Annotated in this window: 46 protein-coding genes and 1 tRNA gene; 22 read left to right on the top strand and 25 right to left on the bottom strand. The window is 61.3% G+C overall.

Annotation, left to right across the window (positions count from 1 at the left end; translation table 11 throughout):
- Positions 1 to 46 precede the first annotated feature (46 nt).
- Together gspF and gspE are read right to left on the bottom strand one after the other, a co-directional pair.
- The gene (gspF, locus tag HY696_09160; GenBank protein ID MBI4238566.1) at positions 47 to 1,285 is read right to left on the bottom strand and encodes a type II secretion system inner membrane protein GspF; all 1,239 of its coding nucleotides are present in this window, start codon (positions 1,283 to 1,285) and stop codon (positions 47 to 49) included.
- 21 nt (positions 1,286 to 1,306) lie between these two features.
- A complete protein-coding gene (gene gspE, locus HY696_09155; protein MBI4238565.1) occupies positions 1,307 to 3,001 on the bottom strand; it encodes a type II secretion system ATPase GspE in 1,695 nt (564 codons plus the stop codon).
- Between the two features lie 91 nt (positions 3,002 to 3,092).
- Between gspE and HY696_09150 the strand changes: the two genes are divergently transcribed.
- Both HY696_09150 and HY696_09145 read left to right on the top strand, forming a co-directional pair.
- Entirely contained in the window at positions 3,093 to 3,386 is a 294-nt protein-coding gene (locus HY696_09150) for a ribbon-helix-helix protein, CopG family (GenBank protein ID MBI4238564.1), read from the top strand.
- A complete protein-coding gene (locus HY696_09145; GenBank protein MBI4238563.1) occupies positions 3,383 to 3,838 on the top strand; it encodes a hypothetical protein in 456 nt (151 codons plus the stop codon). The genes HY696_09150 and HY696_09145 overlap by 4 nt, the downstream gene beginning before the upstream one ends.
- Positions 3,839 to 3,869: 31 nt before the next feature.
- Here the strand turns inward: HY696_09145 and HY696_09140 are convergent, their stop codons facing one another.
- Together HY696_09140 and HY696_09135 are read right to left on the bottom strand one after the other, a co-directional pair.
- Positions 3,870 to 5,936: a helix-turn-helix transcriptional regulator gene (locus HY696_09140; protein ID MBI4238562.1), complete on the bottom strand. Its 2,067-nt coding sequence runs from the start codon at positions 5,934 to 5,936 to the stop codon at positions 3,870 to 3,872.
- Between the two features lie 111 nt (positions 5,937 to 6,047).
- Complete coding sequence (locus HY696_09135) at positions 6,048 to 6,443, bottom strand: hypothetical protein (GenBank protein ID MBI4238561.1); 396 nt, start codon at positions 6,441 to 6,443, stop codon at positions 6,048 to 6,050.
- A 163-nt stretch (positions 6,444 to 6,606) separates the two neighbouring features.
- On the opposite strand from HY696_09135, the gene uvrA reads away from it, so the two are divergent.
- The 4 genes from uvrA to HY696_09115 all read left to right on the top strand — a co-directional run bounded on the left by uvrA (position 6,607) and on the right by HY696_09115 (position 11,414).
- Entirely contained in the window at positions 6,607 to 9,450 is a 2,844-nt protein-coding gene (gene uvrA / locus HY696_09130; protein ID MBI4238560.1) for an excinuclease ABC subunit UvrA, read from the top strand.
- 164 nt (positions 9,451 to 9,614) lie between these two features.
- Positions 9,615 to 10,550 carry an FAD:protein FMN transferase gene (locus HY696_09125; protein ID MBI4238559.1) on the top strand — a complete coding sequence of 312 codons (936 nt, stop codon included), beginning with the start codon at positions 9,615 to 9,617 and terminating at the stop codon, positions 10,548 to 10,550.
- Positions 10,547 to 10,984, top strand: a complete 438-nt coding sequence (locus tag HY696_09120) for a nucleotidyltransferase domain-containing protein (GenBank protein ID MBI4238558.1) — start codon at positions 10,547 to 10,549, stop codon at positions 10,982 to 10,984. Before HY696_09125 ends, HY696_09120 begins: the two co-directional genes overlap by 4 nt.
- Positions 10,977 to 11,414: a DUF86 domain-containing protein gene (locus HY696_09115; GenBank protein MBI4238557.1), complete on the top strand. Its 438-nt coding sequence runs from the start codon at positions 10,977 to 10,979 to the stop codon at positions 11,412 to 11,414. Before HY696_09120 ends, HY696_09115 begins: the two co-directional genes overlap by 8 nt.
- Positions 11,415 to 11,464: 50 nt before the next feature.
- On the opposite strand, the gene HY696_09110 is transcribed toward HY696_09115, so the two are convergent.
- From HY696_09110 to HY696_09095, 4 genes are all read right to left on the bottom strand, one after another.
- Positions 11,465 to 15,037 (bottom strand): DUF4215 domain-containing protein, encoded by a 3,573-nt coding sequence (locus HY696_09110; GenBank protein ID MBI4238556.1) that lies wholly within the window; start codon positions 15,035 to 15,037, stop codon positions 11,465 to 11,467.
- Positions 15,038 to 15,189: 152 nt separating this feature from the next.
- The gene (mltG, locus tag HY696_09105; GenBank protein MBI4238555.1) at positions 15,190 to 16,218 is read right to left on the bottom strand and encodes an endolytic transglycosylase MltG; all 1,029 of its coding nucleotides are present in this window, start codon (positions 16,216 to 16,218) and stop codon (positions 15,190 to 15,192) included.
- Positions 16,197 to 16,652 carry a Holliday junction resolvase RuvX gene (ruvX, locus tag HY696_09100; protein MBI4238554.1) on the bottom strand — a complete coding sequence of 152 codons (456 nt, stop codon included), beginning with the start codon at positions 16,650 to 16,652 and terminating at the stop codon, positions 16,197 to 16,199. The genes mltG and ruvX overlap by 22 nt, the downstream gene beginning before the upstream one ends.
- Positions 16,624 to 17,601, bottom strand: coding sequence for an alpha-L-glutamate ligase (locus HY696_09095; protein MBI4238553.1), 978 nt, complete (start codon positions 17,599 to 17,601; stop codon positions 16,624 to 16,626). Before HY696_09095 ends, ruvX begins: the two co-directional genes overlap by 29 nt.
- A gap of 76 nt (positions 17,602 to 17,677) precedes the next feature.
- Between HY696_09095 and HY696_09090 the strand changes: the two genes are divergently transcribed.
- Positions 17,678 to 17,950: an acylphosphatase gene (locus tag HY696_09090; GenBank protein ID MBI4238552.1), complete on the top strand. Its 273-nt coding sequence runs from the start codon at positions 17,678 to 17,680 to the stop codon at positions 17,948 to 17,950.
- A gap of 32 nt (positions 17,951 to 17,982) precedes the next feature.
- Here HY696_09090 and HY696_09085 read toward each other — a convergent pair whose 3' ends face one another.
- The 13 genes from HY696_09085 to HY696_09025 form a co-directional block, all read right to left on the bottom strand.
- Complete coding sequence (locus HY696_09085; protein ID MBI4238551.1) at positions 17,983 to 18,381, bottom strand: type II toxin-antitoxin system VapC family toxin; 399 nt, start codon at positions 18,379 to 18,381, stop codon at positions 17,983 to 17,985.
- Positions 18,378 to 18,623 carry a hypothetical protein gene (locus HY696_09080; GenBank protein MBI4238550.1) on the bottom strand — a complete coding sequence of 82 codons (246 nt, stop codon included), beginning with the start codon at positions 18,621 to 18,623 and terminating at the stop codon, positions 18,378 to 18,380. Before HY696_09080 ends, HY696_09085 begins: the two co-directional genes overlap by 4 nt.
- A gap of 59 nt (positions 18,624 to 18,682) precedes the next feature.
- Positions 18,683 to 20,947 carry an aconitate hydratase gene (locus HY696_09075; protein MBI4238549.1) on the bottom strand — a complete coding sequence of 755 codons (2,265 nt, stop codon included), beginning with the start codon at positions 20,945 to 20,947 and terminating at the stop codon, positions 18,683 to 18,685.
- On the bottom strand, positions 20,944 to 22,392 hold the full coding sequence (gene pabB, locus HY696_09070) for an aminodeoxychorismate synthase component I (protein MBI4238548.1): 1,449 nt from the start codon (positions 22,390 to 22,392) through the stop codon (positions 20,944 to 20,946). Before pabB ends, HY696_09075 begins: the two co-directional genes overlap by 4 nt.
- Positions 22,393 to 22,397: 5 nt before the next feature.
- Complete coding sequence (locus HY696_09065; protein MBI4238547.1) at positions 22,398 to 23,024, bottom strand: LysE family transporter; 627 nt, start codon at positions 23,022 to 23,024, stop codon at positions 22,398 to 22,400.
- Positions 23,025 to 23,404: 380 nt separating this feature from the next.
- Positions 23,405 to 23,480 (bottom strand) — tRNA-Ala (locus HY696_09060).
- Positions 23,481 to 23,516: 36 nt separating this feature from the next.
- Positions 23,517 to 23,855, bottom strand: coding sequence for a DUF4286 family protein (locus HY696_09055; GenBank protein MBI4238546.1), 339 nt, complete (start codon positions 23,853 to 23,855; stop codon positions 23,517 to 23,519).
- Positions 23,855 to 24,931, bottom strand: coding sequence for a histidinol-phosphate transaminase (locus tag HY696_09050; protein MBI4238545.1), 1,077 nt, complete (start codon positions 24,929 to 24,931; stop codon positions 23,855 to 23,857). The genes HY696_09055 and HY696_09050 overlap by 1 nt, the downstream gene beginning before the upstream one ends.
- A 10-nt stretch (positions 24,932 to 24,941) precedes the next feature.
- Positions 24,942 to 25,721 carry a hypothetical protein gene (locus tag HY696_09045; protein MBI4238544.1) on the bottom strand — a complete coding sequence of 260 codons (780 nt, stop codon included), beginning with the start codon at positions 25,719 to 25,721 and terminating at the stop codon, positions 24,942 to 24,944.
- Complete coding sequence (locus tag HY696_09040) at positions 25,721 to 26,656, bottom strand: formimidoylglutamase (protein MBI4238543.1); 936 nt, start codon at positions 26,654 to 26,656, stop codon at positions 25,721 to 25,723. Before HY696_09040 ends, HY696_09045 begins: the two co-directional genes overlap by 1 nt.
- 52 nt (positions 26,657 to 26,708) lie before the next feature.
- Entirely contained in the window at positions 26,709 to 27,935 is a 1,227-nt protein-coding gene (locus tag HY696_09035; GenBank protein MBI4238542.1) for an imidazolonepropionase, read from the bottom strand.
- Positions 27,929 to 29,581, bottom strand: coding sequence for a urocanate hydratase (hutU, locus tag HY696_09030; protein MBI4238541.1), 1,653 nt, complete (start codon positions 29,579 to 29,581; stop codon positions 27,929 to 27,931). The genes HY696_09035 and hutU overlap by 7 nt, the downstream gene beginning before the upstream one ends.
- Positions 29,582 to 29,627: 46 nt before the next feature.
- Positions 29,628 to 31,349, bottom strand: coding sequence for a DUF11 domain-containing protein (locus HY696_09025; GenBank protein ID MBI4238540.1), 1,722 nt, complete (start codon positions 31,347 to 31,349; stop codon positions 29,628 to 29,630).
- A gap of 420 nt (positions 31,350 to 31,769) precedes the next feature.
- Between HY696_09025 and HY696_09020 the strand changes: the two genes are divergently transcribed.
- From HY696_09020 to murA, 5 genes are all read left to right on the top strand, one after another.
- Positions 31,770 to 32,120: a hypothetical protein gene (locus tag HY696_09020; protein MBI4238539.1), complete on the top strand. Its 351-nt coding sequence runs from the start codon at positions 31,770 to 31,772 to the stop codon at positions 32,118 to 32,120.
- Between the two features lie 68 nt (positions 32,121 to 32,188).
- Positions 32,189 to 32,413, top strand: coding sequence for a 50S ribosomal protein L31 (gene rpmE, locus HY696_09015; protein ID MBI4238538.1), 225 nt, complete (start codon positions 32,189 to 32,191; stop codon positions 32,411 to 32,413).
- 119 nt (positions 32,414 to 32,532) lie between these two features.
- The gene (gene prfA, locus HY696_09010; protein ID MBI4238537.1) at positions 32,533 to 33,600 is read left to right on the top strand and encodes a peptide chain release factor 1; all 1,068 of its coding nucleotides are present in this window, start codon (positions 32,533 to 32,535) and stop codon (positions 33,598 to 33,600) included.
- A complete protein-coding gene (prmC, locus tag HY696_09005; GenBank protein ID MBI4238536.1) occupies positions 33,597 to 34,514 on the top strand; it encodes a peptide chain release factor N(5)-glutamine methyltransferase in 918 nt (305 codons plus the stop codon). The genes prfA and prmC overlap by 4 nt, the downstream gene beginning before the upstream one ends.
- Positions 34,514 to 35,764, top strand: coding sequence for a UDP-N-acetylglucosamine 1-carboxyvinyltransferase (gene murA / locus HY696_09000; GenBank protein ID MBI4238535.1), 1,251 nt, complete (start codon positions 34,514 to 34,516; stop codon positions 35,762 to 35,764). The genes prmC and murA overlap by 1 nt, the downstream gene beginning before the upstream one ends.
- On the opposite strand, the gene HY696_08995 is transcribed toward murA, so the two are convergent.
- Positions 35,761 to 36,279, bottom strand: a complete 519-nt coding sequence (locus HY696_08995) for a nicotinate-nicotinamide nucleotide adenylyltransferase (GenBank protein MBI4238534.1) — start codon at positions 36,277 to 36,279, stop codon at positions 35,761 to 35,763. The genes murA and HY696_08995 overlap by 4 nt on opposite strands.
- 48 nt (positions 36,280 to 36,327) lie before the next feature.
- Between HY696_08995 and HY696_08990 the strand changes: the two genes are divergently transcribed.
- Positions 36,328 to 37,143 (top strand): NAD(+)/NADH kinase, encoded by an 816-nt coding sequence (locus tag HY696_08990; protein MBI4238533.1) that lies wholly within the window; start codon positions 36,328 to 36,330, stop codon positions 37,141 to 37,143.
- Here the strand turns inward: HY696_08990 and HY696_08985 are convergent, their stop codons facing one another.
- Positions 37,144 to 38,847 carry a hypothetical protein gene (locus tag HY696_08985; protein ID MBI4238532.1) on the bottom strand — a complete coding sequence of 568 codons (1,704 nt, stop codon included), beginning with the start codon at positions 38,845 to 38,847 and terminating at the stop codon, positions 37,144 to 37,146. It lies immediately after the preceding gene.
- Between the two features lie 295 nt (positions 38,848 to 39,142).
- Here HY696_08985 and HY696_08980 point away from each other — a divergent pair, with 295 nt between their 5' ends.
- The 5 genes from HY696_08980 to HY696_08960 all read left to right on the top strand — a co-directional run bounded on the left by HY696_08980 (position 39,143) and on the right by HY696_08960 (position 44,381).
- Positions 39,143 to 40,510, top strand: a complete 1,368-nt coding sequence (locus HY696_08980; GenBank protein MBI4238531.1) for an IS1380 family transposase — start codon at positions 39,143 to 39,145, stop codon at positions 40,508 to 40,510.
- Between the two features lie 247 nt (positions 40,511 to 40,757).
- Positions 40,758 to 41,948: a hypothetical protein gene (locus HY696_08975; GenBank protein ID MBI4238530.1), complete on the top strand. Its 1,191-nt coding sequence runs from the start codon at positions 40,758 to 40,760 to the stop codon at positions 41,946 to 41,948.
- A 56-nt stretch (positions 41,949 to 42,004) separates the two neighbouring features.
- Entirely contained in the window at positions 42,005 to 43,786 is a 1,782-nt protein-coding gene (locus tag HY696_08970) for a hypothetical protein (GenBank protein MBI4238529.1), read from the top strand.
- A 59-nt stretch (positions 43,787 to 43,845) separates the two neighbouring features.
- The gene (locus tag HY696_08965) at positions 43,846 to 44,100 is read left to right on the top strand and encodes a type II toxin-antitoxin system Phd/YefM family antitoxin (protein MBI4238528.1); all 255 of its coding nucleotides are present in this window, start codon (positions 43,846 to 43,848) and stop codon (positions 44,098 to 44,100) included.
- Complete coding sequence (locus tag HY696_08960; GenBank protein ID MBI4238527.1) at positions 44,097 to 44,381, top strand: type II toxin-antitoxin system RelE/ParE family toxin; 285 nt, start codon at positions 44,097 to 44,099, stop codon at positions 44,379 to 44,381. The genes HY696_08965 and HY696_08960 overlap by 4 nt, the downstream gene beginning before the upstream one ends.
- A gap of 6 nt (positions 44,382 to 44,387) precedes the next feature.
- Here the strand turns inward: HY696_08960 and HY696_08955 are convergent, their stop codons facing one another.
- Positions 44,388 to 45,131, bottom strand: a complete 744-nt coding sequence (locus tag HY696_08955) for an alpha/beta hydrolase (protein ID MBI4238526.1) — start codon at positions 45,129 to 45,131, stop codon at positions 44,388 to 44,390.
- 50 nt (positions 45,132 to 45,181) lie between these two features.
- On the bottom strand, positions 45,182 to 45,991 hold the full coding sequence (locus tag HY696_08950; protein ID MBI4238525.1) for a class I SAM-dependent methyltransferase: 810 nt from the start codon (positions 45,989 to 45,991) through the stop codon (positions 45,182 to 45,184).
- 410 nt (positions 45,992 to 46,401) lie between these two features.
- On the opposite strand from HY696_08950, the gene HY696_08945 reads away from it, so the two are divergent.
- From HY696_08945 to HY696_08930, 4 genes are all read left to right on the top strand, one after another.
- Positions 46,402 to 49,185, top strand: a complete 2,784-nt coding sequence (locus HY696_08945; GenBank protein ID MBI4238524.1) for a PDZ domain-containing protein — start codon at positions 46,402 to 46,404, stop codon at positions 49,183 to 49,185.
- 5 nt (positions 49,186 to 49,190) lie between these two features.
- Complete coding sequence (locus tag HY696_08940; GenBank protein ID MBI4238523.1) at positions 49,191 to 50,111, top strand: bifunctional riboflavin kinase/FAD synthetase; 921 nt, start codon at positions 49,191 to 49,193, stop codon at positions 50,109 to 50,111.
- On the top strand, positions 50,108 to 50,953 hold the full coding sequence (locus HY696_08935; GenBank protein ID MBI4238522.1) for a shikimate dehydrogenase: 846 nt from the start codon (positions 50,108 to 50,110) through the stop codon (positions 50,951 to 50,953). The genes HY696_08940 and HY696_08935 overlap by 4 nt, the downstream gene beginning before the upstream one ends.
- A gap of 331 nt (positions 50,954 to 51,284) precedes the next feature.
- On the top strand, positions 51,285 to 51,737 hold the full coding sequence (locus HY696_08930; GenBank protein MBI4238521.1) for a response regulator: 453 nt from the start codon (positions 51,285 to 51,287) through the stop codon (positions 51,735 to 51,737).
- Positions 51,738 to 52,065 lie beyond the last annotated feature (328 nt).

Below are 52,065 nucleotides of genomic sequence, written 5' to 3'. Positions count from 1 at the left end.
GACATTGGACAACTCCAGGACATAGGACAATCCCTGGACAATTCCGCTACTGTTCCATCATCGATTGGCTGGCCTGTAGCATAGGATACATCACCGAAACAACGATAAACCCGACCATCCCGCCCATCACGACCAGCATCAACGGTTCGATCAGGCTCATTAAGCGACCCAATGCGTTATCGACTTGCGTGTCGTAGGTGTCGGCGACACGCTCCAACATCTTTTCCAACTCGCCCGTCTTTTCGCCGATCGCGATCATATGCGTGGAGAGCGGCGGAAAAAATCCGCTCCGCTTTAACGGTTCGGCCAACGACGAACCTTCCTTCACCGCGTCTCGCGTCGTTTCCAAGACCTGCTTCAAGATCGTATTGCCGACGATGTTACGCACGATGTCGATCGCCGTCAGCATCGCAACGCCGCCGGCCAACAAGGTACCCAACGTCCGCGTCACCCGTGCCACGGTCGTTAACTGCATCAGTCGACCGACCAGCGGCGCCGTCAACGCTTGACGGTCCACCGTCTCCCGCCCCTTCGCGGTGCGGAGCCAACGCCGAAGAAAAAAGCCGCCCAACCCGGCGAGCCCGAGCAGCAACCACCACCACCCGAGCAGCAGATCGGTCGTCCCCATCAGGAAGCGCGTCGGCAATGGGAGCGGGATGTTCATTTCGACCAACATCCCGGTCATCTTCGGGATCACGAACGTGACCAACAAGATCATCATCACAAACCCGACCACGCCCATGATGCACGGATAGGTCAACGCCCCGACGACCTTCTGCCGCAACTTCTCTTGCGCCTCGGTCACATCCGCGAGCCGGTTCAACACCTGCTCGAGCGTGCCGCTCGCCTCGCCGGCACTCACCATATTGACGTACAAGTCATTAAAGATCTGTGGATGTTGCTTAAGCGTGTTGGAGAGTTTTTCGCCTTCAGTCACGCGATCCCGCACCGACGTCAGGGCCTCGCGGAGTTTCGGCTGCTCCATTTGGTCGATCAGTGCGGACAGCGCGTCGACCAATGGAACGCCGGCGCCGAGCAGCGACGCGAACTGTCGCGTCATCAGGGCGATGTCTTGCGTTTTCACTTTTTGGAAGAACGCGGCGAACTTGAATTCGCGCTGCCCCGCGGCCACGAACGACCCGCGTCCGCCTTCGATCACGACCACGGTCGGGTAAACATTCCCTTTGCGCAGCTTGCCGCGCGCGGCTTTTTCATTCTCCGCATCGACCACGCCGGCGACTTTCTTCCCCTTCTGATCAATCCCTTGGTAGCGATAGACAGGCATATTTTTCGTGCGTCTGTTCGATTACTCCGTATCTTGCGTACTGCGCAAGACTTCTTCGATCGTCGTGATCCCCGCAGCCACTTTCGCGGCCGCATCCTGACGCAGACTCCTCATGCCTTGCGACATGGCCAAGCGCTTCAACGTCGCCGAGTCGGCCCCTTTCATAATGTCGGCGCGCAGTTCGTCACTCATCAGGAACAATTCGTGCACCCCTGTCCGACCCGCGTAGCCGGTCTCCATGCAGTTCGGGCATCCGACCGGCCGATACAACGGCCGCCCCTTCAACTCGTCTGCCGTCAGTCCGATCCGCTCCATTTCTTCCGGCGTCGGGACATATTTCTTCGCGCAGTCGTGGCACACCGTCCGCAACAATCGTTGCGCCAACACGCCCATCACCGCCGACGCCACCAGAAACGGCTCCACGCCCATATCGACCATACGAGTGACCGTCGCCACGGCGTCGTTGGTGTGGAGGGTGGAAAAGACCAAGTGGCCAGTCAGCGACGCCTGAATCGCGATTTCAGCCGTCTCTTTGTCGCGGATTTCTCCGACCAGGATCACGTCGGGATCTTGGCGCAAAAAGGCGCGCAATGCAGTTGCGAACGTCAAGTCGATCTTCGGATTCACTTGCACTTGATTGATCCCGGCCAATTGATATTCGACCGGATCCTCGACCGTCAGGATCTTCACGTCTTTCGTATTGATCTCGGAGAGCACGGCATACAGCGTGGTGGTTTTTCCGGAGCCGGTCGGCCCGGTCACCAGAAAGATGCCGTGCGACTGCTGGGCCAAATTGCGCGTCGTCTGGAGCACGCGGCCACCCAACCCCAATTTTTCCAGATCGAGCGCGACGGAGCTCTTGTCCAACAACCGCATCACGATGCTCTCGCCGAACGAGGTCGGCACCGTGGAGACGCGGATATCGATATCCTTGCCGGCGATCTTGATTTTAATGCGCCCATCCTGCGGCAACCGTTTCTCCGCGATATTCAACCCGGCCATGATCTTGATGCGCGAGATGATGGAATTCTGCGCCCGCTTCGGCGGATTCATGATGTCGTACAACACGCCGTCAATTCGCACGCGGATGACTAATTCTTTTTCGAACGGCTCGACGTGGATATCGCTCGCCTTCTGTTTGACGGCGCGAAACAGCAGCGAATTGACGAGGCGGATGATCGGCGCCTCGTCATCGGCGTCGAGCAAGTCGACCGGTTCGTCGAAGTCTTGTGCGATTTCTCCGACCTCGCCCAGGTCCTCCATCGAGCTGTCGCCTTTGTCGGAGGAACGGTTGTACGCCGCGTTGATCGCGTTGACGATCTCGTATCCGCCGGCGATCACCGGCCGCACCCGCGCATGATACAAGACCCGCAAGTCGTCGAGCGCGGCGAAGTTCGTCGGATCGGCGATCGCCACCACGACTTCATCCCCTTCGCGCCGCAGCGGGAGCAATTCGTTTTTCTTGGCGTAATTGATCGGCAATGGCTCCAACAAGTCGCCGGGGATATGTTCGATATTGATGCCCTGTTCGTAGGGCAACCCCAACTGGATGCTCAACGCCTTCAGGATATCTTCGGTGCGAAGATATTTCAGCTGCACCAACGCGTCGCCGAGTTTGATCCCCTTCTCTCGGTGGACCACCAGCGCTTGTTCCAACTGATCTTCCGTCAGATTGGTCGATTCCAGGAGGATGGCCCCCAAACTCCGATCTTCCATGCCGCCAACCGTAGCACGACTCCCGCGCGCGCGGAAGCTTTCCGATAAGCGGCCGATTGACATGTTACCTATTTTTCAATATGGTAATACCATGTCGAATGCATTAACGATCAAGCTCTCTCCATCGCTCCTCCAACGGCTGTCAGCGGCTGCCACGCACGCGGGCCTCTCGAAAGGGGCGTTGCTGCGACAAGCCCTCGAAAAACTGCTGGCCACCCAGCACACCACCTGTCTCTCCGTGGAACAACTCACGGAGGCCCTGCGTCGCGGCAAACAGCCGCGCATCGCAATCGACTGGGCCGAAATTTATCGCAAATGTCGCGCAAGCCCTGACGCCCCGTTACCCGAAGAGGAAGTGCGCGCTGCACGCCGGCGGGGCTTATGAAACGCGTCTTCCTCGATTCCGACATCTTTGTCCGCGATCTGCGCTACCCTCGGGATACTCACGCTGCCGACAATCAACGCCTGATCGATCGGCTGCGCCGCAAAGCAATCCCCGGCGCTACCTCCATCTTTAATGTGCTGGAGGTCTGCGGCATTCTCTCATTCAATCTCACGGAACAAGAACTGCTCGGCCTCTACGCCAACTTTCCGAAACGGTACGGGGTCAAGATTTTGTTCCCTGCCGATGCGACCGGTCAGCTCCAATACGACATCCCGGCCATCTTCCAGCAGATGTTGAAGAAGCAGAGTCTCGGCGATGCCCAGATCGCCTCAGCCGTCCAACGCTTTGCCGACCACCTGGCCGCCTTCATTAGTTGGAATGCCCGCCACTTCGCCGACAAACTCGCCATCCCCGCGCTAACCCCGGCCCAGTATCTCTCCCGCAGTGACTAGGCAGTAATAGTCGAGACGCCCGCTGGCGCATTTAATGGGCTTCCGCGGCAAGCACGGCGCGGAGTTGTGTGATGTCGTACTCGAAGACAACGGCGACGAGGGTCAGTTCCGCGGGGGTGGGAACGGCGCTGCGGGATTCCAAACAACAATAACGGTCATACGTCATCCCCAACTTGGCGGCGGCGCGGCGAGCGGCCCAGCACCGTTTGGGGCGCAGTCGCGCGAACAGCATCATTTCCGCAACCGTTTGATGCCCCAACGCGTGGAACGCGCGGAGCTTATCCAGGTCGTCGGACGTGAACGGAATCGAGACGCCTTGAAACGATGGAAAGTCGCGGGGCTGGAATTCCGGCGTGAAGCGCGCGTTGATCTGTCGCGCCAAGCGGCCACGGGGCACATTCAGCACCGTGGCCAGCGCTCGAAACGTCCGCAACGTGGGCCGGAAACGGAGGCGTGCGATATCCATCGAACCGTCGGCGCGCACCAGATCCAATGCGATCCCGCGCGACATCGGCGGATAGCTGCGTGCGGCGAGCTGTGCGCCGATCGTGGCCGCATCGAGCTGCAATAACGCACAGAGTGCCGCATGTTCCTCCGGCGTCGGGCGCACGATATTCCGTTCGATCAACGGCAACAGCTGCGGCCCGACTTGGCGGCCGGTTTGCTGAAAGACCTCGGTCCCGGAGAGGCCACGGCGCAGTCGCGCGAAGTAATACTGCTCACCCGGACTTCCCGGATCGCGCGCATAGGCCCGAATCCGCCCGACCGGATCGCTCTCGCGGCGCCAGATATACAGCGGTTCCCGCTCTAAGCGCTCGTAGATGAAGTGCGGATAGCCGCGTTCAGGATCGAGCAGCTCGGGATACCACGTGGCCATGCACAATCGGCGGACGTCGTCATGCACGGCACGGGGCAAGAGCGTGGCCAACGTCGGCCATTCGGGTGGCGCGCCGTTGGCCTCGAGACGGTCATACGCGGAGGGAGTCCGCCCGATCCGCGCGCCGGCGGCCTCCATCGTCTCGCCCCGCTGTTTGCGCCATGCCATCAAGTATTCGCCTAACGTCGGCGAGCGTTGCATGAACGCCATCACCTTCGGAAGATCGGCGGGGTCCAACACGCACGGCCGCAACACGCGCAATCTGTTCCACTCCACTTGAGGAAAGTGCGTGGCGGAATACGTGCGCCCGAAACGCTCCACGCTGAGCCCATACTTCGCGGCGACGCTATTGGCGTCGGGGATGCGGCGCAATTTCCCGAGCTCGAGCAGTTCGACATCGCCTTGCGTAAATCCGTGCGCCTCGGCATCGCGTGTGGCCACGCCTTGCAGCAGCCGCGCCATCCGCAACACGACGCGGACGTCATCGGGCGCAGTACGGGCGTGGTTGAGTAAATGGATGGCACAATCAACCAGCCACGGCTCCGCCGTCGGAAAGACCCGTTGGACGACCCCATGGCGCGGCGTCAACGTGCCTTGCCAGTCCGCTGGAAGGGCCCCATCGAGCCGGATCACGGCCTCCAGCACGCGAGTCCGCAATGGTTTCGGAATCGGCACGCGATATTGTATGGACAGATGCCGCAGTTTGAGCTCGGCACCAAACGGACGCGCTCCCAGCTGCTCGGAACGACCCACGATCAAACGGCGCACGGCAAAAAAATGCCGGGCGTGTTGCAATGTAACCCGCACGGCGGCATCCGAGAGTCCACGTTCCTGCAACACCGGGATCGCCATCCCCGAGAGCCGCAACGTCGCCGAGACCGATTGACCTAAACGCCGCGGATCGGCCTCCCACGCGACATACGGCGCCAACGCCCAAACGATGCGCTCGGCCATTTCGGGCGGCAAACCACAAAACTCGAGCGCAAGCGGTAAACGCCAGCCGGTTGGTTGCGTCCGGTCCGACTTCACTGCACTCGCTGACGCCGGAGTCCAGAGGCCGCCGCCTACACGCGCCGCACTCGCCGCCGCATGCACGGCCAACGGCACGATCTGCGGCCCACGCCGTTCTGTCCCGCCACGGAGTCGCCGTCGCACCGCTGCCCGCACATCCACCTCGACCACGCGCCCAACGCCCTGCGACACACTCCCGATGGAACCCATCTTGCTCATGTCTTCTTATCTATCGGCGGCACGTCAATAGAAGTTGCCAACAAACAAAGAGGCCCGGGAGTCGCCTCCCAGGCCTCTTGATATTCATCCAACAAATCGGTCTTACTGCTTCGCAACATCGACCAAGTTGAAAGTCTTGGTGTCATACTGCGCTGTGACCTTGTCGCCTACCTTCCACGCCGTCGCCTTAGTCTTCATGGTTTCGGGGACGTTGAAGGTCAGCTCCTTGCCGGCCGTGTCCTTAATCTTGCAGTTCGTCGGGGTGATGCTCGTGATTTCGCCCGAGATCATCTGCACGGCACTGGCCGTCGTGGTCGTGGCGGCTGGGGCCGTCGTCGTCGCCGGCTTTGCGGCCGGTGTCGTCGTGGTCGCAGGCGCCGTCGCCGTGGTATGCGGCGTCGTCGCTGCCGGAGTCGTGGTCGTGGTCGTGCTCGTCGCCATCGCGTTCATTGCGAAGCCGACGACTGCCACTGCTACGATTGTGCTGATCTTGTTCATTTGGTTTTCACCTCCTTTCGGTGCGGGCGCGTAACATAGCCCCCAATAATTGCCAATGAATTTTTTCACCGCGTGCCCCGCCCAGCCCTGCCGCCCCCGAAAATCCGGCGATTCCCGGAAGTTGACATGCTGTCCGCCATCAGGCAACTAGCCAAGCTTCACGATGGAACCGCAACTCCTTTCCGTCCGCGGCGCGCGGACGCACAATCTGCAAGGGATCGACGTCGACATCCCGCGCAATCGCTTCGTCGTCATCACCGGCCTCTCCGGCTCCGGCAAATCGACGCTCGCGTTCGACACCATCTACGCCGAAGGCCAACGCCGTTACGTCGAATCGCTGTCCGCGTACGCGCGACAATTCCTGGGACAGATGGAAAAACCGGACGTCGAATCGATCGATGGTCTCTCGCCGGCGATTGCGATCGATCAAAAAACAACCAGCCACAATCCACGCTCCACGGTCGGTACGATCACGGAGATCTACGACTATTTGCGATTGCTCTACGCCCGCATCGGCGTGCCGCATTGTCATCAATGCCGGCGACCGATCGAATCGCAAACGGTCACCCAGATGGTGGATCAATTAATGGCGTTCCCCACCCAGACGAAGTTCACGATCTTCGCGCCGATCGCGCGCAACCGCAAAGGGACGTTCGCGAAGGAGTTGGCGAGTTTGCGCAAGGCGGGTTTTGCGCGCGCCCTGATCGACGGCACTGCGCGAGACTTGGGCGAAGCGATCACGCTCGACAAGAAACGTCCGCACACCATCGAGTTGATCGTGGATCGATTGGTGTTGCGACCCGACATCGGCAATCGGCTCCCCGATTCGTTGGAAACGGCGCTCCGCCACGGCGACGGCGTCGCGCGCGTGGAAGCGGGGACCGAAAGCCTGCTGCTCAGCGCGAAGGCGGCCTGTATCGAATGCGGAATTAGCTATCCGGAACTCACACCGCAACTCTTCTCCTTTAATAGTCCGATCGGGGCCTGTCCCGCGTGTTCCGGCCTCGGCACCAAGATGCATTTCGCTCCGGAGGCGATCGTGCCGAATCCGGAGCTCAGCTTGCGCGAAGGCGCGGTCGCGCCGTGGCGCTCCGCGACGTCGACGTATTACTTGCAAGTGTTCGACAATCTCGCCCGCCACTACCAATTCGATCTCCGCACGCCATGGCGCAAACTCCCGGAACACATACGACAGATGCTGCTGCACGGGTCCGGCGAGGAAGAAATCCCGTTCGTCATCGAACGGCATGGACGGCGCGAGACCTACACCAATCCGTTCCGCGGCGTGATCCCGCATTTGGAACGACGCTACGAAGAGACGGAGTCGCGTTGGATTCGGGAAGAGATCGAGGCCTTCATGACGCTGCGCGCCTGTCCCACCTGTCACGGGGCACGACTGCGCACCGAAAGCCTCGCCGTGAAAGTCGAGGGAGCGGCCATTCATGAACTCACAAGCCGTTCCATCGACGCGCTCGCCACGACCATCGCCGCCTGGCAACTGCCGCCGCGGGCGTTAGCGATCGCCGAACGCGTTTTAAAAGAAGTGCGCGAGCGGCTCCGCTTTTTGCAACACGTCGGCCTGAACTACTTGACGCTGGAGCGCTCCGCCGCGACCCTCTCCGGCGGCGAGGCGCAACGGATCCGACTCGCCACGCAGATCGGATCGGCACTGACAGGCGTCCTCTATGTACTCGATGAACCGAGCATCGGACTGCACCAACGCGATAATCGCCGGCTGTTGGAAACCTTGAAACACTTGCGCGACCTCGGCAACACCGTGCTCGTCGTGGAACACGACGCCGACACCATCCTGGCTGCGGATCATGTGATCGATATGGGCCCCGGCGCCGGCCGACACGGCGGACGCATCGTCGCAACCGGGACACCAGCGGAAATTGTCGCCCATCCAGATTCACTGACCGGCCTGTACTTGAGCGGCGCGCGCGCGATCCCCGTCCCCGGGGCACGGCGCATCCCGACCGGCCGACAGTTAGTCATCCGCGGCGCCGCGACGCACAACTTGAAGCAGCTCGATGTTGCCATCCCGCTCGGGATGATGACCTGCATTACCGGCGTCTCCGGCTCCGGGAAAAGTTCGCTACTCCACGACACACTCTATTTAGGACTATGCCAGCGCCTATACCGCACGCCGGTCACCGCCGGCACCCACGACGCCATCGACGGGGCGGAGTATCTCGATAAAGTGATCAACATCGACCAAGCGCCGATCGGCCGAACGCCGCGCTCCAATCCCGCCACCTACACCGGCGCGTTCACCCATATCCGCGACCTCTTCGCCGAACTCCCTGGGGCCAAGGCGCGCGGCTACAAAGCGGGCCGCTTCTCCTTTAATGTGAAAGGCGGCCGGTGCGAGGCCTGCGAAGGCGACGGGATCCTCCGCATCGAGATGCAATTTCTCCCCGATGTCTACGTCCGCTGCGAGGCGTGCAATGGGAAGCGCTTTAATCGAGAAACGTTAGAGATCCTGTATAAAGGCAAGAGCATCGCCGACGTGCTCAGTTGCACCATCGACCAAGCCTACGAATTCTTCAGCACCATCCCGCTGATCCGGCAAAAGTTGCAGACGTTGGTCGATGTGGGCCTCGGCTATATCGAGCTCGGGCAATCGGCGACCACGCTCTCCGGCGGCGAGGCGCAGCGGATCAAGTTGGCCCGCGAACTCTCGAAACGCGGGACCGGCCGGACCATCTACTTGCTGGACGAACCGACCACCGGGCTCCACTTCGCCGACGTCGCGCGCTTGCTCGACGTGCTGAATCGCCTGCTCGACGCCGGCAACACGGTCGTGATCATCGAACATAACCTCGACGTGATTAAATCCGCCGATCACGTCATCGACCTCGGCCCGGAAGGTGGCGACGCCGGCGGGTATATTGTCGCCGCCGGTCCCCCGGAACAGATCGCCGCGCACCCCACGTCGTACACCGGCCACTACTTGCGCGCCGTGCTCCCCAGCCCGCGTATCCGGCGTCGCGCTGAGGGATAAACAAGCGTTTTTCCATTTTCCCCCTAGGCAATCGATAGATGCCATGTTAAGTTCTGCGACCTACAAAGTAGTATAGTCCGCCGGAGGCGGACCGATGATGACGAAGTGCCGGCCCGGGAACTGGGCCGGCCGACCTAAATGCATTTCAAGCCACGAGGTGACTTATGCGTCGTTCATTCGCAATCCTGGCAACTCTCTCGGCACTCAGCCTCCTCCCGATCGCCGTCCACGCCGAAGGGGCGGATGGCGGCGTCGATCACTTTCAGTCCGACCAAGTCCGCAACTTCACCCAAGACGCCACCCTCGCGGGCGGCATTAAAGTCAGCGCCACAGTGTTGGCCCTCCACAAACATCAGAAGGAAATCGACAAAGTCTTCAGCGTCGCGTTCGGCGAATTGCGCAACGTCGCGGAGAAATTCTATGCGCAAGACCCGAACAGCGAGATCTCGCGCGTCAATGCGCGTGCCGGCAGCGAACCAGTGAAGGTCAGCGACGACACGATTGCGTTGCTCGAAGTCGCCAAAAAGGCCCACCAACAGAGCGGCGGCGCATTCGATATCGCCAGCACCGGCACCGGCAACTCGGACGCGATCAAACTCAGCAGCGGCGCCAACACCGTCCAATTCGCCAATCCCAATTTGCGGCTCGATGTCTCGTCGGTCGTGGAAGGCTTCCTCGCCGATCGGTTGGTTGCGTATCTCTGGAAGGCGAACATCGACAACGCAATGGTCTCAGTCGGCAACGTCACGCGCAGCATCGGGAACGATTTAGTCGGCCCGTGGCGCACGGTCATCGCCGACATGAGCGGCCGCTATGCCGGCCGCGGAATGGCGATCAGCTTCTCCAACGCCTCGACGGCGACCGTCACGGTCGGCGCAAAGACACCGAAACCGAACGAACGGGCCGGCGACAAACCCGCGCAGACCAAGTGCCGTAGCGCCACCGTGATCGCGAAAGACGCGGCCACGGCCCAGGCGTTAGCCACCGCAATTTATCAACTCGGTCCCGACGCCGGCCTGGCGTTGGCCAACCGCGTCCCGCACGTTCGCGCGATCATCCGCGACAACGCCGGCAATCTCGTCAAGTCGCCGGGGTTATGACACTGCCGCTGCCGATCGCTGTCTCCATCACCCCGGAGCAATGGGCGCAGACGTTTCAATCGTGCCCGGATGTCGTCCTCGCCTATCAACACGGCTCTACGATCAAGCATCCGGACGGACCGCACGGAGACCTCGATCTGGCGCTCCTCTGCCGCGCTCGCCTGGACCCCGAACAGCGCCTCGCCCTGATCACTACTGTGGGCACGGTGGTCCGCGCTCACGTTCCCATCGCGATCGATGTCCGCATCTTGAACGACGCCAGTCCGATCTTCGCCTTTCAAGTCCTGAAACACGGTCGTCGCGTCTATGGCGACGCGACGACCGCGCGCAACTTTGTGGTCACTACCTTGACCCGTTACTTCGATTATTTACCGCTCCAGCAATTTTTCATTCGGCGCCTCGAACAGCGACTCGGAGTCACACCTCATGGTTGATACAACGCTCATTCAGCGGAAGATTGCCTTGTTGCAGGATCGGAAGCGAGAACTGCAGGGTTACGGCATCACGTCACTCAGTGACCTGCAGACGAAACCCTATATGGAAAAAGCGGTGGAGAAGGTATTGCAAGAGATGGTCGAGATCTGCCTTGATATCGGAAAACATATCATTGCCGACGACAATCTGCGCCTTCCCAACGATACGCGCGACACGTTTGCCGTCTTGGCGGAATCCGCGGTCCTATCCACAACAACCGCCGAGCTGATGAAAAAAATGGCGGCCTTCCGCAATTTGATCGTGCATCTGTACGAAAAGATCGACGTCGTCGAGGTGTATAACGTCTACACCAATCATCTGTGTGACTTTGATCTGGTGACCAAAGAAGTGCTGGCATATCTGCAGCGCACAAACCAATCGGCACCATGACGCACGGGACCGTCAGCCTCACTGCATAGGACCTCGCATCCGACTGACGGCTATCGCCCGGCATCCAGCATCAAACTGCAACCGCCACCGGAGGCTCCGTCACCGGCCGCGGGACTCTCTTCCGCGGGTGACGGGGTGGTGGGCGTCTCGGTCTCCGTCTCCGTCTCCGGCACGGCCGGTGTCGACGCCGGAGTGGTCGCTGGTGTCGACTCCGGTGTCGTCGCAGATGCCGGTTCCGACGTCGTGGCCGGGGTCGCCGCTGCTGCCGGAGACGTCGGCGCAGACTCCGGAGTCGGCGCCACTGGCGCCGGCGCAATTGGAGTTGGCGTCGGCGTAGGTGCCGGTGGAGGCGGTGGTGGTGGTGGCGGCACGGGCGGCAACTGCTTTTCGATCTTGCAGTTCGCCGCGCAGCCATCGCCGCTCAGCGCATTATTGTCGTCACAATCCTCGACACCGCTCTGTTCGAACCCATCGCCGCACGCGGCGACATGGCAATCTTTCAAACACCCATCCGTATTGCTGTCATTGCCGTCGTCGCAGCCCTCCCCCGCCTCCAATTTCGCATTGCCGCAGACCGCGAGCGGAGTTTCCGTCACACACACGCCGCTACAACCGTCGCCGCTGGTTGTATTGCCGTCGTCACACTGCTCCACGCCTTGGTGGAGTTTGCCGTCGCCGCAAACCGCGAGTAGACACGTCGCCAAGCAGGCATCGTCATCGGCCAGATTGGCGTCGTCGCAGACTTCCTTGCCTGCTTGCACGAAACCATCACCGCACGTCGCTGCCACACAACTCTTCAGGCACGCATCGGTATTGGCCTCGTTGCCGTCGTCGCACGCCTCGCCGGCCTCCGCGTTCCCATTGCCGCACACCGCCGGAGTCTCGGCCATGCACGTGGCGCTGCAGCCGTCGCCGCTCTGCACGTTCCCGTCGTCGCATTGCTCGACGCCGATCTGCACCACGTGGTCGCCGCATTTCGCCGTTTGGCAAGTATTCAAGCAGGCATCGTAGTTATTCGCGTTCCCATCGTCACAGACTTCCGTGCCGACCAGGACAAATCCGTCGCCGCAGAATGCCGTCTGGCAGTTCACCGGGCACGCGTCGGTGTTGACTGCGTTCGCGTCGTCGCACTGTTCGTGTCCCTGCCAAACCGCGCCGTCGCCGCACGTGGCCTGAATGCAGGTCGGGAGACACGCCGCCGTCGCGCCGTTCGCTGCGCCGTCGTCACAGGCTTCGGTACCGACCCACAGGAAACTATCGCCGCAAGTATTATTGAAACAGGTATTCAGACACGCATCGCCGTTCTCTTGATTCCCGTCGTCACAGGCTTCGGCCCCTTGCGGGATCCCATTGCCGCAACTCACCGCCGGGGCCTCGACCAGACAGAGCGCGCTGCAGCCATCGCCATCGCTCGCGTTCCCGTCGTCGCACTGTTCCACACCGGTCTGCACGAAACTATCGCCGCACTTGGCCGCTTGGCAGGTCGGGAGACACGCATCGGTATTGACTGCATTGCCGTCGTCGCAGGCCTCGGTCCCGGCCACCAGCCCGTTACCGCAGGCCGAAGTGCTACAATTGCTGTCGCAGCCATCTCCGCTAATCGTATTGCCGTCATCGCATTGTTCGATCCCACTGATCGCGCCGTTGCCGCACATCGTCGGCGTACAGTTAGCATCGCAGCCATCGCCGTTTTCGGCATCGCCGTCATCGCATTGTTCGCCCTCATCGAGAACATTGTCCCCGCAGGCAGGGAACTTACAGGTGGACTGACAAGCATCGCCATTCACATTGTTACCGTCGTCGCAGACTTCACCGGCCGTGACGATCCCGTTGCCACACCCAGTCGCCTTGCAGTTCGCGTCGCATCCGTCGCCGCTGGTCGTATTGCCGTCATCGCAGAACTCGACACCGGCCAACATGAACCCATCCCCACACGCGGCTGGCGTACATTGCAGCGTACAGGCCCCGGTGTTGCTATTCCCCGCGCCCGCATCGCACCCCTCGTGCCCGGCCCAAACGAAGCCGTCCCCGCAACTGGCCGGATGACACGTATTCAGACACGTATCGGTCTGATCCTCGTTGCCGTCGTCGCAAGCCTCATCGCCTTCCACAGTGCCGTTCCCACACACCGCGTTCACTGCGTCTTTGATACACGCGGCACTACACCCATCGCCATCGGTATGATTCCCGTCGTCGCATTCTTCCACACCGGTCTGCACAAGCCCATCGCCACAACTCGCGAGCGCACAGGACTGCAGGCATGCATCGAGGTCACTTTGGTTTCCGTCGTCGCATTGCTCGCCGATCGCTGCTTGCGCCACCGCATCGCCGCACACCGCCTCCGCCGCACCGATATCGCAATTGCCAACTCGCGGACGCCCTAATTGATCTACCGCACTGCAGTACGACGGATTGCCGGCATTAATCGCCGGACTGTTGGCCAAGAGGGGGAGGAAACTCCCACCGGTACCGGTGGTCGGTTGATTACTCACTCCGGCGTCCGGAACGACCTCGGTAGGGCCGAATCCCTGGCAACCCGCCGCGGCGGTGACGATATTGTTGCCTTGTGACTCGACGACCTTGAAACTATCGCACTGCGGCCCCTGCGGCGCTACGTTCAGGGCCAGGATCGAGTTCTTCATAAAGAGCGTGCCCTGATTCGAAACATTCACTCCACCACCAGCAATTCCGGCACTATTACCGACCACTGTGCAGTTCGTACAGAGCAACTGCCCGCCCTGCGCGTCGATGCCTCCACCATAGTATTGTGGTGCCTTGTTGCCAAAAAAAGTGGTATTACGCACATCGAGGAGGGAAAACGCCGTGTAAATAGCGCCTCCCCCGGCAGTACTCGCCTGGTTATCTTTAAATGTGCAGCGATCAATGATCGTCCCATAACTCTGCTGCAACTCCATCGCTCCGCCGCTGGTGGCCGCATTATTCTCAAAGACACTCTGCGTAATGTGCCGCGGAATTTTACTCGTCGTGTAATAGGCTCCGCCGAAGAGGGCTTGATTGTCTCGAAACACTGTGGTCTGAATGTCCGTGGACAGATCGACTCCCCACAGGTCGTTTCTCCAACTTGTATCGTAGATGGCACCAGCACTGTGCCCTGCCGTGTTGGCAATGAATTGGCTCCCGGTGATATGAAGAACGCCATAGCTCAAAATTGCGCCTCCACTCCCACTCACGGAGTTCTTGGTCATGGTCACTTGGTCTAGCAGGAGAAATCCATCACTAGTTACAGCTCCACCTGAAATCCCTGACGCAGTCCCCGCTAGCATCCCATATGTACCCCCATACCGCACCGTCAGATCTTTCAGAACCAATTTCCCGTACTTATCAACGCTAAAAATCGAAAACGGCAATGAACCAATCTGACGCTCAATCGTCGCCCCATTCCCTATAATCGCAATCTCACCATTATAAACATCCACCGTCTTCGTCAGTTGATAGAGCGCTCCGGCAGTCAACGTGATGGTATCCATTTCCGCAGTTTTCACTGCGCTCTCCATCGCCTCCACGAATTCGGCGCTCGTCTTCGGCGCAAAGGAAGCAGCAAGCAGTGGCGCTGCCCACAGCCACCCCACCAGCACCGTTAGCCATCCGATTGTCCTGCGCATAGCGACCCCTTTCCCAGACTGCACTTGCCTATAGCAATGATCGCGCCACTCGAACAAACGGTGTGGCTCTACAGGATGATTACGATTCTTTCAACATGGCCGATCAGCACTCCTCAGTTTTTTCTCAGAATGAAAGCCGATTCGCATTTTGACTATGGCCCGGACGGCGCCGCTCGACGGCGCTGATAGCGGTCCACTGCGGCCGCGTGGTCGGCGTATTTGGTGCTGAAGAAGTGAGTCCCGTCGTTCTTGGAGACGAAGAAGAGGTAATCGACCGCGGCCGGATTGAGCGCGGCTTCGAGCGCCGCGCGGCCGGGATTGGCGATCGGGCCGGGGGGGAGCCCGGCGTGGATATACGTATTATACGGATGCGGATTTTCCAAGTCGGCGCGCCGGATGTTCCCTTCAAACTTCGGCAATCCGTAAATTACCGTCGGATCGCTCGCGAGCGGCATATTGACCTTCAGCCGATTATGAAACACCGCGCTCACTAACGGCCGCTCCACCGCGGCGCCGGTCTCCCGCTCGATGATCGAGGCGAGCGTGACCAGTTGCAGCAGCGACAGCCCACGCGCCGCGAGTTGCGCGCGCAGACCTGCGTCGAATTGGCGCTCGAACTCGACAGTCAGCCGATCAACCAGCTCGGCCGCACTCTTCGGACGCTGGACGTAATAGGTGCTGGGAAAAAGAAACCCTTCGAGCGAGTGAGCGACAATGCCCAGCTTCGCAATCCGTGCCGGATCGCGGCACGCGGCGATGAATTCGTCGCCGAACTTCGGACTCGTCGCGAACGGTTGCGCGGCCACATACGATGCGATCTGTTGCAGCGTCCATCCTTCCGGGATCCGAACTTCGTAGGTGCGAACATCGCCACGCACTAGCTTGTCGTAAACTTGGCGCGCCGTGAGACCATCGGCAAATTCGTATTCCCCGGCCTTCATCAGATGCGAAGTGCCCTGCAGTCGGCCGTACAGCACGAACAGTCCGGGGAAATCGATCACGCGTTCCCGCGTTAACGCCCGCGCCACACCACGCAACGAGGTGCCTCCGGGAATGGCCACGATCCGCGTGGAGTGCACAAAGTGTTGACTCAAATAATATTCGAGTCCCACAAAGGCCGCGATCGCCAACACGATCCCGAGCACGAAGCAGCGCAAGATCAGTCGCCCGAGCATCCGCATAGTTTTTCCTGCTCTGCGGCCAAATAGCTCTGTAGGATCAGCACGGCCGCCAGTTGGTCTTCCGCCTGTTTGCGACGTTTTCGCCGCGTCCCTTGGGCCTTCAATAACGCGCGCGCCTCACGCGTGGTCAAACTCTCGTCCCACGGCAACACTGCCGTCGGCACGCCACGCCCCACGCAATAGCCGCGCAACGCCTCGCAGAATGCCAGCACCTTCTCCGCCTGCGCTCCGACGATCCCTTCCACGCCGCGCAACGGCAATCCGACGACAATCTGCCGAATCCCGTAATCCTGCACATAGGTGACGATCGTTTCCAAGTCGAGTTCCAACCGCTGCCGCTGCAACGTCGTGATCGGTTGCACCGTCCATCCCAGCGGATCCGTCATCGCCACGCCGATCCGTTTTTCACTGACATCCAGCCCGAGTAATCGCATCCGCTAGCTCCCGTTTCACTAATTGCGCCACCGCGCGCATGCCGCTCAACCCATGTTGTTGTTCCACCGCGGGCGAGTAGTTGGTGGTACCGTTGATGTCGTAGGTAATGCACGCGCCGTCCTGCGCCTCGATGAATTCGAATCCGGCAAGATCGATCCCCTGCTCCGCCGCGAAGCGCGCGTATTGCGCGATGATCGCGTGATCGAATCCCTCACGCAATCGGAACAGATTTTGGCGATTGCCGCTCGTGTCGGCCGGCGCCGCAGCGGCCTCGCCGGCGGGACAGAAGGCCTCTTCGACCGAACACGCCTCGGCCGGACAGAGTTGAAATCCGCGGCTGGTGTCGACTTGAATCGCGTATTGGAACGCGCCATCCACCAGTTCCACACGCGTGATAAACGGCTCGCGCGGCTCGACATATTCTTGCAACAACGTGATTTGGTCCGGCGACTCCACAAAGCGGGGCGACGTAATATATTCGTCGAAGGATTCGTACGAACGAAACAACTGCACGCCCAGCCCCTTCCCGCCGCAATTATGTTTGGTGATGAACGGACAATCGATGTTGCGCACCGCAGCGCGCAACGCCGGCACGCCGCCGGCCACCGCGACGGTGTGCGGAGTGCGCAATCCGTGGCGCTGTAGCGCGGTGTACTGCGCCACTTTACTCACTTCCAGTGCGAAGGCCCGCGTGCCGTTAATGACGCGCCGTCCACATGCCTCCAGCCAGTGCAGAATCTGTTTTGTCAGCGCAATGCTCTCCGCGTGTCCGCGCGTATGCGACGACGGACTCATCCGATTCAGGAACACCCCGGGCGGCGGCTCTCCCGCTAAGTCGACAAACCCAGGCCCGATGAACCATTCGTCGAACGGGACTCCTTCCGCTTCTAACGCCTGCCGTAACGGTGGCATCCAGTCGGCATTTTCATACAAGACATACGCGCGCATGCGATGGTCATCGCATGTTGCGCGGAGAATGCAAGTGGCTCTTGCACTGCCGGACGGCTGAGGCTACGTTCCTGCCGTGCCTCGACTGCAACTCCAAATCAGCGGCCATGTGCAAGGGGTCTTCTATCGTACGCATACCTGCGACAAGGCGCGGCGACTCGGGCTCACCGGTTGGGTGCGGAATTGCGCGGATGGCAGCGTCGCCGTGTGCGCGGAAGGCGAGCGTGCGGCCCTCGAAAAACTCCTGACCGCGTGTTATCGCGGCCCCACCAACGCGCGCGTCGACCGGATCGAACCAACGTGGTCCGTCGAAACCGGCGAATTCCGCGACTTTCGGATTGCGGGCTGAAAAAATAATAGACGTGCAACAAACCAACGGCACTACGCAACGATTTCGATCCCGGCGGAGTTGCAGTAGCGGCGTAATTTTTGATCGAGCGTTAGGAGCGGAACACTCAAGCGACGGGCCAGGATGGCGTAGAAAAGATCGTACGCCGTGCACCGGGTAGTGCGGGCGGCGTGATAGACTTCAATGGCCAGGCCGGCGGAGGGGACGATCTCAGTCGGCAACTGCAAGACATCGTCCAGAGCCGCCTCGCAGACCGCGGGATCCAACGATCCGAAGACCCGACACTTCCAGATCGCGTTCGTGACCTCGGCGACAAACAGATCTGGCACGACCAGGGCGTCGGCCTCGGCCAATAGGGCGTCGAGCCGACGGGCGGACGACGTGCGCAGGACACAGGTCACCGCCGCACTGGCATCGAGGACCAGTTTCATCGCTCGCGATCCTCGCGGACCAGCCGTGTCACATTGGGACGACGCCCCGCCCACCGCACCCGACGCCGCCGAATGCGTTCAAAAAGTTCTTGGCGGCTGCCCAGAGCCCCCTGCACGCGTGTGAGCCCTTGCCGCAGCAGCACTAGTGCTTGTTGACTTAGACTGCGCTGTTCTTCCTCTGCCAACGCCCGCAAACGGCGGTGCAAGGTCTCGGGAACATCACGGATTTGGATATGTGGCATAGGAAGACTATACAGGCACATGCATTGTGCATGCAATATGCATTTTCATGCCGCGTGCTTTACCTCCCCCGCAACACATTCAGCGCACTGCCAGCCTTGAACCACGCGATCTGGTCGGCGGTAAAACTGTGGCAGAGCGGACAGCGCGTCTCCGTGCCGTCGGCATGATGGAGCACGAGCGTCAGCGCCGAACCGGGCGCAAATGCCGTCAGCCCGACGATGCTGGCGCGGTCATTCTCCTGGACGGTGTCATAATCCGCCGGATTCGCGAACGTGCACGGCAACATCCCCTGCTTCTTCAAATTGGTCTCGTGGATCCGCGCGAAGCTGCGCACGATCACGGCCGCGCCGCCTAAGAAACGCGGGCACATCGCGGCATGTTCGCGACTGGACCCCTCGCCGTAATTTTCATCGCCGACCACTATCCACCGTTCCCCGACGGCCTTGTACGCCTTCGCGATCTCGGGAAACGGCTGCGTCGCTCCGGTCAGCAGGTTTTTCCCCTTCCCCGCCTCGCCGCTGAACGCGTTGATCGCGCCGAGGAACGCGTTGTCGCTGATATGTTCCAAATGCCCACGGAAGCGAAGCCATGGTCCGGCTTGCGAAATATGATCCGTGGTGCATTTCCCCTTCGCCTTCAACAACACCGGCAGCCGCGCCAAGTCCTTCCCATCCCACGCGGGGAACGGCGTCAGCAGCTGCAACCGATCGCTCCCGGGCGCCACTTGCACTTCGACTCGTTGCCGCTCCGCGTTCGGCTCGATGTATCCTGCTCGTGAACGGACAAATCCGCCGGCCGGGACTTCAGGCGCCTTCGCGGGCGGCCGTAACCGAAATGGTTTTCCAGCCGCTCCCGGCAGTGTGTCGCGCACCGGATCGAAGTCCATCGATCCGCTGATGCTCATCGCGACGACCAATTCCGGACTCGCGACAAACGCCAACGTCTGGGCGCTGCCGTCGTTGCGTTTCGGAAAATTGCGATTGTATGAAGTCAAAATGGCGTTCGTCTCGCCTTTGGCCACGTCCTCGCGCCGCCACTGGCCGATGCACGGCCCACACGCATTCGCCAACACCGTGGCCCCGATCGCCTCCAGCGCTTGCATTTGGCCGTCGCGCTGAATGGTCTGAAAGACTTGTTCCGAACCGGGGGTGACCATCAGCGGAATCGCGGCCTTGAGTCCCGCTGCGGCGGCCTGTCGCGCGACGTCGGCCGCGCGCTCCAAGTCTTCATACGATGAGTTCGTACAACTCCCGATCAGCGCGACTTTGAAGCGCTCCGGCAATTGTTGCTCCGTCCGATCCGCCTTGAGCCGCGAGATCGGGCGCACCGCATCGGGCGAATGCGGTCCGGCGATATGCGGTTCGAGCGTCGCGAGATCAATTTCGTAGACGGCGTCAAAGTAGCGATCCGGCTGTTGCTCCACTGCAGCGTCGGCGGCCAAGAGTGCGGCGTGCGCATCCGCCAATGCGGCGAGTTCTTGCCGTCCGGTCGCTTGCAGATACGTCCGCATCCGCGCGTCGTACGCAAAGATCGAGGTCGTCGCCCCCAGCTCCGCGCCCATATTCGTGATCGTCGCCTTGCCGGTGCAACTGATCGCATGCGCGCCCGGTCCGAAATATTCGATGATCCGATTGGTCCCGCCTTTGGTCGTGAGCAATTCGCAGACTTTCAGGATGACATCTTTCGGCGCCGCCCACCCGTTCAGTTCGCCGACCAGACGGATCCCGATCAACTTTGGACACAAGACTTCCCACGGCATCCCGACCATCGCGTCGACCGCGTCCGCGCCGCCCACGCCGACCGCGAGCATCCCAAGCCCGCCGGCATTCGGCGTATGCGAATCGGTCCCTATCATCATGCCGCCCGGAAACGCATACTGCTCCAACACGACTTGGTGAATGATTCCCGCGCCCGGTCCCCAAAAACCGATACCGTAACGCTGCGAACAGGTCTCGAGGAAACGATACACTTCTTCATTTTCTTTGAGGGCGATCGCCATATCCGGCCCCGCACCGCTCTGGGCGCGGATCAGGTGGTCGCAGTGCACCGTGGTCGGCACCGCCGTCGCGTCTTGGCCCGCCAACGTGAATTGGAGCAGCGCCATCTGCGCCGTCGCGTCTTGCATCGCCACACGATCGGGATGGAGCGCCAACATCGATTGATTTGGGACAATTTCTTGCCGTTCCGGATCGGCCAAATGGCCATACAGGATTTTTTCCGCCAACGTGAGCGGCCGCCCCAAGCGCTTGCGAATCGCGGCCAAGCGCGTTTCGAGTCGCTGATAGACGGCACGGACAAATGCGGGTGTGGTTTCGATATTCATCGGTCCCCCTGTGTGGACACCGGCGGTCGGCCGAGAGCGGCAAACAGCGTGGCGCCTTTCTGTAACGTTTCGTCGTATTCCGTCGCCGGGTCGGAGTCATAAACGATTCCGCCGCCTAAATTCAATACCGCCGTGCCGTTCTGCAGCGTGATCGTCCGGATGGCGATATTCCAATCGCCGTTCCCCTGCACGTCGATGTATCCGACCGAGCCGCAATAAAACCCGCGCCGCACACCTTCGAGCTGTTCGATCACCCGCATCGCCTGCACTTTCGGGCATCCCGTGATCGACCCGCCGGGGAACACCGCCCGCAACAGCGCGCTCCATGGGACTGTGGGCTGCGCTTCTGCCGTCACGCTTGCGACGAGGTGGTGCACGTTCGCATACGTCTCGATCACCCACGGCTCCGGCACGGCGACACTCCCGACCTTTGCCACGCGCCCTAAATCGTTGCGCACTAAGTCGATGATCATCGCCAGCTCCGCGTGATCCTTGGCACTCGCAGCCAACGCGGCGCGCAGTCGGTCATCCGCTACAGCGTCCATGCCGCGTGGCCGCGTCCCTTTGATCGGGCGTGACAGCAACGTCGCACCGTTTTTTTGCAACAATCGCTCGGGTGACGTCGAGATGATTTGCCACGCGCCCGTGTCGATCAACGCCATCATCGGCGCGGGATTGGCCTGGAGCGCCGCACGGAAAATGGTCGCGGCCGAGCGATCGGTCGACAGCGTGCATTGTTGGGACAAGTTGACTTGATAGCAATCCCCGGCGGCGATCATTGCGCGGATTTGTGCCACCGCGGCGAGGTAGGCAGGACGCGTGAAGTTGGAGGAAATGACGACGCCGTCCACTTGCGTTGCTCTTTGCGCTTCGAGTTGGCGGGTCCTGCCGCCGGCGGGTCCCTCCAGACTTCGCTGCTCACTATCGGCTACTAGGTCCGTAAGTGTCGGCCTTGCTGACGCTCCGCGGCTCCAGTCTGGAGGCCTTCCGCCGGCGTCACCCGCGGAGCGGGGCAAGGGCTTCTGAACTATTGATCGTGGGTTGACAGATACGCTCCACATCCGACGTTCCTGTTCATCGGCGATCAGATAGTTTCGAAAGGCGTATGCAATCGCTTGTGGCATCTTCCATGGATCGTCGGCAGATGCCGTAATCGATTCGATGGTCCGGCCGAGGTCGTAGCTGAGGGCGCCCATCAACAGCGGGATGGGGAGTGCAGGGTCGGTGGGTGGCACGGCCCGGCGAACTTGGGCAATGAGCGCGTCCAGCTCGCGCAGCGGATCGGCGACAGCAGTCGGCATCCAGAAGCACCACGGGTCCCAGCCGAGGATCGACCAACGGTCGCGCGGCGTGACCACGCCGGTCTTGAGCAACACGTACGGCGCCACCTCCGGCAACGCGTCTTCCAGCGGTCGATAGGGCTGCGGCGTAATGGTGTACGACATAGGTTCTACGGCCTCACTGACAACGCCACTTTCACGGCCAACGCCACAAGGATGACGCCGAATGCTCGTTCCAACTGATGCTGTATCGAAGTAAATCGCATGCGGATGCGTTGATGGGACAACAACGTCGCCACTAACGCGAACCAGACAAACGTCATCACGGACATTTCCAGGCCATACAGTATTTGAATCCCCTTCGGCGTCTGCGGATGGATCACGAGCGTGAACAGCGCGAAGAAAAACAAGGTGGCCTTGGGATTGAGGACGTTGGTCAAAAATCCCATCCGCAGCGCGGCCCATTGACCCAGTTCGCCTCGCGCGTGTCCATCGCGCGGATGCGGTTGGAGCAGCGGTGCGCGCAGACATTGGTAGCCAAGATAGATCAAATACGCCGCCCCGACGTACTTCAACAACGTAAACAGCAGCAGGGATTTCGCAATCACGAACCCAATGCCGACCAACGAATACGTGACATGGACCACAATTCCCAGCCCTAAACCGACTGCGGAGTACACCCCGGCCTGGCGCGAGTGCACCACGCTATTGCGGCAGATCATCACAAAATCCGGCCCCGGACTCATCACCGCCAATAAGTGGACTACGACTACCGTGAGAAATTCTGCCAGATACATCGTCAGTGTCCCTAGAGCGGGTGGGCAGAGGATCAAAGTGCCGGAACAGGCTTAGCCTGTCCGGCACGCGGGGGTTCGGGGGGCATTGTACGGCGAGCCTAATTGTAATGGCACGAGTAGTCACCATACTCGCCGTGCAGGCCCCCCGAATGTAATGTGGAGCGGAAGGGGATCGGCTCCGATCATTCCGCCCGGCGGGCGGAATGTCTCCGCCCCGGCCCTCGCTGCCCACCCGCTTTCGCGGGTACCCGGGCAGCTGCGAGCTTCGATCCCCTTCCATCGGTAGCGATCGCGTCCCACAGATGGGGGGTGGTCAGGGGGGAGCGCGGTAGCTCCCCCCCTGACTTTAGCGAGCGTCGGGCTTTGCCCGCGCGAGCGAATGGTGGAGCGGAAGGGGATCGAACCCTCGGCCTCTAGCATGCCATGCTAGCGCTCTCCCAGCTGAGCTACCGCCCCATGACTCATGAGCTGCCCGCAATAAAGGGGCACTACCTATTTGTCAATTCCACAATAAGTCTGCACCACACTCCATACGGTCCGCAGCGCGGTCACGCGGTCCCCGAAACGCGCTTCATGCTCGGCACGGAGGCGTTTTGCCTCGGCGCCGTCGCAATAGGCTTGCAGGGCCTCCCGAGACTGCACGCGGTAACTATTCACGTATTGCGGCCGCGCCGCTGGGACCCCCACGACCTCTTGCCGATACATCGTGGCATCCAGAAAACCCGGAACCCGCAAGACTTCCGGGATATGCACGGCGAGCATCCATTCCCGCCATTCATGTTCAACGCTCGGCTCCAGGATCAGCGCAACATTATATATGACGTGTCCCATCAACTTACCTCCAGCGCCGCCATCAGGCGGCGATTTTCGTCCGGGCGACCGATCGTGATCCGCAGCGCCTGCGGCAGGCCGGCGGCGGCGAGCGGGCGGACGATGATGCCGCGCGCCTCCAATGCACCATGGATCCGCGCGGCATCCGCGACTGTAGGAAAGTGGACCAAGACAAAATTAGCGACACTGGGGACGACGGCGATCCCGAGACGCTGTAACTGCGCCGTCACCCACGCCCGCTCCTCGCGCACTAATGTCACATACTCGCGGACAAACGCTTGATCTTCGAGTGCCGCAGTGCCGGCGACTAACGCCAACCCCGACGGCTCGAACGGGAGTTTCACTTTGTGCAGCGTGTGCGCCACTGCCGGCGTGGCGATCGCAAATCCAAGTCGCAGTCCGGCCAGGCCATACGCCTTCGAGAACGTGCGCAACGTAATGACGTTGTCGTGCCGCTCCCGCAACGAATCGGGCCACTCCGGATCGCCCTGCACGAATTCGGCGTAGGCCTCGTCGCAAACGATCGGGATCTGCGGCGGAATCCGCGCGTAAAATGCCGCCCACTCGGCACGGGTGTACATTGTGCCGGTTGGATTGTTCGGGTTCGCCAGAAAAATCAGTTGCGTCCGATCGGTCACGAGCGCGGCGACGGCCGCCAAGTCGTAACGATAGTCGTGCATCGGCGCGGCCCGCACCACGGCGCCCCGCGACTGCGGCATCAAATAATATTGCGCAAATGACCACTGCGACGTCACAACCTCGCCGCCTTCGCTCACGAACGCGCGCACGATCGCCAACATCAGACTGTCCGAGCCACTCCCAAGAACAATCTCGTCCGGCGGTACGCCGTAATGCGCAGCCAATGCCTGCTTCAGGGCGAATCCGTCGTCAGGATAGCGATGCAATGCAGGCAACGCGCGCTGCATCGCGGCCATGGCCTTCGGTGACGGGCCTAACGGATTTTCGTTCGACGCCAACTTTACGATGTCGGCAACGCCCGTCTCACGCTGCAATACCGAGATCGGCTTGCCCGGCTCATACGCGGAGAGTACGTCGATGTACGCCGGTGTTTTCATCAGCAGCTCTCTAAAATTGCACAAACATCCCGACTTCCGGGCCGTGCATCTTTTCGCCGCCGACATTCAGTAAGCGATACCCGGCGCGGATCCCACCCAATTTCCACTTCCCCGATATGCCGCCGCTGAAATCGCCGATCCGCACCTGATTGATCGTCGAGGCATACGTCTTCAAATCGATGATGCAGTGTTTACCGAGGAAGAGATAAATCGGCAGTCCGAACTCGAAACCCGCGTTGGTCTGGCGACCGCGCAGGATCTTCGCCCCGAGCGCAATATCCACTTGGACAATGCCGCCGAACGTCATGCGGTACAAAAAGTGCGGACTGATCACTTTGAGCTGCGTAGCCGGACTCGTCTCTAAATAATGCACCCAGTCGATATCGGCGCCGACCGAAAGGTATCCGAGCGTCGCGTTCAAGTGATACCCTTGCACGTCGTCGCCGATCACCTTGTGATAGGCGCCCTCGACGCGGGCTGTCGGGAGCGCGGGATGATATTCGCGCTTGAGCATGCTGTAGCGCTCGGCCATCGGGACGTCGCTGCCGACGCCGCTGAACAAATCATTCAGAAAGAGCCACAACACGCATTCGAGAAACGAGCCGCAACCATAGCTGCCGTGATAGTGCGTATGGGTATTCGAGGAGGACGAGGACGAAGACGACGATGATGACGACGAAGTACTGACCTTCGATTCGACGCGTTCGAGCTTGGAGTCCTCGGCCCAGCTGAATTCTAACGGCGCGATCGAGAGACCAAGCACGAGCGACCAGCAGAGTGTACGACGCATTAGATCACCACCCCTTCCGCGCGGACGCGCAGCACATGCCAGACCAACACGGCCGCGAGGCGCGCGGTCCGACCTTGTTCGTCATGTGGAGGACTCAGCTCCATCACATCCAGATAACACCATTGCGGCTGTTGCGCAGCCAGTTGCAAACAGGCCAAGATGGCTTCCGCAGCAAATCCGAACGGCGCCGGCGCACTGACGCCGGGCGCGGCCGGGGAGACGATCGCGTCGAGGTCGAGCGACACGGCCGCATGCCCATGACGTGCGGCGAGATCGGTCAGCAGCGACGCAAAGCAGCGAGCGGGATCGTCGGCGCAAATTTCCGGATAACTCCAGAGTCGCACGCCATGCAACTTGGCCCATTGCAGATGCGTCTGGCTGACGGCATGCGGTTGATAGCCCCATTCCACGAGCTGTTCACCGCGCAACACGCCGTCTTCAATCAAGCGCCGATACGCGCTCCCCGACCCGACATCGCCGTGCGGCTCCGCCGGCCGCAGATCGAGATGGGCATCAATATTCATGATACCGGCCGTGCCGACGGCCTGGACCACACCTTTCATCCCGCCGAACGTGGCGTCGTGTCCGCCGCCGATCACGATAGGCAACGCCCCTTGTCGCACCACCGTGGCCACGAGCGTCGCCAATTGGTCGTGCATCGTGCGATTCGACGCGGTTAACTCCACGTCGCCGGCGTCCCACAACGGCCAACTGCCGGGGAGACGATAGAACGCAGTGCGAAACGCATGCGGGCCGGCCTTGGCCCCGGGCCGGCCGTGATTCACGACAATGCCGCGCTCATCCGGCACCCCGATCAGCACGACGTCCCCCGGTCGACACGCGTGGCGGTCGACCAGAAAGCGCGCCGATTCTCCCAGCCGCGGATCGTCTCCGCGCGTGACCGGTACAAAGCTCAGCGGATCCACTGGAATCACTGCGCTCCCCCTCAGACGTACGCACCTACGAACGTACGCACATACGCACTTTTCACTCCCCAACCACATCGCCACCGCAAATCATCGTCCGCACCGGATCGGCGCCGAACCGATACAGCGGATCGTATTCGCTCTCGCCGCGCAGGATCAGGAGATCGGCGCGGCGACCCGGCTCGATCGTCCCCACGTGCTCCGCCAGTTTGAGGGCCTGGGCCCCGACGCGCGTCATCCCCAACAATACAAGATCGGGATCGAGTCCGAGCAACGTCACCGCGATCGTCCCGCACAGTGGGAGATCGAGCGTCGGCGAGGTCCCGGGATTAAAATCAGTCGCGATCGCCATCGGAACTCCAGCCTCCCGCAACGCCGCGACCGGCGGGTGTTGGTGGGGATTCGCAATAATAGTTGCGCCGGGGAGAATGCCCGCCACGACTCCGGCCTGCGCCATCGCCGCCATCCCCTCGGCGTTCACGTATTCCAAGTGGTCGGCACTCACAGCGCCGAGTTCCGCAGCCAGTGCACCACCGTGCCCATCATGAAATTGATCGACATGCAATTTCAGCCCGAGCCCCGCCCGCGCGGCAGCCGCGGCAATGGTCCGCGCCTCGGCGGGCGTGAATGCGCCCGCTTCGACAAAGATGTCGCAAAAAACCGCCAACTTCGCCTCCGCCACGGCCGGCAACATTTCTTCGCAGAGCAACGCCAAATAGCGCGCGCGATCCGTCCGCCATTCTGCCGGCACCGTGTGCGCCCCCATGAAGGTCGGCACTAGTTGAATTGGCGTGTCGACTTGCAGTTGGCGCACGACGCGCAGAATTTTCAATTCGGTGGCAAGATCCAGCCCGTAGCCGCTCTTGATCTCCAGCGTTGTCGTGCCATGCCGCATCGCCTCGGCCACGCGCGCGCGTCCCAGCTCGAAGAGTTGTTCTTCGGTCGCCGCGCGCGTCGCTGCCACCGTGGAGAGAATTCCCCCGCCCGCCTCCGCGATCGCTTGATACGATACCCCGCGAGCCCGTTGCACGAATTCCGTAGCACGTGATCCGGCGAAAATCAGATGGGTATGCGAATCGACCAGACCGGGGAGCACCGCCCGTCCGCCCGCGTCGATCGCCGTGGAACGCAGATGCTCCGCGTCACGCGGCAGTTCCGCTTCCGGCCCGACCCATTCGATCCGATCGCCGCGCAACACCACTGCAGCCCTCAGAATCACGCCAATCGGTCCTTCGCGGCCTGGACCGGACAGCATCGTGACTAAACGGCCAATATTTGTAATCAGCATGTGACTCCTGGAATTTTCACGTTGCGTTTTTCCGCCACGACCACCGCATCTTCATACCCGGCATCTACGTGGCGCATCACGCCGAGTGCGGGATCGGAAGTGAGCACTCGTTCGATACGCCGCGCGGCTTCGGCCGTGCCGTCCGCGACGATCACTTGTCCCGCATGCAGACTGTAGCCGATCCCGACGCCGCCGCCGTGATGAAATGACACCCAACTCGCACCGTTGACCGCATTCACTAACGCGTTCAGGATCGGCCAATCGGCCACCGCGTCGCTGCCGTCGCGCATCGCTTCGGTTTCGCGATACGGCGACGCGACCGAGCCGCAGTCGAGATGATCGCGCCCGATCACGATCGGCGCCGTCACGCGCCCCGTGCGCACCAATTCATTGAACAACAGCCCGGCCTTGGCCCGTGCGCCGTAGCCAAGCCAACAGATCCGCGCCGGCAGGCCTTGGAAACGAATATGTCGCCCGGCCAACGCCAACCACCGCGTCAACATCCGATCTTCCGGGAAGAGTCGCAACAGTTCCTGATCGATCAGCGCGATCTCGGCCGGATCTCCGGACAACGCGACAAAACGAAACGGTCCGAGACCTTCGCAAAACAGCGGTCGGATATACGCCGGCACGAATCCCGGAAATGCAAACGCGTCGGTCACACCGGCCAGCACAGCTTGCGCCCGAATGTTGTTGCCGTAATCGACGGTCGGCACGCCGGCGTGATGAAACGCCAACATCGCAGCAACGTGTTCCGCCACCGCGCGCAGCGCCTCCTGTTCATAGCGCACCGGATCCGCCGCGCGCAGTGCGAGCGCTTCCGCCAGACTCATTCGATTCGGAATATAGCCGTGCAACAAGTCGTGCGCCGAGGTCTGGTCGGTCACGAAGTCCGGCCGCACGCCCCGGCGAACCAGTTCAGGAAAGAGGTCTGCGGCATTGCCGCAAACGCCGATGGAACGCGGCGTCTGCGTCGCGTTCGCCCGCTCGAGCGCGCGCAACGCATCGTCCAACGAATCCGCGACCTCGTCGAGGTAACCGGTTTCGAGCCGCCGCTGGAGACGGGTCGGATCGACCTCGACGCCGAGGAAACTCGCACCGGCCATCGTGGCCGCCAACGGCTGGGCCCCGCCCATTCCGCCTAAGCCCGCCGACAAGACCCACCGCCCGGCCCAACTACCGCCGTAATGTCGCTCGCCGGCTGCGGCAAACGTTTGATAGGTGCCTTGGACGATCCCCTGCGTCCCGATATAGATCCACGATCCGGCCGTCATTTGGCCGTACATCATGAGGCCTTGACGCTCTAGCGCATTAAAGTGTTCCCACGTGGCCCAATGCCCGACTAAATTGCTGTTGGCGATTAAGACACGCGGCGCATCCGGATGTGTGGCGCAGATCCCGACCGGCTTGCCGGACTGGACCAACAACGTTTCGTCGTCGCGGAGTTGTTGCAGACACGACACGATGCGATCGAAACAGCCCCAATCGCGCGCCGCCTTGCCGCGCCCCCCATACACCACGAGGTCCTGCGGCCGTTCCGCCACCTCCGGATCGAGATTGTTCATCAACATCCGCAGCGCGGCCTCTTGCACCCAACCGCGACAACTCCGCGTACTCCCACGCGCCGCACGCACCGTTCGAGCCATGCCCGCGCGCATAGCGAATGGGTCCGACAAGGTCAATCGGTAGTTGTCAGTTGGATTCGAACTTGGCCTGGATATCGGCGGATTTCGTGATCGGGTCCAATGCGTCGGCGCTGAGTTCGAAGGACATCTTCAGCGTGTTCAACATCGCGGTCAAGGCATCGCTCGGTTCGGCGCTGACGGTCACCGTCACTTCGCCGCCGCCCGCGACGCTCCCCAGTTCCCACACCACTTGCTGCGCATCGCCGACGAACGACCCGTCGTGCGTGATCGTTTGAAGACTCAGGTTCGGGTCCAACGTCGCAACCAGCTTCACGCCTTTCAATTCCTTCTCTCCGGACTGCTTCACCGTCACCGTCCAAGTCACCAGATCTTCGTGCCCCGTCTTGTCGATCACGACGGCTTGCGGCGACGGCGACGCGGTCAGCAAGACTTCCATGTTGGGCTGCAACGCAGTGAGGAATTCGTTGGTCTGGACGCCATCCGCTAAGCCGTTCGCCTTCAGTCCGGCGCGGAAAATCAGCTTCGTCTCTTTGGCCACCACGGCCGGCGTCTCGATCGTGAAATAACGCGCCCCTTGCCCACCGAGCGGAATGGTCCCGAGCGACCAACGGAGTTCATGGCTCTCCACGGCCCATGTGCCGTCGGTCGTCGCGGCATGCGTAATCTCGGCCGGGAGCGTGACGGTCAATGCGGCGTCGTTCAATTGGAGCGCGCCTTGGTTCACATACGCGACTTCATATTGGACCGACTTGCCCGGCAACGCCGACTTCGGTCCCGCGACTTGCAACTGCAAGCGTGGTTCGGCACTAATGCTCGTTTCAATCGCAGTCACTAACGTCTCTTGCGGATCGGTCAGGCTCTGCAGTTTCCATTCGAAGCGCAGCTCGACTTCGCGCGCCGACTGCGGCCGCGGAATGATCACGAATCCAGCGGGGACGATCTGTCCCGGCGCAATGCTCGGCCACACCCATTGCACTTGATGCGTCTGCGCAATGTAGACGCCGTTGTCGTGCGCCACGACATCGATTTCTTGCGGCAACGTCACGGTAATGATCGGATGATCCAGCGGCGTCGGCGCGTCGTTGCGATACATCACTTCGCAGAGTCGTTTTTCCCCAGCCACAATCTTGTCGGGACAATTCTTCGTGAGCAAGTTCAATCCCGGACGATACATCCCGACTTCGACATGCGCGCCGAGATATCCGGCCTTGACCGGCATCGCCGCCCCACCGGTCGTTACTCGATATCCCTCTTTTAATGGACCATAGTCGGACCCGATCCGCACTTCGTATTCGCCCGGCTCCAGCCCTCCGAACGAAAAACTTCCGCGCTTATCGGTGTGCATACTGGCGACAAACTTGCCGCGCGGGGCCGGCGTGGCAGTCGCATCCGCTGCCGGGGGCGTGGGTTCGCTTGGCACGGCGGGGGTCTCCGGTTCCGCAGGTGTACTGGGCGCCGCGTACGGATCTGCGGGAGGAGTGCTGGGATCGTCCGGCGTTTCAGTCGACGACGCGGCCGGATCCGCGGCTGGAGCCGTCGGCGTCGCCTTGGCCGTCGACGGCTGCGCGGACTTGCCGAGCAACGTCGACTCGGCATCGAGCGCCGCACGCGGCGTGGCAGATTTCGCAGTCGATGTATTGCTGCTTCCAGTATTGGAGTCGGTATCGGCCGCGATCAAATAGAGTTCGACCGGGGCATTGGGCACGCCAAAGGTCTCGTCATCGACTTGCCCATCTTGGTCTTGATCGTAGTAGACGAAGCCGGACACGGAGGGGGAACAGGCGGCGAGGGGAATGCAAAAGGCAATAATCAAAATGCAAAAGGCAAAATTGCGGACCACATCATTTTGCACTTTGCATTTTGCCTTTTGCATTTTGACTTTCCTCAAGCGCCCTCATTGTACGGTATCGGCAAATTGAGTGCCACAAGTTACGTCGGGAAGTGACTGGTGATTGGTGGCTAGTGACTGGGGATCGGACCAAGTGAGTCCCTTTGCCCAGTCACCAGCCACTAGCCACCAGTCACCCTTCCCCCCCTCCCTGGCGACTCAGCACCGCACCCACGGCCAGACGGAGCAAATTATCCCAAGCCATTTCATCGGCTTGCGTCGCAGCAGGTTGGCAGACCTTTTGCTCTTTTCCGAGGGGACGAGGGCGATGAACACGGTTTCTCACTGGCTGGGGGCTCCATGAGCGTAAAGCATTCGACACAGTTCCGACAGACACAATTTGTCGCCGGTCCCGGCAATTTGGGCGGACCTCGGGTGGGGCAGAGTCTCGGCGAACGGCAACGGTTGTTAGGCCAGGCCGCCCCGGCACCCCAGCAGCAGACCGCGAGCAAGTCATCTAAATTACTTGGCATATTCAGTCGTAATGGGGACAAGCGCGGCCCGGAATTCGCGGCCAACGCCAGCTTTGCCCAGGGCACGACCAAGACCGGCCTGCAAGCATTAGCCGACACCAAAGCCAAGACCCCCGGTCTTTTCAGCAGCGACGACGACCGCGTCGCGTGGCTCAATTCGATCCTGAGCAAAAAGTAAGCGCTTGCCCCCGCCCCTACCCCATGCTAGGCCCCACCCCGAATTTACAGCGATAAAGGAGCCGGACCGTGAAAGAGAAAATCCATCCCAAGTTACACCAGATCAAGATCAGCTGCGCGTGTGGGCACGTGATCGAGAGCCAAAGCACGCTGACGCAAAGCTATGCGATCGAAATTTGTTCGAACTGCCATCCGTTTTTTACCGGGAAGCAAAAGTTCGTCGATACTGCGGGCAAGATCGACAAGTTCCGTAAGAAGTACGCAAAATTCGAAAAGGCGGCGGCTGCATCGTAAACCATTTGTGGACCTGCCATTGTTCCCCTCAGTTCCCCAACTGATAGTGGTAGGAACCACACCCACTGTGAGCAATCACAGTGGGTTTTTTATGTCGGGGGCTTCGCAGAATACCTCATATGCTGACACAACTGGAAAAATTGCGGGCGCGCTATCTGGAACTGGGGACGTTGCTGAGCGATCCGGCGATCATGGCCGATCAGCGGCAGTATCAACAATGCGCCAAGGAACACGCGGGGCTCAAGGCCACGATGGAGGCCTACGAGCAGTACGAACAGGCCGCTGCGGCGTTGGCCGCGAATCGCGAATTGGCGCAGACGGAGTCGGATCCGGCACTGCAGGCGTTGATCCAAGAAGAACAGGCGGAATTGGAACCGCGGGTCGGCGCGCTGGAGCAGGAGTTGCGCACCTTGCTGCTGCCGAAAGATCCGAACGACGAACGCAACGTGCTGTTGGAAATCCGCGCCGGGACCGGCGGCGAAGAGGCCGCACTATTCGCGGCGGACCTGTTTCGCATGTATTGTCGCTACGCCGAACAGCGCCGTTGGCAAGTTGAAGTCATGGACTCCAACCCGACCGGACTCGGTGGTATTAAAGAAGTGATCGCACTGCTCCATGGCCAAGGGGCGTACAGCGCGCTGAAATATGAAAGCGGCGTTCACCGCGTACAACGCGTCCCCCACACCGAGGCCTCGGGACGCATTCACACCTCCGCGGCCACGGTCGCGGTGTTGCCGGAGGCCGAAGATATCGACGTTCAAATCAACGAATCGGAACTGCGGGTCGACGTGTTCCGCGCCTCCGGGCCCGGCGGCCAAGGGGTGAACACGACTGACTCGGCGGTCCGCATCACGCATATCCCTTCGGGCATGGTTGTGGTCTGTCGCGAGGAACGTTCGCAGTTAAAGAACAAGGCGCGCGCCCTCAAGCTGCTCCGCACGCGGTTGCTCGAGCAACAACAGCAGGCGCAAGAGGCGGCGATGCGGGCGGAGCGGCGCCAACAAGTGAAGACGGGAGACCGGAGTGAAAAGATCCGGACGTACAACTTCCCACAAAATCGCGTCACGGATCATCGCACCGGGTTGACGCTGCATCAGCTGGACACCATCCTCGAAGGTGGCCTGGCACCGCTACTGAATGGTGTCCGCGATTATTTTCAGGCGGAGGCGTTGAGAGGTGGCTCGTGACAAAGGGTGACTGGTGGCTGGTGGCTGGTGGCTGGGGAGCGGACCACGAGTCACCAATCACTAGCCACCAGTCACCAGTCACCCCTTCGACCCTCCTCCGCACTACCACTGACCGACTGGCGGCCGCCGGCGTGCCTGATCCGCAAGTGGATGCGGAGTGGTTGTTGGCGCATTGTTTGGGGGGGCGGCGCGTCGATTTGGCCCTGCAGGCGCGTCAGCCACTCACGTCCATACAGCAGCGGCAATGCGAACAGTTCGTAACGCGGCGGCTGCGGCGGGAACCGCTGCAATATATCCTCGGGACACAGTCGTTCTACGGACGCGATTTTCGCGTGACGCCGGATGTCCTCATTCCGCGGCCGGAGACAGAAACATTGGTGGAGCGCGCGCTGGCCGTTGCCAAGCAGCCGTTACAGATGCTCGACCTGTGCACCGGATCGGGATGCATTGCGATCACGCTCGCGCTGGAGCGACCAGCGGCACGGATCACCGCAACCGACACCTCCGCGGCGGCACTGACCGTGGCACGCGAGAATGCCGCGCGGCACGAGATACAGGAACGGATCGCGTGGTTCGAAGCCGACCTCTTTCCACCCTCCCCCGCCACGTACGACGTGATCATCAGCAATCCGCCGTACTGCCCGGAGGCCGTGTGGCCGACGTTGCAGCCGGAAGTGCGGGACTGGGAACCGCAAACGGCTGTCGTATCCGGCAATGACGGGCTTGCGTTGCTGCGACGAATCGTCCAGGATGCGTGGCGCTGGCTGCGAGCCGGAGGCGTGCTCGCACTGGAAGTCGGAGACGACCAAGCCGCACACGTTGTGCGTAGCATGGAAACCACCGGCCACTACACTGCACTAAAGATCCATCGCGATCTGACCGGACGAGAACGGGTCATTACGGCGGAGGCATAATGGACAAATTCTTAATCACTGGCGGCGTCCCATTACACGGCGAGGTGCGGATCAGTGGCGCAAAGAACGCGGCGCTTCCACTCATGGCCGCGGCGTTACTGACCGACGCCGAAGTCACGTTGCACCAACTCCCTGCGGTCCACGACATCCGCACCATGGAGCGGTTGCTCACCCATCTCGGCACTACGTGGCAGGATGGTCAGACCATCCGGATCCGAGCGGAACACCTGACCGAGCCGTCGGCGCCATACGAAATCGTGAAGACAATGCGCGCCTCGTCGTTGGTGCTCGGCCCATTGTTGGCCCGCTGCGGCTTCGCCCGTGTCTCGTTGCCCGGCGGCTGCGCGATCGGGGAACGCCCGCTGGACTTGCATTTGAAGGCGCTGACCGCGATGGGCGCGAACATTGAAATCGCCGAAGGATATATCGTGGCGCGCGCGAAACGGTTGCGCGGCGCGGAGATCACGTTCGACAAGGTCACGGTCACCGGCACTGAAAATCTGATGATGGCCGCGACGTTGGCGGAGGGGACCACGGTCTTGCACCATGCGGCGCGCGAACCGGAAATTCCGGCGCTCGCCGCGTGCCTGACCCAAATGGGGGCCCAGATCGAAGGCGCAGGCACGGAGCGGATCACGATCATCGGCGTGTCGCGATTAAACGGCACGACGTGTACCATCATCCCGGATCGGATCGAGACCGGGACCTTCATGATTGCCGCCGCAATGACGGCCGGCGACGTGCGACTCCAAGGCGCGATCCCCGCCCATGTCGGCGCGTTAATCACGCAACTCCAAGCCGCCGGCGCCACGGTCACGGAAGAACCGGGCGCGCTCCGCGTCACCGCGTCAGCACGACTCACCGGCGTCGATTGCACGACCTCGCCGTTTCCAGAATTTGCGACCGACCTCCAAGCCCAATGGATGGCCGCGATGACCACGGCACGCGGCAGCAGCCGAATCGAAGAAACGGTATTTGAAAATCGGTTCATGCACGTCGCGGAATTGAAGCGGCTCGGCGCCGACATTACGGTGGAAGGAACGACGGCGATCGTGCGTCACGTCGAACAGCTCCACGCCGCACCGGTGATGGCCACCGATCTGCGCGCCTCGGCCTGCCTGGTGCTCGCCGGCCTGATCGCCGACGGCACCACCGAAATCCAGCGCGTGTATCACCTCGACCGCGGCTACGAACACTTCGAAGCAAAACTCCGCAATCTCGGCGCCCGCATCGAACGCGTGCACAGCTAAAATACGGCATGTTGCTGCAACCAACGCAGCGCCGCACGCGGCACCGCATCCGCCACGGATTGCCCGGCAGCCAGTCGTGCACGAATCGCCGTTGCACTGACGTTGGGGATCGGACTCCGAGGGCCGCGTGGGAGTTTGATCAACGCCACATGACGCTGCAGCCAGCGCCAATTGCGCCATCGCGGGAGTTCTGGTTCGACATCGGCGCCGATGAGCAATGAGAAGCACGCCGAAGGATAGCGCCGTTGCAGCGCCCGGACCGTCCGCGCCATGTAACTCACGCCCCCGAGTCGTTGTTCCAGCGTGGAGACTTCGGCACGGCGAAAGCGCGCCAACGCCAACCGACACATCGTCACGCGGGCCGCAAACGGAGCGAGATCTTTAGCAAAGGGATGGCGCCAACACGGCACGACAATGACACGATCCACGAGCCGACGCCGCAACACCCAGCGCACCATCGCCAGATGGCCCAGATGCACCGGATTGAACGAGCCGCCGAAGATGGCGATGCGCATAAATATTTCCCTTCTCAGCCCTCGAAAGACCCGCTATCACGCCGATCCGTGGCTTCCAAGGCCTTCGGCAACATCCTCATTGTCTACAAACCGGCCCCGCGGGCCTCGCGGCGCATCCCGGCACATGCGGCGCAGGAACACGTGCGCACGCTCGATCATCTCTACCAATTATTGCAGCACCGCTCCCTCCCGTTTCGCGCCATCCCACTGGAGCAACTCGGCCCGATCGCCGACGTCGATTTAGTCATCACCGTCGGCGGCGACGGCACCGTGCTCGCCACATCCCACTTCGCAACGACTCAACCGATCCTGGGCGTCAAGTCGTTCGGACAAACCAGTGTCGGCCATTTCTGCGCAGCGACCCGCACTACGCTCGATCGTTATCTGCAGCGCATCTTGAAGCGGACCTTACAGCCGAAACAGCTGCACCGACTCCGCGCCACGATGAACGAACATCCGCTGGAGGAATTGATCCTCAACGAATGCCTCTTCGCGCACGGCTCCCCCGCCGCGATCAGCGATTACCGTTTGTGCATCGGGCGCCACCGCGAAACGCAGCGTAGCTCCGGCGTCTGGGTCGGGACGGCGGCCGGCTCCACTGCGGCCATGCTCGGCGCCGGCGGACGCGCCCTCCCGTTGGAATCCGACGCCATTCAATATCTGGTGCGCGAACCCTATCATCCGAACGGCAGCTATCGCCTTCGCGGCGACGTGCTGTCCCCGCGCCAGCAACTCCGCCTCCTCTCCCTCACTCCGCACGGCACCATCTCCATCGACGGCGCCCACATCCAATATCCCGCGCCCGAAGGGACCGAAATCACGATCCGCAACGCCGACCGCCCATTGCATATCTATTGGCGCTAATTAATTGCCAGCCGTAATTTCCACATTGAAGCTGCCGCTGATCGTACCGGTCAGCGTTTCTGATTGCGGACTCCCCCACGCATCGAGGCCGGTAACGCGCGTTCCGGACACCGTCGCGAGATAGGTCCCGATAATTTGATCGCCGATCGCGGTGCCCCAGGACGTGAGCGTCACGGAACCACCGGTCGATTCGAAGCCGACGGACGAACCGTCGTCGGCATTCGTAATCGAGGGACTCGTAAAGGAGAGCGCTGCGGAGCCGGTATGCCGATCGAAGACATTATCTGTCGTGTTGAGCGTGTACTCGCCGGCGCCGGCTATCGACAATCGATCGAACAGCATCAGCGCTAACGCCATCGAGGAGCCCGATCCTTCATATGCAGTGATACCGACGACATCCGTGAGATGGACATCGCCGGTGTATTCGCCGTTATTGGCACCGGTCACCGTAGTCGGCGTGAAGGTCACACTGTAGCCGATGATAGCGACGTTCGCGGATAATCCCTGGCTCAAGGGATCACAGTAATCGGTGCCGGTGGCGGAGGGATCGTGGCCCACGACGGGCTCTACGCCGCCGGCCCAGCGATAGACCTTGCGCACAGGATAGCGCGCCGAACTGCCGGGAATCCACGATCCAGAAAAATACGCGGCATTAATCGGCGCCTCCCAGAGACCTGTATTGTTGTCGGCATTTCGAATGGTGATCGTCTGTGAAATGAGACCGCTGACACTGTCTACTTCAGCAACATGCCCCGGCCGGGTCGCCGCCGCCGACGTAAAATAAAACACCTTGTCGCCGGCCCGCGCCTCGGACTCGCTGACTTCAACGAGCGACCCCGTCTTCGTGAGGACCTCAAATGCCAGCGCAGGATCGAGGCGCCATTTATCGTCGTTATTGAGGCTGCGGAAGGCATAGCCGCCACAATTGAATTGTCCGGACGGCACGCCGCGGAATTCCGTATTATCAGTGACGTAGGTGCCACCGCCGGTGGTCACCTGCTCGATCAGCAACGCAGCTTCTTCATCGGAAACACGGGACGCAGTAAATTCATAGCCGACCAACACCGCGCGTTGCGGGTCCCCGTGATCATCCAGATAGGTCGCGACGTTACCCTGGGCATCGAGCACGGCCACGGCCCGCGCGCAGCTCAGGCTGGCCGCCGTTACCGCACGGGCCGACGCCGTCCGCGCGGCCAGATTCGCACTCCCCACCGCCGCCGCCATATCCGTGGGCGAGAAAAACAGCGTGGTGGTAGATTCTCCCGCCAGCGACCGAATCGCATGCGTGATGAATTGCGGCGCGAGATACAGATCGCCGGAGATATTCTCGTCGAGAAAAGTGCGCAGCGTAGCTAGACTCGCCGTGTCGCCCATTTGTTCCAGCGCATGGGCATAGATCGCGAGGCGGACATCATCCACATAGGCCGGCGTCCCGGTGAACGCTTCGAGCATCGCCGCCCGTCCCGAATCGCCGCCCGCCATTAACGTGGCGACCTCCGGAAAGGCCTCCGCCATCCGTTCACGCACCCCTTCGACACTGCCGGCGCTGAGCTCCACATAGATGGTCTTATCGACACTCTCGGCATTGTCGATCGCTTGCTGCACCTCCGGCGAGGCGCTGGACACCGCGCTGCCGCCGCCCGACCCACCGCAGGCGGCCAACAGTAGCAACATCCCTACGACACTGCGATTGCGGCATTGCATCCGAGCCTCCTGCGGTTAGGTGAGTTTCGTGCCTCGTGCATAACGAAACCGGCATGATGCGCATATGACCATGCGCACTCAACTCAGCCTTGATCCGTCACTTTGTTTTCCGACAGTGAGTGATGTTGCGGATTTCTGAGTGGTAATTTTTCTTCGCGTCGCACCCACGAGGTGCGAGTCGCCGGTGGCGTGTCGCACGGGCAAACAACAGGCAAAAAAAAGAACCCTCTTCTGGCGGCTGGCGTCGTGCTGTGGCACAACGGCAGTGCGTTCCACACAGAAAGAGGGGTCTTTGATGGCGCAGACTATCTTGCCGTTCATCCTGACGGAAGCAAAAAAGCGGGATCCCAAACTGACGGCGTTCGCGGGGCTGCCGCTGATCAGCGAGACCTATCGGCGCTTGGGCTTGGACCGCGTGGTGGCGCAGCAGCTGCGGCTCAAAGAACGCGGCTGGGCCGAGACGACGATCGTCGAGGCGCTCGTGGCGTTGCAGGTGGCGGGCGGCACGTGCATGGACGATGTCCAGTGGCTCGCCGCCGATGCGAGCAGGGCGCTGTACAGTCCGGCGGGACTGCCGTCGCCCGCCGCGATCCGCCGTTTTTTGCACTTGTTTGACGAACCGACCCCGACGCCGCGCGTGCCTGGCACCGCCGTGATTCCGCCCGAAGGTCCGGCATTGGCGGCGCTCAATGCCGTGCATCGGCACACGATCCAGCAGATGGTGGCGCACCGCCGCCCGCGGTGGATCACGCTCGATGTGGATGCCACGGTGGCGTGGTCCGAGAAACAATCCTGCCTCGGCACCTACAAAGGCGGCACCGGCTATCAACCGATCCAGGCGATCTGGGCGGAGACGCAGCTCATTGTTGCCGAGGAGTTCCGCGACGGCAATGTCCCGGCGCATACGGACGCGTTGCGCTTTCTGCAGCGGTGTGTGGCCAATCTGCCGGCCGGTCTGCCGTTCTGTTTGCGCTCCGACGGGGCGTGGTATCAGTGGGACGTCATGGACTACTGCACGCCGCACCAGATTCCGTTTGCGATCAGCGCGGATTGCTCCCGTGGTTTGATGCGCTTCGTGCACGCGCTGCCAGACAGCGCGTGGCAGCCGCTCCGCACGGTCACTGCGCAGGGCGTGGTGCCGACCGGCGTCGAGTACGCGGAACTCGCGTTCAGCACGGCAGGCCTCGCGCAACACGAGATCCGTCAGCGCATGCTGGGCTACCGCTATCTCGTCATCCGCACGCCGGCGACGCAGCCCGATCTTTTTACGGGCGATTACAGCTACCACGCGGTCTGTACGAATATGAACTGGCAGGCCGAACGCCTGATCTGGTGGCATCACGAACGCAGTGGCACGATCGAACACGTCATTGCCCGTCTCAAACACGATTATGCCGGCCACACGTTTCCCTGCGGCACGTTCGGCGCGAATGCCGCGTGGTGGCGCCTCACGTGCCTCGCCCATAATCTCGTGCAATGCCTGAAGCTCTTGGCCTTGCCGGCCACGTGGTTCTACTGCCGGCTCAAGACCTTGCGCTTCCGGCTGTTCGGTCTCGCGGGCCGCGTCATCACGCACGCCCGACGCACCGGGCTCCAACTGGCGCGCGGCCATCCGGCGGTCCCGATCTATCAGCACGCCCGGCAGCGTCTCGCCACGTTGTAACCGCTCTCGGCATGGCGCACGCGCACGGCCACGGCCTTCGTGCGTCCGCACGAGGGCCGTCTCGCCTGCCAACCGCACGCGGTCCGCGTTGTAGACGCACACCTGACCACAGTCCCCGGCCAGCGGTCCCCAAATGCCCGTTTTTATGGCGTCCATCCGCTTGATTTCCCGTGCCAATTTCACTACTGACGGATTTAGGTCAGCGCGGCACGCAACTTTCGCCGTCTCTCACCGATACCATAGACGCATGGGACCCATCAGGCCACCACGGCACCTGCGTCCGTCTCGGCGCGCGACGCACTGTAAATCTCGCGCGGGCAGCGACTCTGCGCCACACCTCTCTGCCCGCGATCTCTTTCATCATAGCCCGCTCTATGATCTCGGGGATACGAGCGGACTCGCCAAGACGTTGCGCAGCGTCCTGGGCCGCGCCGCATGGCACGGACGCCATGCGACCTCCAGTATGCACACGTTCATCCGCGATGTTGGTGCATGCTTCCAGTGGGCCCGCCGGTTTCAACAGCAACGCCACCGACTGCCGGACGAACGCGCTGTCTATGCGTGGATCACGGGCAGTGACAGACTGCGGCGCCCCATTTGCGCAGCCTCGATTCAGGAGTATCAGCGGGTATTGTCGGGTATCACGCCGGCCCTGGAGCAGCGTCTTCCGCAACCACAGTTACAGCTCATCCGACAAGAAGACACGACGGATCACCAGACCTGGCTGTACGGACGGACGAATGTTTCCGGCAATCGTTGGGCACACCCCATTGATGGCATCACACGCTTCTATCTCGATGTCGATCCGCGCCTCGCCCCAGCAATTTGGCGTACGCTAATCCTGCATACCGCAGCCTCCGGAGGGGAATTGGATTGCAAGTGCCCGCATCCCATCCAGCCCGCCGCCGCGCTGCGCCGTCATTTGCAGCGCCGCGAACTCATCGTCGTGTATGTCGAACCCGCACATCGGGACGTGACCCAACAAGTGCTGGCGCACGTGTGGCGGCGTTTTGCCCCCGCATTTGGTCAAGCGCCTAACGCCGTCGCGCGGTTCACACCGCAATGGCTGCCAGGGATCAGCACGGCCGATGATCCGTGGCTCTTCAGTTCAGCGGGAAAGGTGCTCACTTCATACCATGGTCTCGTCGCAGCCGTAGTCGCAGATGAGTTCCGCACATCCTCTGAGGAGCTCGATGCGGCGCACGATCCGCAGTGGATGAAAGAACGCGCGACCAATATCCGTTTGATGCTTCAAGCAGCTGGCATGTCTGACGCTTCACGATGGCCATACTTGGGAAACGCCCATAGCGCGGCCCTGCGACGAATTATCGATCGGGTTATGGGAATATCTCACAGCGAGCGACGCATGCGGGCATTTATCGCCGCACTCAAACGGGACAATCTACAGCGCTTTGTGGCGCAGTACCCCGCCCCTTGACACAAGTCGGATAACTCGATTAGCCGCATCATTATATATATGCACCTGGAGGGTGGATGGGCGCGGGCACGATAGGTCGAGGCGGCATCAGCGTAAATGGGTTCGGCGCGCGGCGCGTGGCACGAGCCATTGCGCGCGAGGTGCATGGTCATGAGCCGGGCATTGGTCCCGATCGATTTGCGACGGAGTCGAGTCATCCCTTTGCAGCGTTCAGCAAGGCACACAGCGGATTCCCGTTTGGAGCCTTCGCCGGCGTGGATGGCGTCGGGGAGGTCGATGTCTTGCGATCACCCACCCCACCGCGACGCCCGATCACACTCGTCTACGATCCGAAGGCCACGCCCCCACCGTATTTGGCAGCACTCACCGCCATTCTAGGCACCGAGACGGGACGCGCCGTCACGCCACTCTCGATGGCGGACATCCACGCTGCGCATCCCCAAGATCCAGCCACGGCGTTGTGGAATATCGCAGTCCCGGAAAGCCTCGTCGTGTTCGCCGACGGCGCCGCTGCGGCCGGAGGCGTGAGCCAGACCAATGTTCGCTTCCCCAGCATGTATGCCCCCGGACGCGAGTTGTACGACATTTTCACTCGAGCGCTGCTTCGCATCGCCCCGGCATTGGCGGAGCACGTTGACTTCGCCACGCAAGTCGTGTGCCCCAGTGGGGCCGATGTCCTGCTGCACGCGATCGTCCAGCGTACGCGGCCACACCGCATTGCCGCACTGGTGGAACGGCGAGATTGGATCGACGAACTTCAGCCCCGCTTAGTCGCTGCGGCCGCAATCATCGGGCTCCCACCAGACGCAGTGCAGGTCTTTTCACCGCAACCAGATCGACTTCCACCGACCACGCAACTGGAGGGGACTCCAGGCATCGCGGTCTTCAGTGATCACCTTGATGGGCAACTCCCAATCCCGCGTTCCTGGCAGACCATTCACCTCGTGAACCTCTGGACCCGAGCAACAATGCTGGCATTACTCGACTGGGACGATGCAACGCTCCGTGCTGAGTTAGCCGCACTCGTCCGTGCCGTGTTGGGACCAGACGCGGATCGGCGCTACGCCGACGCAGCAGCCCTTGAGTCAGCTAAAGTAGAGGCGCGGCGCACCGTGAACGCCCCAATCCTGCTCACTCTCACCGCACAGCAGACCCATGCGGAACGCACGACAGTCGGCCTACAACTCCTCGCAGCACTCCAAGCTCCGATCGCCGTACTCGGTCAGCGCGACCCCCGGACGATTGAGATCTCGCTCCCGCCCGAATTGGCAGCGAAACCGCGCGCCGCTGCACGCGTCATCTGGGACGTCCTCGAACCGAGCCTGCAGGTCATCCTGTCACGCACGTTTCCTTCTGGAGAGGTGGCGTTCCGCAGTATCGAATATGCCGTCGATCGTCGCATCACTCCCATTGGCGCTATCGGCGGAGCGGCCCTGGGACTCACGGTGGGTCTCTTCACTGCAGGGCTGACCGGACTGGCGATCGTCTTAGCGGGGGCAGGGGCATTGATCGGTGGCGGAGCGGTCGTGTTAGCACGCCAGTCGCTGGTGTATTGGCTCTATCATCACCCCTTTGCGAACGCGCGCGACCGCTACGAAGCCGCAGTACGCGACCAGCCGCTCCCTCTGTTTCCACAAATTCTGGACGTGCGAATTAACGAAACGCCGATCGGTTTTCGTCTCACCGTCGCAAAGAGCCGACCCGATGCCTACTCGCCCGCTCTCGCCCCCACCAAACACCCCATCAGCCGCCGCCTCCGCGCTCGTCTCTGCGCCGCAGGCAGGAACGAAGACGTCAACCATTGGTACACGGAGGCTCCGCCCCGCAGCACCGCATAGCGAGTCCCCGCAGAATCCGCATTTGACAACAGACCAATATTCAGACTACTTTAATAGTCATGAAAACGATTGCCCTCAGTGAGGCCAAGGCGCGCTTGAGCGAAGTCATGGACGAAGTCGAGGACTTCGAGATTTACCAACTGACTCGCAACGGCAAATCGGCAGGGATTCTGGTGAACCCCGAAGAGTGGGATGCGCTGCGCGAAACATTGGCCGTCCTCGCCGATGACGACCTGATGCGACAAATTCGCGCCAGTCGCCGTTCGAAGAAGACCTATCCCATGAAAGACGTCTTTCGAGGCCTGCTCAAGTGACCTACACGGTCCTCTTCAAGGAACCCGCCAAGCACGCGGTGGAACAGCTGGATCGCGGGGTTCGGCTGCGCATCTTTAACGCCCTCCAACGGATCGCCACACAACCATCGTTGGGCAAACCGCTGCGTACGCCATTGCAGGGCCTCTGGTCCTATCGCGTCGGCGATTGGCGAATCGTCTACGAAGTCCAACAGCGGATCATTACGGTCGTCGTCATTGGAGTCGGACATCGACGCGAAATCTACGACACCATCACCAGATTGCTCCGCCCCCGCCGCTGAGGCGAACTACCGTGCACGGCCACTATTCAGATGACTGTTCACTCCGTCTGGATCCCGCTCTTCACTCGCATCCCGCACGAATTCCAACACAACGCGCGCGGCGACTACCGGCGCAACTTGCAGCAGCAAGTGCGGCCCATCCAGGGCTACGCACTTCGCGTGCGGACACCATAGCGAGATCAGCCGTGATGCGGCACGAGGCACTACACGGTCGTGCAAAGCGCGCAACAATAGCACTGGCACTTTGATGGCTTTCAGTTGGAGCGCAACATCAACTGACCGCACGGCCTGGAGCCGCGCACGAAGCACTGCGGGTGAAACTGCTTCCAACGCCTGCGCCAACATCGCCCAAAGAGCGGGCGTGACATATTTTCCCAACAGCAGATGAACCAGAATACAGCGTGGCACATGCGCAAATGGCACGATTTTGATCAACGCGCGCAAAAAGGCGCAGAGTGGTCGCGGGTTGCGGACAAATGTGCAGCACAAAATGACACCACGGAGCTGCGGCGGCGCCGTGGCCGCAAGTGCCACAGCAATGGGGCCCGAAAAAGATTCACCAAGCAGGATATAGGGACCGTCCGTGGGGAGGGCGGCACGAACGAGCACTTCTAGCACCGCGTAATCCAGCGGCACCGTCGTCGGATATGACACCACCTGCACTCGAACCGCCGGCCCCAACGCCGCAACCAATGGCGCAAACATCACGCCCGTACCATCCATTCCCGGCAGCAACACAATGGTCATCATCTCCGCACTCCGCGCTCACACAATGCATCCATTGCTTCGTCGGCTCTCTGCTATTTTTTCCGCGCGGCGGTATGAGAAATAAGGAACGACGGTTCGCGACGCGAGGAAACATGGTGGCCGGATCGCAACCAGGCTTGGATTTTTTTGACGAATGGCGGCGACCACAGGCGACGATCGATTGTGGCATAGGTGGACGTGTAGACGCCAACCAGTGCCGCAAATTGTTTCCACCCCACCGTGGACGGCGACACGACGTGCAGACTCGTTTGCACATTGGTGAACCCCACATCCGCCAGGAGACTGGGCAGTTGAAAGGCCAACTGCGGATGGGAGTGAATCTTCCGATAGAGCCGCAACTCTCGCGCTCGAAACTCGCGCCACGTGGGATCTTCAATGCCTGCTATTTCGACATAGTATTCGACTATGGCCACACGTCCACGAGAACGCAGCCGCGCGGCCACCGCAGCGAGAAAATTTTTCACATCGGGCACATGCTCGATGGCGAAGCGCGCCATGATAAGATCATAGCGTGTCGTGGAAAATCGATGGTCGAAGAATCCGTCCGTAATCGTGATATTGCCTGCCGAGGCACGAGCGGCCTGTCGCCGTCCGTGCTGTACGAGAGCGCCATTGGCGTCGATGCCATGAAAGAGCACCTCCGACAATTGTCGCGCGAGCTCCCGCAAGAACGACCCATCGGCCGTACCAACATCCAGCACGCGTCGGGCGTGAGCGGCCTGAATCTGTGCCTGCAGGAAGGGATAATCAAACGGCCCATACACGCAATTCTGCACCCGCAAACAGGGCAGAATATCCGTATGAAGATCCAGCAGTGCTCCACTGAGTGCTGGTTTTTTCATGTGCGCTCACCTCATACCGACAAGAAACCCGCACACATCAATGTAGAACCATCCACTCATCCGGCTGGGATGGCATTACGGTGCAAACAGATGCCACACGAACGCCGTCATGCACAAGAGAGAGCACAGACCGTACGAGCAGAGTGCGTTACATCACGGCCGGGGTCCGGGGCCGGTCGTCCCTCCGGGGCTCTCGCAGCCGTTTTCTCCTTGCGAAATCTAATGACGAAAACGGCGAGGGCGAGCGGCGACTCGCCTCGATGGCGAGTCGACCGCGTACCCGGGGGGACGACCGGCCCCAGACCCCGGCCCCACGTATTAAGACCACCCAGCATTACACGTTCTTCAAACGAACAAATCCCCCGAAGATTTCTTGCCACTCGCGGGGCGTTTCGCTATGATCCGCCAACATGCTGCATTATAGTCGCTTTTTTGCTCTCTCCGCCCTCGGGATCAGCCTCATTACCCTAGGCATTTCGCCCCACGCGCGCGCCGCCGACGAGGCCCCGCCGTCATTGGCCGAGGCACGCCTCACGCCGCGCATCTTGAAACTCGTCCGCCAGAACTACGTCCAGCCCGACATGATCGCCGCGAGCGCCATGCTGACCGGCGCGCTGAAAGAGGTCCAACAAGACGTCCCGGAGATCCTCGCCCAGTTTGCCAACGACCAACTGACACTGACCATCGGCCAAGCGGTGCGCAAGTTCAGCGTCTCCAAGGTCCAGAACCTCAGCGACCTGTGGGAAGCGCTGCGCGAAGTCTTCGCGTTCATCGATTTAAACTACCACGGCGACACGGAACGCGATGAGTTGGAATATTTGGCGATCGACGGGATGCTCCGGACGCTCGATCCACACTCCAACCTACTTCGGCCCAAGGAATATCGCGAATTCAAGATCGGGACGAAAGGGAACTTTGGCGGGATTGGAATCGTGATCGGGATTCGCGACGGGCGACTGAACGTCATCGCGCCAATTGAAGGAACGCCGGCAGCTCGCGCCGGGATTAAGGCGCAAGATCGCATCATCCAAATCGGCGAAGACTCCACGGCCAACATGACACTGACCGAAGCGGTGGACCGATTACGCGGGCCGGTCGGCACCACGATTGCCGTCACCGTGGAGCGCGACAATCAACCCAACATCGCCGTCGCGTTGAAACGCGCGGTGATCCGGATCGACAGTGTCCAATCCACACTACTGGCCGACCGCGGCCGGCGCCTCGGTTACGTCAAAGTGAAAAGTTTCCAAGAAAACACAATGACCGATCTGCGCACCCAATTAACGGAGTTACACAAACGGGCCCGCGGGCTCGCAAATCGGGAGGCCTCCCGGACGGAGGCCGCGGTCCCGCGCGGCGGCGCCGGTGACTTGGACGGGTTGATCCTCGACATGCGCAATAATCCCGGCGGACTGTTGGACCAAGCGATCGAGATGTCCGACGTGTTCCTCGCACAAGGGACGATCGTCTCGACCGTCGGCGCGCACAGCAATTTCCTGGAGCAGTACGAAGCCGAGACCGCTGACACCGAGCCTGCGTATCCGATCGTCATTCTCGTCAATGAAGGCTCGGCTTCCGCGTCGGAAATCGTCGCCGGCGCGTTGCAAGGACATCAGCGCGCGTTGGTGATCGGCGCCCCGACGTTCGGCAAGGGCTCGGTCCAAACCGTCTACGATCTGCACGACGGCAGCGCGCTAAAGCTGACGATTGCCGAATATCTGACTGCGGGCGTCCGTTCCATTCAGGAAATAGGGATCAGCCCCGATGTAGAACTCGACCCGATGATAATCGACAAAAAACGACCGAATTTGTTGGAAGACAAATTTTACGGCGAACGCGACTTGGAGCGGCACCTAAAACGACATCCCGATGCCGCGCGCAATGCCGCGATCCGGCTGCGCCACGTCAAACCGGTGGAAGAATTGCCGGGCGAAGGCGACGAAAAACGCGAGTATTCGAATGCGTTGAATTTAACCGACGACTTCGCCGTGGATTTTGCAAAACGCCTGTTCGCCGAATTGGCCCCCGCGCCCGGGCAGCCATGGGAGAACCTCGACGGCGTGGTCGGGCGGTTACAACAGATCGAAACCCAAAAGTTGGAACAGGAACTGGCGACACTCGGCATCGATTGGTCACTGACCGCTTCGCCAGACACGCCCCAACTCCAAGTCACGTACCACTTGCAACGCGGCAAAAGCCACGTGCCGGCGATCCAAGCCGGGGAAGAAGGCGAACTCGTCTTGACCGCGCGGAATGTCGGCAAAGGGACGTTCTATCGCCTGATCGGACAGACCACGGCCGACGTCTCGGCGCTGAACAACAAAGAATTCCTGTTCGGCCGGTTGGCCGCGGGAGAACAACGCTCCTGGGCAGTGCCGTTCAAGGCCGAAAAGGCGATGGTCACGGAACAACTCCCTGTCACCATCGAATTCCAAGAAGGCAATGGGAACGTGCCGAGCAGCTTCACCGCGTTGGTCCCGATCAACGGCCTCACGCGGCCGCAGTTTGCGTATAGCTATCACCTCGGCACGCCGGACGCCAAAGGACGCATCACGGCCGGACTGCCCATCAACAAGTCCGTGCCGCTCGTGGTCCAAGTCAAGAATATCGGACGCGGCACGGCACTCGAACCGGTCGTGGCGATCAAGAACTCCGGCGGCAAGGGACCGTACATTGAACTCGGGCGTGCGAAACTGGGCGCCATCGCCCCAGGCGAGTCGGCCACGGCCACGCTCAAATTCCATCTCGATCCGGGCTTCGACGCCGCGACGTTCAAATTAGAACTGGCAATCACCGACACGGCGCTGTTCGAATCGGTCTCCGATAAGATCGTGCTGACCGTCGCATCGGCGCAAATCGATCCGCCGGCCGGGACCTGGTATAGCGCTCCGACGATCGAACTGGCCGAAACCGCATGGCCGCGCAGCACCACGGCGGCCGAACAAGGCTTACAAGGTCGTGTCACCGATGATCAGCGGGTGAAAGATGTGTTCGTCTTCGTGGGCGAAGAGAAAGTCTACTATCAGGCCAATCCGCAACAGACGAACGTCCTCGACATGTTGGCAAAGCTCCCGCTGAAGACCGGCAACAATATCGTCACGATCGCGGCGCGCGACGAGCACAACTTGATGGCACGCCGCACCTGGACTATCTATCGCGCCGACGGCGCCGGCCACAACACCGCACTAAAGTGAGCGTGATGCAAATCATTCAAGGATCAGCCGCTTTCCCCCCCGCACTGCACGGCGCCGTGCTGACGATGGGCAATTTCGACGGCGTCCATATCGGTCACCAAACCATTTGCCGCGATGTCGTCGCGAAGGCGCGCGGATGGGGTTGCGCGTCCGTGGCGTACACCTTCGACCCGCACCCGCTGCGCGTGTTGGCGCCGGCATTGCAACTGACGATGCTCCAAACGGTGCCGCAGCGCCTCCAGGCGTTGGCAGCCGCAGGGCTCGACGCAACGGTCGTGGAACCCTTCACTCCCGAGATCGCAGCGCTGCCGCCGCAGGCCTTCCTGACAGAAATCCTGTGGCAGCGCCTCCGACCGCGCGCGGTCGTGATCGGGTATGACTTCACGTTCGGACAACGGCGCGCGGGCCGCGTCGCCGACTTGGAACGCTTCGGGGCCGAGCACAAATTGCAAGTGGACGTCATCGAACCCGTCTTCTGCGGACCGATCTTAGTCAGCTCCACCTATTTACGACACTGCATCGAACAAGGCGACGTCGAAGCCGCCGCGACCGCGCTCGGTCGCCCCTACACGATCGGCGGCACGTTAGTGACAGGACGCGGCGTGGGACGGCAACTCGGCTTCCCCACGTTGAACGTGCGCAGTAGCAACGAACTCCTCCCCGCGACGGGCGTCTATGTCACATGGGCACTGCACGCCGCCACGCAGTTGCCGGCAGTGACCTACGTTGGACACAATCCGACCTTCGGCGGCACCGGACTCGTCGTCGAAACGCATCTGTTAACGGCATGTCCACCCGATATCACCCAGCTGGAAGTCAGCTTCCTGCGTCGCTTGCGGGGCGACATTCATTTCGAATGCGTAGACGATCTCACGCGACAGATCGCCCAAGACGTCGCGGCGGCACGGGCCTATCATCAACTATGAACACCCCACACGTCCTCGGCATCATCGGCAATGCGCTGGCGGAAAGTCTCTCGCCGACACTCCACAATGCGCTGCTGCAACACCACGGACTCGATTACGTCTATCTCCCGTTTCAAGTCGAACGCCGTCACTTGAAGAACTTGATCCCATGCATGCGCCTCACCGATGTCGGCGGGCTGAATGTCACGGCACCCTATAAATGCGCCGTGATCCCGCTGCTGGATCGGCTGGATCGGACCGCGCAACAGATCGGCGCGGTGAATACGATCGTCCTCCGCCGCGGTCGCTACGTGGGATACAACACCGATGCCGCCGGATTTCTCGCAGCGCTGCAACACACGCATCGTCGCACGCCGCGCGGCCTCCGCGTCACCGTGATCGGCGCCGGCGGCACCGCCCGCGCGGTCACTGCGGCCGTGCTGGCACACGGCGCCGCGACGCTCACGCTGCTGAACCGCACGTGCAGCCATGCCACGCGACTGGGTCGAGAATTTCGCCGCCACTTTCCACGCGCGAACATTGCGGCTCAGCCACTCACGCCCGCCACGCTGCGCGCCGCCTGCCTGGAAAGCGACCTACTCGTCCAGACCAGCGCCGCCCCCCGTTGCGGCCGTGGCGCGCTGCTTTGGCCCACCCGCTGCCGGCCGGCCGGCCTCACGCTGCTCGATGTCCGCTACGGCACTGGCGACAACGTCTTTCTGCACGCTGCGCGCCGCGCCGGCGTACGCTGCAGCGACGGCCGAGAAATGCTGCTCCAACAAGCCGCCCTCAGCTTCCACCTCTGGACCGGAAAAACCGCAGCCCTCCCGGTCCTCCGACGCATCACACAAGGGCATCTGTAATAATTCAAGTTGTCGGGGACCTTGAAGAATGCCCCAGATGCTAGGCGCCCGGCCAGCCGCGACCGGAGCGTACTCGGTTGTACGTGAGGATCGCGGCTGGCTGGGCAACGACGCAGATGGGGCATTATGCGAGGTCCCCACAAGGTTAAAACGCACCTCTGCCCTGTGTCGCAACACCCGGATCTAGCGCAGGAGTGAAAATCTAGACAAAAATTAGCCGTGGAATTTTCAGGGATTAACAACGCTGCTACGTCGCAGAATGATGGCACGGCCCTTGTATATATTCTCCGACACAGGGGGCGGCACTATGGGAACAGGGAATCCAGAAGGGATGCATCGACCACCACGCGTCGTAATTATCGACGACGATCCGATCTATCTCCGGGTCTGGGAGAAGGTCTTTCGCGGCATCGTCGAATGTAATTACTGCCTGACGAACGACTTCGAAACCGTCGAGGCCGTGCTCGCGAGCGAACCGGTTGATCTGGTCATCAGCGATATCGTGATGAACGATCGGAACGGCTACGAGATCGCAAAGCTGGTCTATCAATATCAGCCCAACGCCCAACTGCTGTTGACGACCGGCTACGACTGCAACGTCAAACATTTCGATATCTGCTCTCCGAAATTCCACTTACTCTACAAACCGTATCACAACATCACCGACATTCAGCGTCTGATCTCGCACTTGTTGAAGAATGACGACAATTTCTTCCAAGACCTGAGCGAAGATTCCTGCAGCGAAAAAGAAGACGCACCCAATGTGACCGAGTGGCGATTGTAATAAACCCAAATCACAACGTTGAATCAAAACCCCGGCAGGGGCACGAGGGGGTCCGCGGGCCGTTCGCCTCGCGTTACGGCGCTCGGCTCACTGAGACTTCGCTCGGTCGAGCTTCGACACCATAGTACTCCCTCGCTCAGACTCGCCCGCAGACCCCCTCGTGCCCCTGCCGGGCCTCTTGTTTCTATCCGGATGAGGAGCGAGAGCGTGTTAGCAAAATCTGCGGAACGACTGTGAGCGCAGCGAGGCGGGGAGCCCGCTCCGTAGGGCGCTGGGATAGGGGGGACCCGCTGTTGCGGGGGGGAAGGGTTGACCCTTCCCTCCTGCG

The sequence above is a fragment of the Deltaproteobacteria bacterium genome, assembly GCA_016210045.1.
Taxonomy (GTDB): Bacteria; UBA10199; UBA10199.
The sequence above is the reverse complement of the archived record's forward strand: the minus strand, read 5'-3'. Positions and strand labels throughout refer to the sequence as shown.

Bases quoted from the DNA above. Each gene is read 5' to 3' on its own strand.
- HY696_08975 (MBI4238530.1), top strand. From the start codon at position 40,758: ATGGGACCCATCAGGCCACCACGGCACCTGCGTCCGTCTCGGCGCGCG.
- HY696_09085 (MBI4238551.1), bottom strand. From the start codon at position 18,381: ATGAAACTGGTCCTCGATGCCAGTGCGGCGGTGACCTGTGTCCTGCGC.
- HY696_09145 (MBI4238563.1), top strand. From the start codon at position 3,383: ATGAAACGCGTCTTCCTCGATTCCGACATCTTTGTCCGCGATCTGCGC.
- HY696_09110 (MBI4238556.1), bottom strand. From the start codon at position 15,037: ATGCGCAGGACAATCGGATGGCTAACGGTGCTGGTGGGGTGGCTGTGG.
- gspF (MBI4238566.1), bottom strand. From the start codon at position 1,285: ATGCCTGTCTATCGCTACCAAGGGATTGATCAGAAGGGGAAGAAAGTC.
- HY696_08965 (MBI4238528.1), top strand. From the start codon at position 43,846: ATGAAAACGATTGCCCTCAGTGAGGCCAAGGCGCGCTTGAGCGAAGTC.
- gspE (MBI4238565.1), bottom strand. From the start codon at position 3,001: ATGGAAGATCGGAGTTTGGGGGCCATCCTCCTGGAATCGACCAATCTG.
- HY696_09080 (MBI4238550.1), bottom strand. From the start codon at position 18,623: ATGCCACATATCCAAATCCGTGATGTTCCCGAGACCTTGCACCGCCGT.
- prfA (MBI4238537.1), top strand. From the start codon at position 32,533: ATGCTGACACAACTGGAAAAATTGCGGGCGCGCTATCTGGAACTGGGG.
- murA (MBI4238535.1), top strand. From the start codon at position 34,514: ATGGACAAATTCTTAATCACTGGCGGCGTCCCATTACACGGCGAGGTG.
- HY696_09055 (MBI4238546.1), bottom strand. From the start codon at position 23,855: ATGGGACACGTCATATATAATGTTGCGCTGATCCTGGAGCCGAGCGTT.
- hutU (MBI4238541.1), bottom strand. From the start codon at position 29,581: ATGGCTCGAACGGTGCGTGCGGCGCGTGGGAGTACGCGGAGTTGTCGC.
- HY696_08930 (MBI4238521.1), top strand. From the start codon at position 51,285: ATGCATCGACCACCACGCGTCGTAATTATCGACGACGATCCGATCTAT.
- HY696_08935 (MBI4238522.1), top strand. From the start codon at position 50,108: ATGAACACCCCACACGTCCTCGGCATCATCGGCAATGCGCTGGCGGAA.
- HY696_09125 (MBI4238559.1), top strand. From the start codon at position 9,615: ATGCGTCGTTCATTCGCAATCCTGGCAACTCTCTCGGCACTCAGCCTC.
- HY696_08955 (MBI4238526.1), bottom strand. From the start codon at position 45,131: ATGATGACCATTGTGTTGCTGCCGGGAATGGATGGTACGGGCGTGATG.
- HY696_09020 (MBI4238539.1), top strand. From the start codon at position 31,770: ATGAGCGTAAAGCATTCGACACAGTTCCGACAGACACAATTTGTCGCC.
- HY696_09135 (MBI4238561.1), bottom strand. From the start codon at position 6,443: ATGAACAAGATCAGCACAATCGTAGCAGTGGCAGTCGTCGGCTTCGCA.
- HY696_09140 (MBI4238562.1), bottom strand. From the start codon at position 5,936: ATGGGTTCCATCGGGAGTGTGTCGCAGGGCGTTGGGCGCGTGGTCGAG.
- HY696_08950 (MBI4238525.1), bottom strand. From the start codon at position 45,991: ATGAAAAAACCAGCACTCAGTGGAGCACTGCTGGATCTTCATACGGAT.
- HY696_09035 (MBI4238542.1), bottom strand. From the start codon at position 27,935: ATGCTGATTACAAATATTGGCCGTTTAGTCACGATGCTGTCCGGTCCA.
- HY696_08945 (MBI4238524.1), top strand. From the start codon at position 46,402: ATGCTGCATTATAGTCGCTTTTTTGCTCTCTCCGCCCTCGGGATCAGC.
- HY696_08970 (MBI4238529.1), top strand. From the start codon at position 42,005: ATGGGCGCGGGCACGATAGGTCGAGGCGGCATCAGCGTAAATGGGTTC.
- HY696_09075 (MBI4238549.1), bottom strand. From the start codon at position 20,947: ATGAATATCGAAACCACACCCGCATTTGTCCGTGCCGTCTATCAGCGA.
- HY696_08995 (MBI4238534.1), bottom strand. From the start codon at position 36,279: ATGCGCATCGCCATCTTCGGCGGCTCGTTCAATCCGGTGCATCTGGGC.
- HY696_09065 (MBI4238547.1), bottom strand. From the start codon at position 23,024: ATGTATCTGGCAGAATTTCTCACGGTAGTCGTAGTCCACTTATTGGCG.
- HY696_09150 (MBI4238564.1), top strand. From the start codon at position 3,093: ATGTCGAATGCATTAACGATCAAGCTCTCTCCATCGCTCCTCCAACGG.
- mltG (MBI4238555.1), bottom strand. From the start codon at position 16,218: ATGCGGATGCTCGGGCGACTGATCTTGCGCTGCTTCGTGCTCGGGATC.
- HY696_09045 (MBI4238544.1), bottom strand. From the start codon at position 25,721: ATGCGTCGTACACTCTGCTGGTCGCTCGTGCTTGGTCTCTCGATCGCG.
- HY696_09050 (MBI4238545.1), bottom strand. From the start codon at position 24,931: ATGAAAACACCGGCGTACATCGACGTACTCTCCGCGTATGAGCCGGGC.
- HY696_09120 (MBI4238558.1), top strand. From the start codon at position 10,547: ATGACACTGCCGCTGCCGATCGCTGTCTCCATCACCCCGGAGCAATGG.
- HY696_09115 (MBI4238557.1), top strand. From the start codon at position 10,977: ATGGTTGATACAACGCTCATTCAGCGGAAGATTGCCTTGTTGCAGGAT.
- HY696_08940 (MBI4238523.1), top strand. From the start codon at position 49,191: ATGCAAATCATTCAAGGATCAGCCGCTTTCCCCCCCGCACTGCACGGC.
- HY696_09095 (MBI4238553.1), bottom strand. From the start codon at position 17,601: ATGCGCGCGTATGTCTTGTATGAAAATGCCGACTGGATGCCACCGTTA.
- pabB (MBI4238548.1), bottom strand. From the start codon at position 22,392: ATGTCGTACACCATTACGCCGCAGCCCTATCGACCGCTGGAAGACGCG.
- uvrA (MBI4238560.1), top strand. From the start codon at position 6,607: ATGGAACCGCAACTCCTTTCCGTCCGCGGCGCGCGGACGCACAATCTG.
- HY696_08985 (MBI4238532.1), bottom strand. From the start codon at position 38,847: ATGCAATGCCGCAATCGCAGTGTCGTAGGGATGTTGCTACTGTTGGCC.
- ruvX (MBI4238554.1), bottom strand. From the start codon at position 16,652: ATGCGATTACTCGGGCTGGATGTCAGTGAAAAACGGATCGGCGTGGCG.
- HY696_08980 (MBI4238531.1), top strand. From the start codon at position 39,143: ATGGCGCAGACTATCTTGCCGTTCATCCTGACGGAAGCAAAAAAGCGG.